This is a genomic window from Arthrobacter alpinus, from assembly GCF_001294625.1.
Taxonomy (GTDB): Bacteria; Actinomycetota; Actinomycetes; order Actinomycetales; family Micrococcaceae; genus Specibacter; species Specibacter alpinus_A.
Map to the genome: position 1 here is coordinate 3,854,375 of NZ_CP012677.1, position 55,306 is coordinate 3,909,680.

Below are 55,306 nucleotides of genomic sequence, written 5' to 3' on the forward strand. Positions count from 1 at the left end.
TCGCCATGTTGGCCATCATCGCCTTGGAACTCGGTGTTGCCATGCTGGCCGCGTCGGTGATGCGCCGGGCTCGGGCCTGCGCCACCGGCTGAGGGGGCGTCTCCACCGTCGGTGGTCTCCGCCGTCGGGCTTCCCCGACGGTTACCGTCGCTGCAGGAGGCAACGGCGGGGCCAAGGCTGCAGTGCTACGCCCCAAGTAGCAAGCGGACAAGCTGATGACATGGACGGGTTGAGGTTCACCGCGTCCTACTTGGTGTTGCACGGGGCCGTGAAAGTGGTGCTCGTGACGGCGCCGCTGATGGAGAAGCTGTGGGCCTATCCGTGGATGATCGCCGGGCTTGGTGGCACTGGCGGTGTTCGATATTCTGGTGCTGGTGGTGACCGGGCACGAATACTGGCTGCATCGCCAGCGCAGAATAAGGGATGGTATGAGAATTCTGATTGTGGGCGCCGGCGCAACGGGCGGCTACTTCGGGGCACGGCTGGCTCAGGCCGGGTGCGAGGTAACCTTCCTGGTCCGTCCCGGCCGGGCCCGGACGCTGCAAGAGCGCGGACTGCGCCTTGTGGGTCTGGGTCAAAATGAGCGGATCGATCCCGTGCATGTCACGGCAGGGCAGCTGCGTGAGCCGTTCGACGTCGTCCTTGTCACCGTGAAGGCTGCCGGGCTCACAGCCGCCATCGAGGATCTGGCCCCGGCCGTAGGCACGAACACCGTCATGATCCCGTTCCTGAACGGCATGGCCCACATGGACGCGCTGGGGGCAGCATTCGGGGAACGGAAGGTGCTGGGCAGTGCTGTCAAGGTGGTCACCACCGTCACCGACGACGGCGACATCCTTCAGCTCAACCCGATCGCCACCTGGGACCTGGGCGAGCAATACGGGGAACCCAGCGAACGTGTCAAGCAGATCGTGGCCCGGTTGCAGGTCCCCGGATTCACCCTGCAGGCCATTCCGGACGCGCTCGCAGCCATGTGGCACAAGTGGGTTTTTATCACCACAGCTGGCTCCATTACGTGCCTGTTGCACGGACCGGTGGGCGCCATTGCGGCCGTCCAGGGCGGCCCGACCTTTGTCCGCGACGTGCTCGATGAGGCCGCCGCTGTATCCGCTGCGGCAGGCTTTCGCGTCCCGGACGCCGAGTGTGCGGCCTCCCTGGCCTTTCTGACCGAGCCCGGATCCACGTTCACGTCCTCGCTCTACCGGGATGTCACGGCGGGCCTGCCTAACGAAGCCGAGCACCTGGTGGGCGACTTCTGCCGCCGCGCCCGGGAGCTGGGTGTCGCCACACCCCTGCTCGAGTTGGCCCTGATGCAGTTGCGCGTCCACGAGGCTAGTCGGCGGTAGGCTCCGGGCGGATCAGCCCCCGTGGAGCAACTCGTCCACGTTCAGGCCGGCGCCCGGGCCAGTAGAAACGATGTCGAAGTCTCCCCTGAGGATTTCGGCCAGGTCCAGCCGGAAGGCGGGCGGAACTTCTACGTGCTCGCCAACGGTGACGAGGCCTTCGGCGGCCCAGCTGGCCACGTTCTTGGCCAGGATGAACAGGTCCAGGCTTGCGGCGTCCGGCGATTCCAGGGCGGAGACAAGCACCTCCGGGGCGGGCGGGGTTTGGGAGGCGCACAAGACCATGAAGGAGGCCATCTCGAAGTGCCAGTCCTCATAGAGTCCGGGCTCGGAACCTGTCAGTGTGGAGATGAAAATGAACTGGCCTAGCATGTCCCGAAACACCTCGAACGGGGCTCCACCCTGCTCCAGGAAATCCCGGCCGCGGGGCGCAATAGACGCGCGGCCGGCCTTGAACTGGACCAGCCCGAGGCTACCCAGCAGGTGCCAATACAACTTCAGCCTGTCCATGGTTTCCGCCTCGAGATCGGAGTCGGTGGAGGATGAAAGGGAGGCCTCGCCGAGATTCCCTGCACCCGTGTGGCGCAGGGTGGCGGCGGCGTCCGCCCGGTCCTTCTTCCGCAGCTGACCCTTGAGGCTGGTGTCCTGGCCGTCGCCAACCCAGGCCAGCAGGGCCAGGGTGTTCTTCCAGAGCGGGGACGCCGCAGCGGTGGCCGTGAACAGTTCGGCGCTCAGCTCCGGAACGAAGATGCTGGCGAATTCAACGCCGGCCCCTTCGTTGGCGCCCTCGCCGTCAAAAGTTTCGCCAGCCGTCAGCGGCCCGTCTAGGCGCAGCTCCGCTTCCGGGGCCAGGCCCGGCCACGCGGGCTGCTTGAACAGGTCCGCCAGCTTCGCCAGGTCTCCGGGAGCCCCCGTCCAAAGCGCGGACTGGGCCAGGTAGTCAACATAGTCCTGTACCCCGGCGCGCAAGGCGAAACTCGCTTGCGGGTTGGCGTCGGCCGAGACCTCCATGACCTCTCGCACAGCGTCGGGCAACAGCGACATGGCATCCGTGACCGGTTCCAGGATCCGGTACATATCAAAGAAGTCGTCGAGGATCATCAAGCTGATGTCGACCGAGGCAACATCGCGGCCTTGGGATTCCAGCCACAGCGCAAACCCGGGAGCAATCGCCTCCATGGCCCGCTCGAGCCGGAGGTCGGCCAGGGGCACGGCGTTGGCCCGCGTAGCGGCGTCGGCGGCAGCCTTTGCCGGGTTGCCGAAACGGGACTTTTTAGTGCTGTGGGGCTTCTTGGCCACGGGGATCCTTTGCTGCGGCGGTAACGTATTCCTCAAGCCTAGCCGGACGACGCCGGATGGCCGCCTGCGCGCGAAGGGCCCCTCACGCCGTCGTAAAGAAAGTGGAGGTGACCACATGGCGGATGGGCGTTGACCCCAGGCAATACAATGGCTGGCGTGCCAGAACTCAAGCCCGTCACCGTGTCCATTGCCCGGACCGTACAGCCCGGATATCACCGCCAATTCGCCGCGTGGGCCCATGCCGGACAGGAACTGGCCCGCGAATGGCCAGGCTACCTGGGTCCGGCTGGGTGCGGACGGGCCCGGCCTCCGACGAGTGGCATGTCATGTACAGGTTCGCCGACGTTGACGCCCTGGAGGACTGGGACGATTCCGCGGAGCGGCGCTGGTGGATCGACAGCGCCGGAAGCCTGATCAAGGTCACCCGGGTGGAGCATCGGACCGGGATCGAGGGCTGGTTCGACCAGCCCGGCGACGTCTCCATCACCGTCCCGGAGACGATGGTCCCGCCGCGTTGGAAGCAGGCCGTGGGCATCTTCGTGCCATTCTTCCCGCTGAGCCTGCTGGCAAACTTTGCGCTGCACCCGTTCACCGGTTCGTGGCCGCTGGTGCTGTCGGTGCTGCTGAACGTGTGCCTGCTCACACCCGTCATGACATACCTGTTCCTGCCACTGAGCACACGCCTGCTTCGCCACTGGCTGCACGCACCCCGCAAGCCCCGGCAGGGGGCCGCGGGGCGCCGACCCAGCTAGTCGGTGAACGGGGTGAGCACGTTCTTGCCGCTGCCGTGTCCGGACATGCCCGCGGCAAAGGCCGTTGCCAGCTCCTGCATCGGGTAGCTGGCGTCCACATCAACCAGCAGTTTCCCGGCGTCGACCAGGGCACTGAGGCGCTCCAGTTCGCGGGCGTCGGGGCGCACCCAAATGTATTGACCACCGTGGTCCAGAACCGTCCAGTCGGCCACGGCGTCGACGCCGTCCGGGGCCAGCGCGTGCACGCATCCCACCAGGCCGTCGCCGTATTCAACAGGCTCGGTACCGAGTTCGCGCAGCCACGCGTGGTTCTTGGCCGACGCCGTGGCGATCACGCGCAGGCCTGCCAGGGCCGCCAGCTGGATGGCCGTGGCAGGCCTGCGCTGCCGGTGCCGTTGTGAATCAGCAGGGTCTCACCGGTGTGTAGGCCTAGTGCGTCAAGGGTGCGCTGCGCCCTTAGGAGTACACCTCATCGCCCACCGTGAACTCGGGGGTGTCGACGCCAACGGCGGCCACCACGCCGGCCACATCTCAACCCGGAACCACCGGAAAATTGACATCCATGAACGGGGCAAGGCCACCGGACATGACCTTCCAGTCCACGGGGTTCACACCCGCAGCCAAGACTTTGATGAGGACGGAGCCGGGGGCCACCTTGGACATGGGCCGCTCGCTCTTTTTCAACACTTCGGTGCCACCGAACTGTGCATACGTCATGGCCTGCATTGTTTCACCCATGGAAATCGTACTTTTCAAAACGTGTATCTTCACCGACCACCGGGACGGGCAGATGATTCCTTGTAGCTGTTCTGCGCCGGACCTCCAGCCAGTCCGGCGCATGGGCGCTTATGCGCCAGATTCACGCGGAATCTAGCGCATAGCGGAACAGTGCGCGGGGAAACGGTACGCTACGACCATGAGCGATATCACGGTTCCCCAACGGTACAGCTACGGCCCGGATGCCTCTCAGTGGGCTGAGCTTTACCTGCCGCGGGGGCCGTTGGTGGGGGTGGCGGTTGTCATCCACGGCGGGTACTGGCGCAGCGCCTATTCCGCGGACCTAGGCGCCCCCCTGGCACGTGACCTGACAGCCCACGGCGTTGCGGCCTGGAACCTGGAGTACCGCCGGATGGGTAACGGGGGAGGCTGGCCTGCCACGTTCTTGGACATTGCCGCGGGTATTGATGCCCTGGCATTGGCTGCCGCCGAGCACGGCCTGAACCTGGACACAGTGGCGGCCCTAGGTCATTCCGCCGGAGGGCAGCTGGCCGTGTGGGCGGCGGGGCGGCCCCTGCTGCCAGCCGGGGCGGTGGGTGCGGATCCCGCGGTGGAGGTGACCGGCGTCGTGAGCCAATCCGGGCTCCTAAACCTGGGCCAGGCCCAAGCGCAGGGCCTGAGCAACCACGCCGTGGAGATGTTCCTGGGCCCCAACGTGGTGCTGGGGGATCCCCTGGCCGCGGTGCCGTTGCCTGTTCCGGTGTTTGCCGTGCATGCCCTGAACGACGACGCCGTCCCCGCCTCCCAGAGCGAAAGTTACGTTGCCGCTGCGGTGGCGGCGGGTGGGACTGCGCGGCTGATTCGGGTGCCCGGCGACCATTTTGACCTGATCGATATCTCCAGCGACGCGTATGCCACGTGTCGGGAGCTGGTGTTGGGGGTTTTGCGGGCGGCGTAGGGTTGAGTGGGTGAGCGCATCGGGAAAAGGAAAAGGCATGCCCAAGAACACCCGCAAGATTGAATCCGGTATTGAGACCGACTTCAGCGACAAGATGAGTTACGGCAGCTACCTGGCCCTTGACACCCTGCTGGCCTCCCAGCAGCCGGTCAGCAAACCGGAGCACCACGACGAGATGCTTTTCATCATCCAGCACCAGACCTCTGAACTCTGGCTGAAACTGATGCTGCACGAACTGCGGGCGGTGCGCCGCCAACTGGCGCAGGACAATCTGCGGGCGGCCATGAAGGGTGTGGCCCGAATCAAGCACATCCAGCGCTCGCTGACCGAGCAGTGGAGTGTGCTGGCCACCTTGACCCCCTCCGAGTATGCCCAGTTCCGGGGTGACTTGGGATCGGCGTCCGGGTTTCAGTCCTATCAGTACCGGGCCGTGGAGTTCATGCTGGGGAACAAGAACGCAGGCATGTTGAAGGTGTTTGAGGCCAACCCCGCGGCGCAGTCCATGCTCGCCGAAACCCTCGCCCAGAGCAGCATTTACGACGAGTTCCTGGCGTTACTGGCCCGGCGCGGCTTCGCCGTACCTGCCGAACTCCTGGAGCGCGACGTGACGAAGGCGCACGTGTTCAACGCCGAGCTGGTCCAGCTGTTCCGGGTTGTGTACGAGGCCCCGGATGAGCATTGGGACCTGTACGAGGCCTGCGAGGAGCTCGTGGATCTGGAAGACAACTTCCAACTGTGGCGTTTCAGGCATGTCCACACCGTCAAGCGCATCATCGGGATGAAGACCGGCACCGGCGGCTCCTCCGGCGTCGGATTCCTGCAGCGGGCGCTGGAACTGACCTTCTTCCCCGAGCTGTTCGCCGTGCGGACCGAAATCGGGCAATAAGACTTTGCTTATGCGCCTGGTTGGCGGCTAACGGTGCGCCCCTTCCAAAGTGGCGTACCGTTGGGGGGTAAACCGTAAGCAGGTGCAAATCCCCACACCAGGTGCGGCACGGAGTAAGAGCGTTAGCTGCCGGTGCGCTCACCCCAGCGGTGCTCCGCTGCTGAATCTAAGGCCGCTTCCAACCAGCGGCCCATGCCAGCGTAGGCGCCGTCGCGGATGGCTCGCGGTGAGAGGAACACGTCATGAAACGCCCCGGCAATCCTGTGCATGGTGACATCCGGACCCAAATCCAAGGATCGGCGGGCCACCGAATCCACGTTCAGCACCACGTCGGAGGCCAGCACGTCCGCGGACCAGCGAGGCTGTAGGTAGCTCTTGTCCGAAAGCATCACTAGTACCGGGGAATCCAGGGCCAGGCCGCGTGCCACAAGGGCCTGCCCCTGGAATACTGCGTTGATGAAGGCCGGAGGTACGGGGAAGCCGCGGTCCGGACGCCACGCCGGATCGTACTCCCACTCGCCGTCGTACCGCTTGGACACGGCGCGGGTATAAAAACCGGGATCGATGGGCGGCAAGGGGGCCAATGGCCTTAACCGTGTGCGGGCCTGGATAAACGGGGCCATCATGGCCCGGCCCATTTCGTTGGCCTGAAATTCCAGCCAGGGGCTGTTGAGTACGACGGCGGTCGCCGCGCCCGGGTGCCGCGCGGCCCACAGGCTCAGCGTCAGCCCACCGGTGGAATGCCCCAACAGCACCAGGGGGCGTTCGCGGGAAGCCCCGTGTGTGAGCTCGCCCTCGCGGCCTGCCAAGGCATCAAAGGCTGCGCTGAGGCGACGGCGGGCTTCCTCCAAGAACGCCACCTCAAAGGATTCCTGGTCCGGGGCATCCCCCACCTCGGGAAGGGCCATCACCGCTTCGGGAACCCCACTGCGCCCCATGGCCAACAGCGCGGCCGCAATGTCGCCGTCGTACTCTGTGAGGGAGGAAACCTGGCCCGGGACCAGGCCCGGGCGCAGGCTGCGACCATAGTTGTGCAGGTCCAGCGCGTAAAACTGTGCCCCGGCCCGGTGGAAGAACTCGGCAAGTTCACGTTGGAAGAAGTAGTCGCTCCAGCCATGGACATACAAGATGTCGGCCCCGGCCATGGAGGATGGGTGCCATTCCTGGGCCTCACCTATGTAGCGGACCAGCGTTGCCGGGGAACTGGCGGGCAAGTCGAGGGTGAGCTGCTCAAAATCCGGGCCTAGGACATCGCGCTGCCAAAGGGTCATAGCTTGATGCTAGCCGCTATGACCAGTAACCAAGTGCAAACTCCGCAATGACCACCGAGAGCAGGAACGACGCGGTGATGGCGACCAGGCCCACGGGCACAATTTTCCAGCCAATGTTCTTCAGCAACGGCACATCTTTGCCCAGCGACAGGCCGGCCAAGGTCAGCATGACGGTGGCGATGGAGAGGAAGTCGACGGCGGAGACCAGCTTGGTAAGTGGCTCGGCGGCGAAGAACCAGGGGCTGGAGACGTAGGCGCCGATGGTGGTGATCCAGATGATTGCTGAGATCTTCCGGGACACCTTGCCCAGGAACAGGCCCAGCAGAACCAGGCCCATCAGGACGGCGTAACCGCCAATGACGTTCCAGTGCAGACCCTTCGCGGCCACGGATGCCGTGCCAACACCCAGAATCGTCAAGACGCTCAGGGAGACCCAGAGCGGCAGTTTGACCTCGGCCGAGGACTGGGCAACCTTTTCGCGGAAGTCGCGGTTGGCGTCGTCCTCCGCCACGGCTGCGGCGTTCTGCTCGGCCGTGGGTGCCTGTGTAGCTGTGGCAGCAGCAGCGGCCTCGGCGCCCGCACTCTTGCGGGTCAGGAACTTGTAGAACTTCTCTGCCAATGGCAGAGAAACGTAGATGCCGACGTATACGCCAAGGATGGTGGTGATCAGGTTGGAGACGGCGGCCATGCCAAGGATGGCCTGCGCGTCACCGGGGTAGGCCTCGATGATACTGGCCGCGGAGGCGGCCATCATGGAGCCCGAGCCGACGCCGGAACCCATGGCCAGTGCCAACGGGTTGAAGATGCCCCAGTTGGCCACCAGCGAGGTCAGCAGCGTGATGTAGACGGCACCAAAGAGTGTCCCGAAAACGTACATGGCCAGGACACCGCGGTACTGGTCGGAGTCTGCGCCGTACTTTTCCGAGACCATGGCAAAGGACGGCTCGCGGTCCAGTGAGAACGTGGCCCCCACCGTTGCCTTGCCCATGCGCAGCAGCACGGCCAGCGGCAGCGCCAGCATCACGGTGCCCAGGAGGTGGCCCACTTCCTGAAGCAGTAGGGCCGGGCCCGCCTTTATCAGCACGGGAAGGCTGGGGCCGATGTTGAACGCCAGCCTGGCCACCAGCAACATCACGGCCACGCCCACCAGCGCGGAGGCAACCTTTTGCAGGTCAAGGCCCAGCGGCTTGAACTTCTGGACCGAGATCAGCAGGCCCACGATCAGGCCCCACACCATGGGGAAGATGACGATTGAGCCAATGCCGACATTGATCTTGGCCGAGCCGATGTACTGCACGGCCAAGGCGATGATCAGCGCCAGGAGGGCAATGGGGAGTGTTTCCTTCAGTCCAGCCTTGGCCGGTGCGACGAGAGTGCTCATGCGAAGTGGTCCTTGGTTACGGCCGGGCGGTATGCGCCGGCAATGAAACGGGTGCGTTGGGCGGGGTCGGTGGCGGCGTCTGCCGCGGTCCAGGCCAGGGCGACGGCGGCCTCAAACATGACCTCGTATGCTGCGGGAGTGTCGGACAGGGCGGCAAAGGCGTGGGAATGGATGGGCACGTCGGCGCCCGGGATGCTCAGCCAGGGGTGGAGGCTGGGGATGACTTGGGAGATGTTGCCCATGTCGGTGGAGCCGCCGCTCAGCCCGGCGGACGGGGAAATGTCCTTGCCGAAAACGTCCATGGCCGTGGTCCAGTTGGCAGCGAGGTCGCTATTTTGCAGGAGTGGTTCGTACAGCGGCTCGGTGGATTCGATGCTCAGCTCCGTGCCGGTGGCCAGGGCGGCGCCTTCGAAGCAGCGGCGGACCCGGACCAGCAAGGATTCGTATTCCGGCAAGGTGAACGCGCGGCACTCAAATTCGACCACGGCCCGTTCGGGGATGATGTTGGTGACGTGGCCGGCCTCGGCAACATACATGGCGATCCTGTGATCGCCCGGGATCTGCTGGCGCAACAGGCCCACGGCCACTTGGCTGAGCACGGCGGCGTCGGCGGCGTTGACTCCCAGGTGTGGGGCGGCGGCGGCGTGCGCGGCCTTGCCCGTGAACGTGGCCCGGTAGCGGCCCACGGCCTGGGCGCTGGTGCCGGCCGGGTTGTAGGTGACCCCGTCCTGAACCGGGTGGACCATCAAGGACAGCCCGACGCCGTCGAACGCCCCGGCTTCCAGCATCAGGACTTTGCCTCCGCCGTGCTCCTCGGCAGGCGTGCCGATGGCCTTGAGCGTGATCCCCAGGCTGTCGGCGAGAGGTGCCAATGCTAGGGCGGCCGCCGCGGAGGCGCCGGCAATCAGGTTGTGCCCGCAGGCGTGGCCGATCTGGGGCAGGGCGTCGTATTCGATGCACAGGGCGACGGTGAGCTCGCCGCTGCCCACGGTGGCGGTGAACGCTGTCGAGAGTCCCGCGGTGCCCATCACAACGTCAAAGCCGCCCCCACGCAGCAGTGCCGCGATGGCTGAGGAGGCCTTGACTTCCTCAAAGGAAAGTTCGGGGTTGGCGTGGATGTCGCGGGCCAGGGTGTGGACCTGTTCCCGCCACTGCTCGACGCCGGCGGCCAGCTCGGCGTGGACGCCGGTTGCCGCTGCGGTGATCTCGTCTAAATTCATGATGCTGTGTCCTTAGATGGTTCGGGAGGGGCGGTTGGCGGCTAGTCCAGATGGACGCCGAGTTCTTTCCAGAGCTGTTGGGAGCGGCGGATCGTTTCCCTGCTGCGCTCGGGGTGGGCGGCCTGCATGCCAGCGAGTAATCCGTAGACCACCGAGGTTGTGGCGGTGACCGACTGGAAGAAGGCGATGCCTTCAGAGGGGACAACCAGCAGGTGTTTGGCGATGTCGGCCAACCGTCCGCGGCGCATGTCGCTGATGGCGACGATGGTGGCCCCCGCACGGTGGGCGGCCTCGGCGGCCACGATCATTTGCCCGATGGAACGCCAAATGTTGATGACCACCATGACGTCGCCCGGGCCCAGCGTGTTGGTGCTGGTCACTAGGTGCACCCCGGCGCGGGATTCCAGGGAAATCGGGTAGCCCATCGTGGAGCCCAGGTGGGCCATGACGCTGGCCGGGGCGGCATATGAACCGTGCCCCACCACCAGGATGGACTTGGCGACGGCCAGTGTGGCGATGGTGGCTTCCACGTCCTGTGCCGTGTTCGCGTCCAAGGTGAGCCGCAGGTTTTCAATGTCCCGGGTCAGGGCGGCTGTCAACGGGTTGCTGTGCTCGCCGTGTTGGACGAGGGTGTCCTCGGTGGAAATCTTTGTCAGGTAACGCGAGCGCAGTTCCCGCTGCAGATCCGGCCAACCGAGAAAACCGAGGGTCTGGGCCGTGCGGACAACCGTTGAGTTGTTAACCTGGGCATGCGCGGCGATCTCTGCGATCTCGGCGTAGGAGGACAGCTGGGGGTTGCGGATGATGACGTCTGCCACCCGGTTTTGGGCCTTGGGAAGGTCGGTATCCGCCAAAATGTCATCCAACCAGTTCACGCCCGGCCCTGTCGGGTCCAGGCGTGGGTGGGCGGCCGGAGCCTCCTCGGAGGTGCCGGGGGTCACATGGGAAGGTTCGGATGTTAGGTGGGTCACTCTGCAATTATGGTTGCAATTTTCAGATATTGCAATTTCGTTTGCAGTTTATTGGTGGTGCGCCCGGGCCGGGGCCGCTGTGCCTATGCTGGAAGTGCCGAGACCCGCCGACCGTTCTCAGGAGCGCTCGTTTCGACATTTTGCTCAGGCATGTTTGCACGATCGAAGGATGATGACTATGACGCATTGGCAGGAAGCCCTTGAGATATGGGCCCCGGCGTGGGCTGCGATCCGCGATCTGAAGGACGCCGCCTCGGAGCAGATCTTGGCGTGGCCGGTCGAGGGTGGCGCGTTTTCTGGTGCCGTGCTGCACCTGGTCACCGAAGACCCGGTGGCGGCGCGCGAATTTGCCGCCGGCCTGGCGCTGGCCGAAACGGGCACCGCCGTCTTGCTCTCAGCCCTCACCGACGACCTTGACCTGGTCCCGAAGCTGCCGCCGGACACGAACCTTGCCGAGGTGCCACTGGAAAATTACGACGCCGTCGAGGTTGCCTTGTTTGACCGGCCGGTCGCTGGCGGGCGGGTCAAGGTCGGCGATGAACTGGCTGTCCTGGGCGGGCTGCATGTGGATGTGCCGGATCCGGACATGGTGGTTGCGCTGGAAGCGGTCATGATTGCCTCGCTTGGCGAAGAGGCCTTCACCCACGGTGCGGACAGGCTCTTCCTGGTGGCCGACGCTGCCCAGGCCGCACGCCTAGCGCCCCTAGGCTGGAGCCAGGCTGCGCAGATCCTCAGTTTTACGAGGCAATGAGCCGGATCTGGACGCGCACGACGGCGGCACCCGGCCAGGTGCCGCCGTCGTACCTTCGTACCTTCGAGCTTTCAGGCCGGTGGTGCGGATAGGGCTGGGGCTCCAGCATGAGCCGCTTGTTCTCGGCAAATCCTCCGCGGTACATTCGTCAAAGGCGGTGCAATGGCGTCCCGCCAGGTGTTCCACGGCGTCCTCGATGCGCGGTGTTTCGGCCGGTTGGCCGGGCTGGATCTGGCCCGTTGGCCCCACCACGATGTAGCCGAACTCGTAGAGGGCTTCGCAGCCCAGGGCGCAGGTCAGCGTGGCGTTGGTCTGGCAGTCCATGCGCTCCTCCTCGTAGCTTTCGGGGAGGGGCTTGGTGTGGGTGGCGATGAGCAGGCGGGCAGGATAGTTCTCCCCGCAAATGGCGCAGGCGGCAGTCGTGCTGCCGGGCAGCCCGCGCAGACTGGTCGCCGAGGACTGCGGGGCCGGGACGGCGGCTTCCGCCAGCAACTCCTGACCCGCTTTGGCCGTAAGTGCTGAAATGTGGCGTTATTGCGGCTTGCCGGCAGCGTTGAAGGGACCTGGTTCGCGCGCGGTCCCGCCATTTTCCGTCACCACGCTGACGGCCCTCACATACGGGCCGAAGTAGTTGAACACGACGTCGCCCTTGTTCATGTCCTTGATGAGTTCCCTGTTCCCGTCGGGGTCCACCACCGGGTCCCGTCGTTGATGGCCTGCTCAAAGTTGCGGCCGTGGTTGACCCACCAGTATTTCCTCAAAGTAACTCCTTGGCTTCACTTGTGTTGGCATTCGGCGTCGCTTTCAGCCTAGATCTCTGAGTGCCCGTATGGGCACAAAGTTCAGGACATGGCAGAATAGGAGATGGCCCGGGTGCAGACGGGCCCAGTGATAATACAGCCGGCCAGCCCCCACGGGGTGTGGCATGAGCGAACCACTTAAACAAGAGAAATTTGAGACTTCACTATGTCCCCGCTGCAAAGTAATGCCTCGGCAACCCCTTTTAGAACCAGCACAACCCCCACCTTTGCCGCCGTCGGAAGCCCCTATTTTGGGATTCTGCTGGCGTGCATGGCTGTCATCGTGATCCTGTCCAACATCGGCGCGTCCAAGGGCGTGCAATTTGGCCCCATCGTGACGGACGGCGGATTTTTCCTGTTCCCCTTCGCCTACATCCTCGGCGATGTGATCAGCGAGATTTACGGCTTCAAGGTCAACCGCAAGGCAATTCTCACCACGTTTGCACTGTCAGTCTTCGCCTCACTTTGCTATTGGGTGATCATTGCGCTGCCCGGATTCACCGACGACTACGGTGTTGCCAAACAGCACGCCCTGACGGAGGCGTTGGGTCCGGTGCCGCAGATCGTGCTGGCCAGCCTCCTGGCGTTCCTGGCCGGACAGACCGTCAACTCCTGGATCATGGTCCGGCTGAAAGCACACCACGGCGAACGGAAACTCTGGGTGCGGCTCATGGGTTCCAGCGGTGCCGGCGAATTCCTGGACACCTTGATCTTCTGCGCCATTGCGGCCCCCGTGATTGGGATCGTGGGCTTTGGCATGTTCGCCAACTATGTCCTGGTGGGCTTTGTGTACAAGGTGGGCGTGCAGTACGCGCTCATCCCGGTGACCAGCGTGGCGATCCGCTGGTTTAAGCGCCGCGAACCGTCCTATGTGGAAGCTCAGGCAAGCATTTAGCGCTGCGGGGGCCGTTGTGGTGATTCGCCCATGGCCGGCCAGAGGCGAATCACCACAACGGCCCCCCACAGCATCAGGATTACCGGTTCGGGTAGTAGCGGCGCAGCGTCTCGGCCTTGAACGCGAAGAACGTGCCGTCCTCGATGGCCAGGCGAGCGTCGTCGACCATTTTCACCACGAAGCGTTCGTTGTGGATGGAGATCAGCGTGGCGGAAACCATTTCCTTGGCCTTGTACAGGTGGTGGATGTAGGCGCGAGTGTAGTTCTCGCAGGTGTAGCAGTCGCACTCTTGCGACAACGGCGTGAAATCGCGCTTGTATTTGGCGCCGGAGAGATTGAAGCGGCCGTCGGGGGTGTAGAACGCCGAGGTGCGGGCGACCCGGGTGGGCGAGACGCAGTCAAAGGTGTCGGCACCGTTCTCGATGGCCGTGAAAATGTCATCTGGCTCGGAGATGCCCAACAGGTGGCGGGGCTTGTCCTCGGGCAGTTCCTCGGAGCACCAGCGCACAATGGTGCCCAAGTTTTCCTTCTCCAGCGCACCTCCGATGCCGAAGCCGTCAAAGTTCATTTCACCCAGGTCATGCGAGGCCTTTCGGCGCAGGTCCTCGTACTGGGCACCCTGAATGACGCCGAACAGGGCCTGGTAGGGCTTACCCAGGCGCTCTTCGGTGAGCCGGAAGTGCTCTTCGATGCAGCGCAGCGCCCACAGCCGGGTGCGCTCGAGCGACATTTCCTGGTAGCCGCGCGAGTTCAGCAGCGTGGTCAGCTCGTCGAAGGCGAACATGATGTCGGCGCCGATCTGGTGCTGGACCTGCATCGAAACCTCGGGGGAGAAGCGGTGCATGTCACCGTTCAGGTGCGACTTGAACCAGACGCCGTCGTCATCGATGTGGGCCAGGCGTTCCTTGCCCACGGCCACGGAGTCGTCGGCGCCGGCGTGCGGGGACGCGGCTACGGCATCCATGTTGATGACCTTCTTGAAGCCCGAGCCCAGGGACATGACCTGGAAGCCGCCGCTGTCGGTGAAGGTGGGTCCGGACCAGTTCATGAACTTGCCGAGCCCGCCGGCGGCGTCGAGGATGTCGGCGCCGGGCTGCAGGTACAGGTGGTAGGCGTTGGCCAGCAGTGCCTGTGCGCCCAGCTCGGCCATGGATTCCGGCAGCACTGCTTTCACGGTGGCCTTGGTTCCAACGGCGATGAACGCGGGGGTCTTGATGGTGCCGTGCGGGGTGGTGATGACGCCGGTGCGGCCCTGGAATTTGCCGCCGTTTCTTTGGATCGCTTCAGCCGCGGGCGCACACGTTTCATTCAGCCTGGTGGTGACCTCAAAACTGAATTCGCTTTGCGACGCCGGAGCGCCGGGAACTGTGGGCGGGGCCGTGGCGGGCGCGGGGGCAAGAAGGCCAGTGCTGTTCTCAGGGGAGGGCATTAGTCCATTTTGCCAGTCTTTCCCGGCGTCCGGGTTTGAAGGTGTCCAACGCAACCCGACGCTCTCGCCCTTTTGGCTACTCTCCGGGGTAGTGGGTCTCCATGAAGGCATCCCACTGTGCCCCGACGGCTTCCAGTGCGGCAGCGCCAAGGCCGTAGGTGGAGACGACGATCTGGGCGCCGGGATGCTCGCGCAGGCCCTCGACGGGTGCCTGCTGGGCAAGGATCAGCAGGCCGTCACCGTGTTCTGCATAGTCCGCAACCGTCAGACCCAGCTGGGTATCGCTGCGGTACCAGACCTTCCCTTTCAGTGCGGCGCCGGTGTTGAGGGTTAGCTGGTACGGCTCGCCCGGACCGGGGAGCCACCCGGTGTCGATGCCCAAAGCGTCCCACAGGTTGGTGTGTGCGGCGCTGGTGCCATCGACGAAAATGGTCCGACGCGGCGTATGCGGGTGGCGTTCCAGCGCGAACTTCAACTGCTGGATGAACATGGCCCAGCCCTCGGTGATGTCCGAGTCATACTTGGCAAATTCGCCGGTTGCGACGCCGCGTGTCAGGGTCACCAAGGTGCCGTCCGGGCGTGGTTCCAAGGTGAAGACGTCGCCCATTTCCAGTTCCAGACGGAGGTGGTCCGGGCTCTCCAAAACGTCGCTGTAGTAGATTTGCTGGATCTCATCATCGAGCCCCTCCATCTCCCAGCCGTGCCATTGGGCTGTCTTGGCGGGTTCACGCAGCATGCGCCAGACCTGTTCGGCGTCGGCGTTGACGAGCACTGAGAGCGGGTTCGTGTCCATGAACCGTAATCTACGCCGGATAGCCGAATCGGGCTAGGGCGCCTGCCTGATTGCTGCGCTAGGGTCGGGCGGGGTTAGCGGCCCAAACCGGCAAAGGAGATGGCCTGGCGCACCAGGGCGCCGCGGCCGCCCACGAACTCGGCCTGCACGCCGGGGCTGAGCACCTCCTCGGGCGTCATCCAGGTCAGTTCAAGGGCGTCCTGGCGTGGCTCGCATTCACCCGTCACGGGGATCACGTAGACCAGGGCCACGGCGTGCTGGCGTTCGTCGGTGAACCCGGTTTCGGACGGCGAGGGCAGGTACTCGGCCACCGTGAAGGGCACGGGGCTAACGGGCAGTTGCGGGAAGGCCAGCGGGCCCAGGTCCTTCTCCACATGCCTGACAAGCGCGGCCCGGATGGTCTCCCGGTACAGCACCCGCCCGGAAACCAGCGTGCGGACCATGGAGCCCTCGTCGTCGGCCTGCAGCAGCAAACCCACCTCATTGACATAGCCCAGCGGGTCAAGACGGACCGGGACCACCTCCACATAGACCATGGGAAGACGGCTTCTGGCCTCGTACAAGTCCTCGTTGGACAGCCAGCCGGGGTAGGGATCAGGGGTGCGCACGCTCATACCTCAGTTCTACCCCATCCCCGCCCCAAGCACTGCCTTTTGGATCCTCAAAGCGGTCTGGATTCGCCCCCACCACCCAGAGGGAGGTGCTCGCCGTCGCGCATGATGCCAAGTTCGACGCCGGAGGACCAGCCCGCCGCCGTGGCCACAAAACCGCCGTTCTTGGCCCTGAAAAGCGCCCCGCCGTCTGCCCGATCCTGGACGAACTTGGCGCCAATATCCGCCAGTACCTTGTTGGCTGCGGTGGGGTTGGGTGTGCGCCAGGTGACCACCACGGCCAGCGGCGCCCCGGGGTCAGGGAGGCGCAGATCGTTAGAGGAGGCCAGCTCAAAGCTGAAACCATCGGGTGCGTTGACGCGGGCCCCGGGCCCGGCGGAGGTCTCTGCCAGCTCCGCATGAGTACCGTCGGCCAGGGTTCGCTGGACAAAAATGACCGGATCCCGCAGCTCAAAGGCGAGCAGGGTGCCACGATGGTCCGGGGCCTGGCGGCACACACCCACCTTGCCATTGCCGGTGTCAAGGACCGCCCGGTCGCCGTCGTTCTCCGCGCAGGCCAGTCCCAGCTGCCGCAACTGCTCCACGGTGTTCTCAAAGGACGCGGTGAAAAGGATCGGGCGTACGCGCAGCATGGTCTCTCCAGGGGTGGGGTGCTTCTACGGTAGCAACACTGGTAGCCTGACGGGCAGAAACTGGCGGACGAGGTGGGTGCACGGCTCCACATGCTGGGCTCCACATGCTGGCGAACTAATCCAGAAGTGCCTCCAGCCCGGCGGCGGCAGCCTCCGGTAACAGTGGGACGTAGCGGTCGTAGATTGCCTGACGGGCCCGCCGCCCCGCCTCCACACCCTGGCGGGAGGCGATGGCCTGGAAAATCTCGCGGTCTAGCGCGGCCGAGGCTGCCTCGGTGCGTTCGGTGGCCTCGGAATTCGTAAGCTGCTCGGTGATGAGCCCCACGATGGCCTCGGCGACTGCCCGGCCGCACATGGTCAGTAGCGCATTTCCACTAGCCTCCCAAACAGCAAGGTGGAAGTCGACGTCGGCCCGGGCGAAGGCTTCGGCGTCCTTGCCCACTGCCTGTTCCATACGTTCAATGGCCGACTCCATGCCAGCCAATTGCTCGTCGTTGTGCAGAGTCGCGGCCAATCGGCAGGCCGAAGATTCCAGAACGAGGCGGAACTGGACCAGCTCCGCCATGGACAATGAGTCCAAGCGAGCCATCGTGGTGAAGGATCGGGTCAGTGACTGGGGGGAAGGCTCAAGCACCTTTGGCCCGCCGCGCCCGCCCGGCTTGGATTCGATCAGCCCCATGGACTGGAGTACACGTAGCGCTTCGCGAACGGTGGGCCGGCTGACCGAGAATTGCACCATCAGTTCGCGCTCGGACGGCAGATGCTCTCCGGCGAGGATGGCCCCGGAGGTGATGGCCGTTTCAATCTGCTCCACGATCCGCTCGTAAGTGAGCGTTGCAACAGCGGGCGTAAAGCTGACGATATTCATCTGATGCCTGACGTCAAGGGATTACCTTCTTCTGCGAGCCACTGTACCTGGGGCCACTACCATTGCCAGCCTGTTGAGAACTGGTTCGACCAGCCAACCAATTAGTAATATACAACCAATGACCTCACACTGCCGATGCACCGGTGCCGCCCCCTTTTTGAGAGTCGGGCGGCCCCGCCACCGGTCAGGCATGCCATCAACCACTGTGTATCGAGAGCGGCGGAGCGCCTTTGGAGTGATGGCAGTTCCAGAATGAGCCTAGTCACACTGGGCCCCGGCCCGTCATCTTTGGCAATGCTGCGGATGGGAGACCATCAGGGGCGAGGCTCGGAAATCGTCGTTGTTCCGCGGGAATGAAGACCACAGCAGCGACGATGCACAGCCATGCACGCTGGCCGGCACTTCCTCGAGACGCGTCGTCAACATAATATAACTGGCCAGACCATTGTTATAGGTTGATATATGCATTCGAATGCTGTTGGATAAGTCACATTGCAGGATCGTCCGAACAACCGATTCCAACCGATGGAGTGCCCATGCTTCGCTCAAAGAGAACCAGCCTGTCAGTTGCCCTATTGCTGGCGTCTTCACTATCGCTTGGCGCATGTTCGGCCGGCTCCGCTCCTGGTGGCCAAGATGGCGGGGCCGAGAACTCTGCCATTACCGTCGCCCTCAGCGGGCCGCCGGTGAATCTTGACTTCACCACGACGGCGGGCTCGGCTATTCCGCAGGCGCTCATGGACAACGTCTACCAGGGCCTGCTTCGCATTGACCAAGAAGGAAAGATCCAGCCGCTGCTTGCCGATTCCTGGGAACTTAGCCCGGATCGAATGACCTACACCTTCAAGCTCCATCCAGGAGTCACCTTCTCCAACGGCGAGGCCTTCACAGCAGAGGACGTCAAGTTCAGTATCGACCGGGTGAAGTCCGACGCATGGAAATCCAGCGTGAAAGCGAAGATGAACGTCGTCCAGGAAGTCGTGGCCGTCAGTGACACCGAGGTCAAGGTGGTGCTCAAGCAGCCCAGCAATGCCTGGCTCTTTGACATGGGATCGCGCATCGGGGCCATGTTCGACCCGAAGGGAGTTGACGATCTGGCCAACACGCCCGTCGGCACCGGCCCATACACTGTCTCCTCATGGAAGCCGGGCGAATCCATGGAGATGAGTGCCCGCACCGACTACTGGGGCCAGGCCCCCAAGATCAAGAATGCGACCCTGCGATACTTTGCTGACGCCACGGCAACGACCAACGCCCTGCAGTCCGGCGATGTTGACGTTGTCTACAACATGCAGGCGCCCGAACTGCTCTCCAGCTTCGAGGGCAAGCCCGAATACCAGGTCATCAAGGGCACCTCGACCGGCGAAATTATACTGTCCATGAACAATAGAGCCGCCCCTTTCAACGACGTCAGGGTGCGCCAGGCCGTCATGTATGCCATAGACCGCAAGGCCGTCATGGACACTGCCTGGAATGGCTTGGGCACACTCATTGGGGGTCCGGTCCCTCCAACCGACGCCTATTACGAGGATCTAAATGGCGTCTTTCCATTCAACCCCGGCAAGGCCAAGGCGCTTTTGAAAGAGGCCGGGGTCGAGAACCTAGACATCACCTTCTCCGTGCCCACCAGGCCATATGCGACCGCCGTATCTGAAATTGTTGTTTCCCAGCTCAAAGACGTGGGTATCAACGCCAAGATCGCCTCCACCGAATTCCCGGCCGTCTGGTTGGACAAAGTCTTCACAAAACACGACTACCAGATGTCAGTCATCCTGGCGGTCGAGTCGAGGGACGTACTAACCATCTTCAACGATCCGAACTATTACATCGGCTTCGACAACTCCACGATCAAGGCAGAAGCCGCCGCGGCCGACATGGCTGATGAGTCCGGCTATGTTGCAGGGATGAAAAAAGTGGTTCGCAGCATCGTTGATGAGGCCGGCGCCAACACCCTCTTCTTGTTCCCCAACATCGTTGTGGCAAAAACTGGTGTCGCCGGCATCCCCGCCAACGCAGTGTCCGAGGGTCTTAATTTGAGCGCCATGAGCTGGAAGTAGGGGCCTGCGGATCATCCAGAGACGGGCTGCGGGCCAACTTGCCAGGCATGGGCGGGAAGGGCTGGGAGAATGAACCGACCGTTAGGAGGTCAAAGATGGTGATGCGAATATTGACCAACCTAGCCAGGTTCGCGGCCAGCTTCATGGCTGCCACCGTGCTGGTGTTCTTGTTCATGCGAGCGATCCCCGGGGACCCGGCACAGATTGCCCTTGGTGTGAACGCGACCCCCGAGCTCATCGCCAAGACCCGTGCCGAATTCGGTACGGATCAGCCCCTTCTCACCCAGTACTTGGACTGGGTGCGCGGGCTACCCTTCGGCGACTTCGGCACCTCCTACGTCACGCACCGCGACATCAGCCCCCTGGTGGCCGACCGGGTGCAGGTCTCGCTGATCCTGGTGGTACTGGCAATGCTGGCGGCCTTGATCATTGCCATCCCGCTCGGCACGCTGGCTGCGGTCCGCCACCGCAAGGCCTCCGGCGCCATCATTAGCGCCGTAAGCCAGCTGGGCATCGCCATCCCGGGGTTCCTGGCCGGAATCCTCCTCGTTCTGGTCTTCGCGCTCGGGCTGGGATGGTTCCCGGCCAACGGCTGGACCCCGCCGGGGCAGGACTTTGGCCAGTTCCTGTCAAGGGTGACTCTGCCGGTGCTTGCCCTTGCCGCCGTCCAAGGTGCCATCCTTACCCGGTACGTTCGGTCAGCCGTGCTGGAAGTGATGAGTGAGGACTATTTGCGCACCGCGCGTGCCAAGGGGTTGTCCCCGCTCGCGGCCCTACTTAAACATGGACTGCGCAACGCCGCGATCCCGGTCCTGACCGTCACCTCCGTTCAGCTGGCGGCATTGATCATCGGGGCGGTCGTGATCGAACGGGTCTTCGTCATTCCCGGGCTCGGATCGATGTTGCTGGATGCTGTCGGGAACCGCGACATGCTCACCGTCCAGTCAGTGGTGATGGTGCTGGTCGGCATCACCTTGGTCATCAACTTGTTCGTGGACGTGTTCTACTCCGTCCTGGATCCGCGCATTCGGAAATCGGCTTAGGGGAACGTCCATGGCAACCAAGATTTTGGCAGGCAAAGCAGCCAGGACCAGGCGCCCCTGGCGCGGGTCCATGCGCGTCGGGGCAGTGCTGGTGGGCGTTGTGGTCCTCGCCGCCCTAGTGTCCTACTTCTGGACCCCGTTCGATCCTACCCAGGCCTACCCAGTCGATCGCCTGCAGGGCCCGAGCCTCACCCACCTCATGGGCACCGACCGCTACGGCCGCGACGTGTTTTCCGGCATCCTCTACGGTGCCCGGATCACGCTTCTGGTCGGCGTGGTCGCCGTCGGCATTGCGCTGCTGGTGGGCACGCCGCTGGGCATTCTGGCCGGGATGAAACGCGGGGCAACCGAGGAAGTTAGCATGCGGTTCGCCGACATCCTGCTGGCCTTCCCTGCCCTGTTGCTGGCCATCATGTTCTCGGCGGTCTTCGGCGCCAGCACGGTGACCGCGATGATCGCCATCGGCATAGGATCAATCCCCGGGTTCGCCCGCGTCGCCCGTTCGGGCACGCTGCAAGTGATGAGCACCGAATACGTGCAGGCAGCCAAGGCGTCAAGCCAGCCGGCAATCCGGATCGCCCGGCGACACGTGCTCCCAAACATTGTGGGCATGGTGGTGGTCCAATGCTCGGTGACCTTTGCCCTGGCTGTGCTGGCCGAGGCCGCCCTGTCCTTCCTTGGTCTAGGTACCCCGCCGCCGATCCCAAGTTGGGGCCGGATGCTGCAGGAAGCCCAGCAGTATTTGGGTACATTCCCGCTGCTGGCCATCTGGCCGGGCATAGCGATTGCCATCGCCGTCATGGGCTTCAACATGCTCGGTGACGGCCTTCGTGACCGCTTTGACCCCAAACTAAACGGAGACCGCCCATGAGCGAGCTGACTGCCAACTTGCTCACCGTCCGGGATCTGAACGTAAAATTCGGCGCGTTCACGTTGGTGCATAATGTTTCGTTTGCAATGGCCCGCGGCGAGCGGATCGGACTGATCGGTGAATCAGGCTCCGGCAAATCACTGACAACCACCGCCCTGATGGGCCTGCTGCCGGAGGGGCTGTCTGCCTCCGGTTCCGTGCATCTTGACGGCCATCGCGAGAACTTCATTGGAGCCCCCGACGCCGCCATGCGCAAGATCCGCGGACGGGACATGACCATGGTGTTCCAAGAACCGCTCACGGCGCTTAACCCGCTCATGCGGGTGGGTGCCCAGGTGGCAGAAATCATGAGCGTGCACAAGACCGCGGCGTCCCGTCGTGAAGCGGGCGCCAAGGCGATCGCCATGCTCGCCTCGGTGAAGTTGCCGGATCCGGCCGAGGCCGCACGCGCCTATCCGCACCAGCTCTCCGGAGGCCAGCGACAACGCGTCATGCTGGCTATGGCACTGGCCAACGACCCAGCGCTGCTGCTGTGTGATGAGCCGACAACGGCCCTGGATGTGACGGTGCAGCGACAGGTGTTGGACCTTGTGCTCGAATCCGTGACGGAACGCGGCACCGGTCTGCTGTTCATCACCCACGATCTGGCGGTTGTCGCCAACATGTGCACCCGGGTCCTGGTCATGAACAATGGCACAGTTGTGGAAGAAGGACGCACCGAGGACATCTTCTCCCGTCCCCAGCACGCCTACACCCGCGGGCTGCTGGCCGCCAGCGACATGGAGGCCACGGACAATGACGGCCGCCTGTTCACGGTGACCTCCGCGGTGGGCTATGAGCCGTTGACGCCGGCGGCACTTGCCGCCCGCGCCGTCGCCAAGGAGAGTGCGGCTGCCCGGGCAGGCGCGCGGCTGCCCGTCGCGGACGCAGGGACGGAGCTCCAAGCCCCGGTCATTGCCGTGACGGGTCTGACCCGCACCTACCTTCGAGACCGGGCCACACTCTTCGCCAAGGCGCCCGAGGTCCATGCGCTCAAGGATGTCACCTTTGTGGTGCGCCCGGGAGAACGCCTTGGGGTGGTTGGCGAATCGGGTTCCGGTAAATCCACGTTGCTGCGCATACTGGCCGGTCTGGACCGGCCGTCGTCAGGTTCGGCCGTTGTCGCCGGCAACGAGGTCGCCGGCGCCACCGAACGCAGCCTGGTACAGCTGCGCCAGCAACTGCAGATTGTCTTTCAGGACCCGATGGGGTCCCTCAACCCGCGCATGCGGGTGCTGGAGATCATCACCGAACCCTTGCTGGTGCCCGGGCGCACCGAGACCGCCACGCAGCGCCGTGCCATGGCCGTGGCGATGCTGGACGCCGTGGGGTTGGGCCCGGAAACCCTGGACCGCTACCCGCACCAGTTCTCCGGGGGCCAGCGACAACGCATCTCGATCGCCCGGGCTCTTATCTGCCGGCCCCGTGTTCTGGTTGCCGACGAGCCGGTCTCCGCCCTGGATGTTTCGGTCCGGGCCCAGGTCCTGAACCTACTGGCGGACCTGGTGGATGAGTACCAGCTGACACTGGTGTTCGTCTCCCACGACTTGGCTGTGGTGCGTCACCTTTGCGACAAGGTGGTGGTCATGCGTGACGGGGAAATCGTCGAGGCAGGCGACACCGAGAGTATCTACCAGAATCCGCAACACCCTTATACCCAGAAGCTCGTGGCCAGTTCCATGAACTTGCGCGCCGAAGTGCTGGGCAAGGAACTTCTCGCTTCCCAGAGTGAATAAGATGCGCCCCGCGGCGCAAGATGAGGACCGTCCATGAGCCAGGACCTGTACGAACTTTCCGCCACAGAATTGTCTGCCTCGTACGCCGCCGGGCTGGACCCGCGCGAGGTTGCCGAGTCTGTGCTGGCCCGTATCGCGGACCGCGAGCCGGTACTGAACGCCTTTTATGTCCATGAGCCGGAGCAGGTTCGCCGTGATGCCGAGGCCTCGGCAAAGCGTTGGGCATCTGGAACGCAGCTTTCGGCGTTCGACGGAGTCCCTGCCACTGTGAAGGAAAACATCCCCCGCTCCGGAATTCCTGTCCCCTCCGGCACCGCGCTGGCGAACCCGCCGGTGTCAGCCGAGAACGCGCCGGTCACTGACCGGCTGCTGGAGGCTGGGCTCGTCCTGCTTGGATCCACCACCATGCCCGACTGGGGCATGCTTTCCTCGGGGGTGTCTTCCCGGCACGGGATCACCCGCAACGCCTTGGACCCGTCTCTGACCACGGGAGGCTCCAGCGCTGGTGCAGGCGCAGCGGCTGCCGCCGGATATGGCCCCCTCCATGTTGGCACCGACATTGGCGGCTCTATACGGCTCCCTGGCACGTGGGCCGGGCTGGTCACGTTGAAGCCTAGCGCCGGGCTGGTGCCCTTGCATGCACCCTATATGGGCCGGGCCGCCGGGCCGCTGACTCGCACGGCCGCTGACGCTGCCGCCCTCATGAGCGTGATTGCCCGCCCTGATATCCGCGACTATTCCACCCGCCCTTACCCGAGCATGGACTGGTTCAAGGGTCCAGCCAACCCGGCGGGGCTGCGCGTTGGATTGCAACTCGACGCCGGATCGGGCGCCGAGGTCGACCCCCAGATTGCGGCTGCGGTGCAGCGGGCAGCGGATCTCTTCGCGGCGGCTGGCGCTCACATCGTCGAACTGCGGCCGTTCATGAGCCAAGCTCAACTGGCCGGGATTGACGCTTTTTGGCGTACCCGATCCTGGGCGGATTACAGTGCGTTGGAGCCGGAACAGCGCGAGAACGTGCTGCCCTATATTGCCCGCTGGTGCGCCGGCGGCAAGGACTACGACGGCGTCGCCACCATGGTGCACTATAACCGGTTCGCGCAGGTGCAGCAGGAGACCATAGCGGCCACCCGGGACTATGACCTGGTGCTTTCACCGGTGGCGCCCATGGCGGCGTTTCCGGCCGAACAGCCCATGCCCGTGGACGATCCGGACTTGCCCATGGCACACATATCCTTCACCATGCCGTACAACATGTCGGGCCAGCCCGCGGCGACAGTCAACTGCGGCTTCATGCTGGACGGGCGGACCATCGGGCTGCAACTGGCCGGCCCCGTTGGCGCCGATGACAAGGTCCTGGCTGCGGCGGTTTGGTTTGAATCGGTGCGCGGGGACGCGGCCCTTGATTGGGCCCGCGTCCTCTAAACAGGGGCCGGAGGGTCAGGCCGGCGGCGTGAATCTACCGTCGATGGCGGTCCAACCGCCGTCGACGGTCAGCACCGATCCGGTCACGAAACTGGCGGCATCCGATGCCAGGAAGACGACGGCGCCTGCCAGTTCTTGAGGTCGCGACCAACGGCCGAGCGCGCTCTTGTTCGCATAGGCGTCGTACCATTGCGGATTTGCCTTAATTTGGGATGTCAGAGGTGTCTCCACCACGCCTGGGGCGATGGCATTCACCCGCACCCCTTGCGGGCCGAACTCGGCGGCCGCGGTGCGGATCAGCTGCACCAGCCCGGCCTTTGTGGCCGCGTATGCGCCTTGGCCGGGCTCCACCACGGTGGCCCGGATCGATGCGAAGCCGGTTATCGTTCCACCGCCGCGGGCCGCCATCTGGGGTCCGAAGGCGCGGATCAACCCAAATGATGCCCTCAGGTTCAGGTTCACGACCCGGTCGAATTCCTCCATGGTGTAATCGGCGATCCGCTTGCGAACATTGGTGGCGGCAGTGAAAACCAGTGAATCCAGATCGGGATGGGTGCCTGCCACGGCGTCCACGGCGTCGATGTCGGTGACGTCAAGTTCAAGGGCGGTGGCGGTGCCCCCGGCCAGAGCCGCAGTTTCTTGCGCGGCCTGGAGGTTGCGGTCGGCGCAGATGACATCGGCGCCTTGGGCTGCCAGGGCCAGGACGGATTCGCGGCCAATTCCGCTGCCGGCCCCGATCACCATGGCACGGCGTCCGTCCAGTCGGAAAAGCTGGGTGTAGTCGATGGGTGAATTCATGGTTGTTTCCTTGCGTCGATGCGGAGGGGTCGGGGCCTTAGGCCGGGCGGATCATGGCCATGCGGGTGGTGGTGAATTCTTCGATGGCCCAGCGCGGTCCCTCGCGGCCTATGCCTGAGTCCTTGACTCCGCCGTATGGCATGATGTCCGAGCGGAACCCGGGGATTTCGTTGACCACCACGCCTCCGACGTCGAGCCCGTTGATTGCTGCAAAGGCTGACGCGAGGGACCGCGTGTACACCGATGCCTGGAGGCCGTACCGGGAATCGTTGACCACCTCGATCGCCGCCCCTAGGGTCTCCACAGTCTCCAAGCAGACCACCGGACCGAAGATCTCCTGGCACCAGAGAGGCGAGGTGTGAGGAACGTTGGCGAGCACGGTCGGGTACACGAGGGTTGCAGGGTCCCCTGCGGGTGACCCCTGTGCAGTGCCAGCGGGGGCATTGGAGGCGACGATGCGGGCGCCCTGGGTGACGGCGTCGTCAATCCAGGAGGCGATTCGGGCGGCCGAGGCGGCGTTAATGACCGGGGCCACCCGGGTAGAGAGTTCACGGGGGTCGCCCACGATGACCTCCGGCAGCCGTGCCGCCAGTTTTCGGGTGAAGTCTGCGGCGACGGTCGGGAGCAGGAGCACACGTTGGACCGAGATACAGGCCTGCCCATTGGCATAGAAGCCTCCGCGGATGACAGCGTCCACGGCGGCGTCGACGTCCGCGTCATCATCGACGATAAGCCCCGTGTTGGAGCCCAGCTCCAGCACCACCTTCCGGGGTGCCGCGTCGCGGGCGATACGGTGGCCGACGGCGGCCGAGCCGGTGAAGGAGACGACTGCGGCACGGTGGTCCCTGACCAGGGTCTCGCCCACGTCGACGCCGCCGTTGACCAGCTGCACGGCGGCGCGGGGCAGGCCGTGAGCTGCTAGTACATCCCGGATCAGCTCGACCATCAGCAAGGTGGCCAGCGGAGTGTCCGGCGACGGCTTGATGATGATGGGGCAGCCAGCCGCCAGAGCCGGGGCGACCTTGTGGCTGGCCAGCAGCAACGGATAGTTGAAGCCGGCGATCCCGACCACCACACCGGCGGGGCGGCGGGTGTAGTAGCCGAGCATGCCCGCCCCGAGCGGCTGCAGGTCCAACGGCACGGTCTCCCCGGTCATCCGGGAGACCTCCTCGGCCGCGGCCGTCCAGGTGGCCAGTGTACGAGCTATTTCCACGGCACAGTCGATCACGGGTTTGCCTGTTTCCAACACCAGCAGACGCTGCAGTTCCGTGCAATTCGCGGCCAAGGCGTCGTGGATGTCTCCCAGCAGTGCCCGACGGGCGCCCGTGGTGGCCGCGGCCATTGCCGGCAGGACTGCGGCGGCCTCGTCCATGGCTCGTGCGGCACTGGAGGCGTCCCCGACAGGAGCCGTGCCTATGACCGATCCGTCGTAGGGGAAGAACACGTCGGCCTGGGCGACGGCTGGCACGCCATCGGTGCCGATGGGCTGATCGTGGCTCAGGAGTGCGGGGGAGACGGTGGAGGTGCTCATGGCAGTTCCTTTCCGGCGCCGCGGTGGTGCCGTGTGGGATGGGGCGGGTTGAGACACACCCTAGCCATGGAGTGGCCTTACCAGTAATATAAGCAGACTACTAGCGAAACATACGTGGAGGCAATGGATATGACGTCCGGAATGAATTTGACGACGCAACCGCGGCACTATCGGCTGGCCGTCGTGCCCGGGGACGGGATCGGCCCGGAGGTCACTGATTGCGCGCTGGCTGTGCTGGACGCCGCTGAGGGGTTGTTTGGATTCACGACCGGACGCGAACACGTGGCTGCGGGGGCAAAACACTATCTGGCCACCGGCGAATTGTTCAGCCCGGGGATTGCTACAAGGCTGCGGGGCAACGACGCAATTTTGTTTGGTTCCATGGGGGACCCCTCGGTGGCTCCTGGCATTCTGGAACGTGGCTTCATCCTGGCCATGCGTCAGGCGTTCCAGCAGGCCGTGAACCTGCGTCCGGTACGTTTGTATCCGGGTGTGAAGACGCCCATAGCCGGGCTAACCCCGGACCGCTGCGACCTGGTAATAGTGCGGGAGAACACCGAGGGCGCCTATGTGGGCCGCGGCTCGACCGTGCATGCCGGCACGCCCCATGCCGTGGCGATCCAGGAGTCGGTGAACACCCGTGTGGGCGTGGAACGCGTAGTGGACTATGCCTTCCGGCTGGCTGCCTCGCGCCGGGGGAAACTGACGCTTTGTCACAAGACCAACATCCTTGTGGAGGCCGGCAAAATGTGGCAGGACACGGTCAACGAATTGTCAGCGCGTTATCCCGACGTCGAGACTGACTACGTCCACGTGGACGCCATGTGTTTCCACCTGCCGACCGCCCCTGAACGCTTCGACGTCGTTGTTACCGACAACCTGTTCGGCGACATCATCACGGACCTTGGTGCGGTGATCCAGGGTGGCCTCGGAGTTGCTGCCAGCGCCAACATCAACCTCGACGGCAGCGCCCCCAGCATGTTTGAGGCGATCCACGGTTCGGCCCCGGACATCGCAGGCAAGGGCTACGCCAATCCGGCCGGCGCCATCTTGTCCCTGGCCATGTGCCTTGCCCACTTGGGCGAGGCCGAGGCCGCCCGGTCGATCGAATCCGCCGTGGTTGTGGTGCTGGGCACCATGGGCGGCCTCAGCGGACCTGCCATGGGTGGGAGCACGGCGCAGATTGGTGCACATGTGGCTGCCGCCCTGGCCGATGTGGCCGCCGGGCGATCCGCCCAGCTGGAGGGCATGTCGGTGATGGCGGGTATGCAGGCCGCCTCGGTGGCCTAGAACCCGCCGGCCCATCAGTACGGGAGGGGACTGGCGGGCCTGGCTGGAAGTGAACCATGCTACGAGCCCCGGTGTGCGGCTGGTGTTGCATAAAAAAGGCGGCGCCGTGACGGCCCTGAGCTACGCCGCGGCCCTGTGTTTCGGCTGGATTGACGGTGTGGCGGCCACGCGCGACGCCGGTCCTTCATACGCAGGTTCACGGCGCGCACCAAGGCCGACGGCCGGTGGGAAACCGCCTATCCTGGCCAGGGCGCCGCGGAAACCCCGCAAGACCTGGCGGACGCGATCGCCGGCAACGCGCAGGCGCAGGCCATGTCTGAGGTGCTCACCGCTGTCAACCGATACGCCCTGATTTAACGCACCACCACCGTCAGGACCCCGTCGGTGCGGGCCGCGAAAATCGAGGCGTTTGTCGCGATGCTGGCCGCTGGCCGGACCCCGTACCCGCAAAAGCGCCGCCCCTAAACCCGGCGTGTGAAATACCGCGCTACCAGCAAGCGGCGGGTGAACACTCGGGAAACGCTCGGGTAGCTCCGGGACAATGATCCGGTGCACGAATCCCTGAGCAACTTCATGAGCGTTCCCCCGCAACGCAGGTCCTACCTGCGCGCCGCCCTTCTGGTGCTCGGCGGTGGCGCGCTTTTTGCGTTGATCCTGCTGGCCGTCACCACGAAGACCGGCATTGCCGGCTGGGACCAGCCCGTCCACGATTGGTTCCTGGCCCAACGGTCGGGGTCCGTGACATGGCTGTGGGCGTCGGTCACCACGCTGTCCTCGCCCACCTACCTGAGTATCATCGGTGTGGTTTTTGCCGCGCTGTGGGCAGTGGTGCGTCGTGAAATCTGGCGCCCGGGCCTACTCATGGCGGCCATGGGGTTCACCGTTGCGTTCTCCTCCGTGATCAAGCACGCCGTGGCCCGTCCACGCCCGTCCACCGCTAACTTCATGCTGGGTCCCGACGACGCCTTTTCCTTCCCTTCAGGGCACACCCTGGGCACTGCCGTCTTCATCTTGTCTCTGGGCTACCTGCTGCTCTCGCGCCACAGCACCAAGGTCCGCCGGTCAGCTGTGGCGGCCGCCGCCGTCGTACTGATCCCGGCTGTGGCGATCAGCCGGCTTTACCTGGGCTATCACTGGCTCAGCGACGTCTGCGCCTCGGTAGCCTTGGCCATTGTTGTGCTGGGACTTCTTATGGCCGCTGACACGTGGCAGCCGCTGCAAAAATGGTCCAACGCTGCACAGCGGCGGAAAGTTGCGCAGGCGCCGGCCCCGTAAGGGCGGACGCGGTCTCCAGGACCAGAAGCGACGCCGTGGCCCGCGAATCCGCTGGAAGCCTGCCATCGTTCGCCACCAGCGCCAGGTACCGGCACAAGATCCCCGTGAACAGACTCCCGTCTGCGCCCTGCTCCAAGCGAATTCCTTGGCCGGGGACCGTGAGGTGGAGGACGACGGCGTCAATCAAGTCGGCCGCCTGTCTTACGTACCGTGGGTGGTCTAGTTGTAGCAGGGCCGCCAGAATGGGGCCCTGGTTGTAGGTGTAGATGGTGGTTTCCACCTCCCGGCCAGTGGCTGAGGGGTGGCTGCCATCCAGGTAGATGCCCTGTTCCGGGTCGAACAGTTCGGCGCGCAGCCAATCGATGAGGCCCTGCGCCCGGCCCATCTCGCCAATCCGGGCAAAGTGCAGTGCTGCGGACCCGTTGGCCGGGGTGTTCTTGAAGTCCCGTTTCCGCGACCAGTAGATACCCCCGCCCAGGACATCGTTCTGGGCGGCACGGAGTTGGCGCGTCAGCGATCCGACGGCGAAATCTGCCCAACGGCTAGGCTTGCCGGTGACGTCCCGGCAGAAGGCGCTGAGTCTGTCGCAGGCCAGGGCAAGCCACGCCATATCGTCGTAAAAGTAGTTGGGGAAACGGCCAAAGTTGCGCAGCAGGAGCCCACGCAGCAGTGCAGTAGCGCGGCGCAGCTCCGTCAGGGCGCCCCGGCCGTCGCCGTCGCGGAACGCGGCGATTCCGGCATCCACCACGGCGTCCAGGTAGTGCGCCTGCCACCAGTAGTGCCAGGGTGAGAACGGGGTGGTGATTCCCGTAGTGGGCGCCGCAACGGCGGCGATCCAGGTCCCCGGCAGGCCTAAGAGGCGGTGGCCAAAACGGACGTTCACCTCAGCTGCGGCACCTTGTGCAAGCGTGGCCCAGCGGTCCGTCGCCGGATAAGGCGTCGGGGCGTCCGCGCTTTCACTGTCCATGGCAACAAGCCTACTGTTCCCCCTGTACTTTGAGCGCCACATCACATTTTCAGTTAGTATTCGTTAACGCAAGTTTTCTGCTGGCCGGACCATTGTCCCGGCGGCCCTCAACGAGGAGGCACCATGGAAATTTCACACAACGGCACCGTCGCGCTCATCACCGGAGGCGCCTCCGGCCTGGGTGCCGCCACGGCGAGGAGGCTGCATGCGGCAGGGGCCGCCGTCGTGCTGGTGGACCTGCCCCAATCCAGCGGCGCGGAACTGGCCGCCGAGCTGGGGGAGCGGGCGGTCTTTGCTCCCGCGGACGTCACGAACGAGGAGCAGGTGCGGGCTGCAGTCGCCGCCGCGGCGGGGCTGGGCACCTTGCGCATCGTGGTCAACTGTGCGGGCATCGCCACACCGGGCAAGGTGCTGGGCCGCGAGGGCGTACTGCCCCTTGAACAGTTCAACCGGGTCATCCAAATCAACCTGATCGGCACCTTCAACGTTTTGCGCCTGTGCGCCGAGGCCATGGCGGCAGCGGAGCCGCTGGCTGGCGAGTACGGGGCAGAGCGCGGTGTCATTGTCAACACCGCATCCGTGGCGGCCTTCGACGGGCAGATCGGCCAACCAGCGTACGCCGCCTCCAAGGGTGCCGTGGCTGCCATGACCCTGCCGGTGGCACGGGAGTTGGCGCGCTCGCTGATCCGGGTCATGACCATTGCGCCGGGCATTTTTGAGACACCCATGCTGGCGGGGCTGCCGCAGGCCGCGCAGGATTCGCTGGGCCAACAGGTGCCGCACCCGTCCCGGCTGGGCAAGGCCACCGAGTACGCCGCCCTTGTGGAGCACATCGTGGCCAACGCCATGCTCAACGGCGAGACTATCCGCCTGGACGGCGCCATCCGGATGGCGCCAAAATGAGTGGCATGCCAGACCTGCCGGAAGCGGACTTTTATGACTACGAATCCCTGCTGACGCCCGTTGAGGCGGCCAAACTGGCCCAGCTGCGCGAATTTCTGGCCACCGAGGTTGCCCCGTACGCCACGGGCTGGTGGAACGAGGCGGAATTTCCCGCGCACATCCTGCCCAAGATCGCCGCCCTGAAACTGGCGGCCCCGGACCGCCGACAGTACAGCCACCTGTTCACCGGCTTGGTGGTTGCGGAGATGACCCGAACGGACACCTCGCTGGCCACGTTTTTCTTGGTGCACCACGACCTCTTTGTCCAGGCACTCACCGACTTCGGCTCCGAGGAACAACAAGCGCGTCTGCTCCCTGACGCGCTGGCCCTGCGCACCACCGGCGCCTTCGCCCTGACCGAACCGGAGCACGGCAGCGACGTGGCAGGCGGAATGCTCACCACCGCCTTGAAGGTCCAGGACGACGCCGGCACCCACTGGGTGCTCAACGGCGCCAAACGCTGGATTGGCAATGGGACGTTTTGCGAGAATATGTTGCTCTGGGCCAAGGACGTGAACAGCGGTGAGGTGCGCGGGTTCATTCTTGACGCCTCCTTGCCCGGGGTGACCCGCAGCAAGATCGAGCACAAGATCGCACTTCGGACGGTGCAAAACGCACACATCGTCCTGGCGAACGTGAAGGTTGCAGAAGCGGACCGGTTTGCCGGGATCGGCTCCTTCAGCGACACTAACAAGCTTCTGCGCAGCTCACGGATCTCAGTGGCTTGGCAGGCGGTGGGGCAGCAGCTGGCGGCCTTCGACGTGGCCCGGGCCTACGCCGTCGAACGCCTGCAATTCGGAAAACCTCTGGCGTCCTTCCAGCTCATCCAGGCCCAGTTGGTGAAAATTCTCGGCAACGCCACCGCCTCCATGGCCATGATGGTGCGCATTGCCGCCCTCCAGGACCGGGGGCGCGACGGCGATGCCACCATGGCGCAGGTGGCCCTGGCCAAGGCGCACACCACCGCGGCCATGCGAGAGAGCGTGTCGCTGGGCCGATCCATCCTGGGCGGCAACGGGATCGTGACCGATTACCGGATGGCGAAGATCTTTGCCGACGCTGAGGCGATCTACACCTACGAGGGCTCGCATGAGATCAACACGCTCATCACCGGGCGTGCCATCACAGGCATCTCCGCGATCGTGTAGGCGCAGGCTGCGCTACGACCTGCGCGGGTCGCGCTCGCCCGCCTCCATGGGCAGGTCCAGCCGGTTGGCCGGGACCGGGGCGGGGCAGGTGCCGAAGTCGGTGAAGGCGCTGGGGTAGTTGATGGCCCGGTTGAAGTCCACCACCACCGAGTTGTCCGGGCGGGGCTTGGTCAACTCCAGCTTGCGCCAGTGCGAGCTGGTGACGTTGTTGGTCTCGTCGAAGAACGTGAGGATGAGCGAGTCAAGGGGGCCTTCTTCTGCGGACAGGCGGTAGGTGGTGCCGAGGTGCTCAAACACCACGTCACCCACAAGCCGGGCGACGCCGGGAACCTCCGGGTTGGCCGTGGCGATGTCCACGCTGCGCGGCTCCGGGTAGCGTTCAAACACGCCGTCGAACACCACCTCGGGATTGTAGTCAAAGAACGGGACCCCCTGGAAATTGGTCAGCGTGGGTGAGGCCGAATCCCGGGTGCGGATCATGTAGCGGTTGGCACGCATCCCGAGCTCGACCACCACGGTGCCGCTGCGCACCCACATCAGCGAGTCCTCATTGGTCAGTGTGGCGGTGAGGGTGCCCAACACCGGCTCTCCACTGGAGACCAGCGCCAGGTTCTCCTCAGGTGCTGCGGTCAGTGACGCCGTCGTACTGGTGGCGCTCCAGAGTCCCGGAACTCCCTCCACGGGCGACGGCGTGGCGGGCAGCCAGTGGAACGAGGTCAAGGTGAGCCAGCCGTGATCGGCGGCGAGGGCGGCGGTGCGGCCGCTTCGGAAGCGGTCCCAGCGTTCGGTGAGGCGGGTGATTTCGGGGGTTTGCGTCGTCATGGTGCTCCTTGCGGCCGGGGTGTCCTTTTCCACTCTAGGCACAACGGGCGGGGACGGGCCCCTATTCCGCAGGCACGGCCGGATGGGAGGATAAGAGTATGGCAACAAACAACCACCTGAAAAAGGACATGGCACGTTTTGCGTTGGGGACCGTGACCCAGCTCGATCCTGAGCACACACAGCTGACCCTGACACGGGATTACGCGGCTCCCCCGGAACAAGTCTGGGCCATGCTGACCGAACCGGCGCAGACACAAAAGTGGTGGTGCAAGGTCCGCGGAACGGCCAGGACCGGATCCTCGTTTGACCTGAAATGGCTCAACGTCAAGGACGAAGGCCACGGCATTGAAACCGACTGGTGGAATGGGCGGGTCGTGGAAGCGCGCGAGCCGCATATCCTGGAGCTCAGCAACTCCATGCACGGCACCATCAAAGCGGAGTTATCCGCGCTGGGCACGGGCACGCGATTGGCTTTCACCAACACCATCAACGTGCCCGAAGAAGTCATCTTGATGTCGCTGGCCGGCTGGCACGTCCATTTGGACCACCTGCAGGAGGCGTTGGAAGGCAAAAGCGTTGACTGGCAGCACTGGTGGGACGACTTTTTCCCCTGCTGGGAGCAAGTCCACGGCGCCTATGTTGCGGCCCGGAGCTGACATTATTTGAGACCGATTCGCCCGCGTGTGCGCCTGCGACGTAGTATCCCTTTTGGCCCTAGTAGTGGCCCCACCGTATTCAGCGCCGCATACGAGCACCCCAGATTCACAGACCGTAAGGACGCTGACTCATGAGCTCAGAACTGCCCGCTACACCACAGCACACCGCTGTCTCAGACCCCGCCGAGGACAGTGACCTGCGCCGCGACGTCCGCCGCGTCAGCACGCTGCTAGGGGAATCCTTGGTCCGCCAGCACGGCCCCGAGCTGCTGGCCATGGTGGAGCAGGTCCGGTTGCTGACCAAGGAGTCCAAGGAGGCGGCGCGGGGGGAGAGCGGTACCGGCCCGTGGAGTGCCAACGACGTCGCCGAGCAGGTCCGCGAGGTCCTCGCCTCCCTGCCGCTGGAGCAGGCAACGGACCTGGTTCGCGCCTTTGCGTTTTACTTCCACCTGGCCAACGCCGCCGAGCAGGTGCACCGCGTGCGCAGCCTGCGCTCCCGCCCCGAGAAGGATGGCTGGCTGGCCAAGGCTGTCACCGAGATTGCCGAGAAAGCCGGCCCCGAGGCTCTGCAGCACGTCGTCAACGACCTGGACGTGCGCCCCATCTTCACCGCCCACCCCACGGAAGCCTCGCGGCGGTCGGTGCTGGATAAGATCCGCAAGCTCTCCGACATCCTGGCCACCCCGTCCGCTGAAGGCTCTAGCGCCCGCAGCCGCCAGGACCGCAAACTGGCCGAGATCATCGACCAGATGTGGCAGACGGATGAGCTGCGCAAGGTTCGCCCCACCCCCATGGATGAGGCCCGCAACGCCATTTACTATCTGCGAAACATCCTCACCGACGCCATGCCGGAGGTGCTCACCGAGCTCAGCGAGCTGCTGGGTGAGCATGGGGTCAGGCTGCCCGACGACGCCGCACCGCTACGCTTCGGCTCCTGGATTGGCGGGGACCGTGACGGCAACCCCAATGTCACCCCGGAAGTCACCCGCGAGGTTTTGGTGTTGCAAAATGCCAACGCCGTGAAGATCAGCATTGTGCTGCTCGACGAGCTCCTGACCATCCTCTCCAACTCCAGTTCCTTGTACGGGGCGGACCAAGAGCTGATGGATTCCATTGCCACCGACCTGGCCAACCTCCCCGGGATCGATCCGCGCATCCTGGAACTGAACGCCGATGAACCCTACCGCCTGAAGCTGACCTGCATCAAAGCCAAGCTGCTGAACACCCGCAAGCGCGTTGCCGCCGACGGCTACCATGAGCCCGGCCGCGACTACGCTTCCACGGCCGAGCTGGTGGCCGAACTTCAGCTGCTGGAAACCTCGCTGCGCAACAATTCGGCAGCCCTGGTGGCCGACGGCGCCCTGGCCTCCGTGCGCCGGGCCATCTCCTCCTTCGGCCTGCACCTGGCCACCCTGGACATCCGTGAGCATGCCGATTACCATCATGACGCCGTCGGGCAGCTCATGGACCGGGTGGGCGAATCAGCCATCCCGTACGGGGAGCTGGACCGTGCCGAGCGCCTGCTAGTGCTGAGCACCGAGCTGGCCAGCCACCGTCCGCTGTCCGGGCACCCCATCAAACTCGACGGCGCGGCGAACGGCACCTATGACGTCTTCCGTGTAGTGCGCCGCGCCTTGCGCACCTATGGCCCGGACGTCATCGAAACGTACATCATCTCCATGACCCGCGGGGCCGACGACGTCCTGGCGGCTGCCGTGCTGGCCCGCGAGGCCGGCCTGGTGCAGCTCACGGGTGAAAGCCGGTACGCGAAGATCGGGTTTGCCCCGCTGCTGGAAACCGTTGACGAGCTGCGCGCCTCCGCCCAGATCGTGGACCAGCTGCTCTCGGACCCGTCCTACCGCGAGCTGGTGCGCCTGCGCGGGAACGTGCAGGAGATCATGCTCGGCTACTCCGATTCCAACAAGGAATCCGGTGTCATGACCAGCCAGTGGGAGATCCACAAGACCCAGCGCAAGCTGCGTGACGTAGCCCTCAAACACGGTGTGAACGTGCGTATGTTCCACGGCCGCGGCGGCTCCGTGGGCCGTGGCGGCGGACCCACATATGACGCCATCATGGCCCAGCCCAACGGCGTCCTAGAAGGTGCCATCAAGTTCACCGAGCAGGGCGAGGTCATCTCCGACAAGTACTCCCTGCCGGAGCTGGCCCGGGAGAACCTGGAGTTGTCGCTGGCCGCCGTCATGCAGGGTTCGGCCCTGCATCAGGCCCCCCGCCACTCCGACGAGGACCTGAAACGCTATGGTGCGGTCATGGAGATTGTCTCCGACGCCGCTTTTGGCACGTACCGGACGCTGATCGACGACCAGGACCTGCCCGCCTACTTCTTGGCTTCCACCCCGGTGGAACAACTGGGCAGCCTGAACATCGGTTCACGCCCGTCCAAGCGCCCCGACTCCGGCTCAGGCCTGGGCGGGCTGCGCGCCATCCCGTGGGTGTTTGGCTGGACCCAGTCACGGCAGATCGTGCCCGGCTGGTTCGGTGTGGGCTCGGGGCTGAAGGCGGCCCGCGAGGCCGGCCGTGGTGAGGAACTCAAGGAGATGCTGGCCAACTGGCACTTCTTCTCCTCCACCATCTCGAACGTGGAGATGACGCTGGCCAAGACCGACATGGACATCGCGGCCCACTATGTGCGCACCCTGGTCCCGGCGGAGTTGACGCACCTGTTCGCCACGATCCGCGCCGAGTACATGCTCACCGTGGCAGAGATCCAAAACCTCACGGGGGAAGCTGGATTGTTGGATAACCAGCCGCTGCTCAAGCGTTCACTGAACGTGCGCGACCAGTACCTGGACCCGATCTCCTATCTGCAGGTGGAGCTGCTGCGCCGCGTCCGCGAGGCCGACATCACCAAGGCGGATGTGGATGAGCGCCTGCAACGCGCCATGCTCATCACCATCAACGGTGTGGCCGCCGGCCTGCGCAACACCGGGTAGTAACTCTCCTGACGGAAGGACTGGTTTGCTCGTAGGCTGCGTCAGGGAGACCGGAGGCCGCACGCGGCCGAGGATCAGAAAAGCAGCCGAGAGCATGCCGGTCCCTCCGTCAGCGCGTCGATAGTATGCCTGTCGATTCGTTTAGGCTGGAAGCATGCCTTCCTTCCGTGCCACCATCCAGATCACCGGCCTGCGCCCCGGCCACGCCCCTGCAGAAGTCATGGACATGGCGGTGGCGGCGGTGGCTGCCGCGCACGTGGTGGAGGCCAACCAGCTGGACATTGTTGCCGGGGTTCCGCGCATCACGGTGCGGTTCATGGTGGAGGCTTCCGAGTTCGACGCCGAGAACCTCCTTGCGCGCAAGGCGGCCGCTGCCATGGAGCACGGGGTCAACACCGTGGCTACCACCGGCGCAGTGCGCACCGCCCGCCGTTCGGCGGGAAAGTGGCTCCCGCTCTAAACCCTTTTTTGATTTGACGCAATTCACATTAATTTCACCGTGACGATAGTGGTCCTCGACACGCCTTACTTATGTAGGCGCCAAACGGCACCGAGCTTGAAGAAATATCCATACCAAGAATTTCGGGAGTGATTATTTTGACTACTCAGCCTCAGGGAAAGACCCCGGCATCGATTCAGCAGGGCGGGGCAACTCGCCAGAATGATACAAACACCATCACTACCAGCCGGGGCGCCACCACGGTGGCCGACGGCGTGGTTGCCAAAGTCGCCGGCATCGCCGCGCAGGACATTGCCGGTGTATACGCCTTGGGCGGCGGGGCTGCACGGGCGCTGGGCAGCCTCCGCGAGGCAGTGGGACAGAAGGACCTCACCCAGGGCGTCAGCGTTGAGGTCGGCCAGACACAGGTGGCCGTGGACGTGACGATCGTGGTGGAATACCCGCACCCCCTGCAAAAGGTTGCCAACGATGTTCGTGACGCAATCTACGCGGCGGTTGAAGACGTGGTCGGCATGGAAGTCACCGAGGTCAACGTCGCCATCACCGACATTCACATTTCCGGTGACGATTCAGATGACAAGCACTCCGATGCCAGGCAAGCTGACAACGGTCGCGTCGACAACAAGAACTACGACGACTCCGGGGAGCCCCGCACACGGGAAGTCCGAGTTTCATGAGCTCGACAACCACCGGAGTCGCCGTAGGGGCGATCCTGGCGATTTCAGCCCTCGCGTTCGGCTTCTGGGCGATGCTTCTGGTGGCGCTGTTCATGGCCGTCGGAGCGGTCGTGGGGCGAAGCCTGGCGGGTCGGCTGGACGTGCGCGGAGCCTTTGACGCGTTGCGCGGTAAACGGACTTCATCATGAGTGCCGGCACGCTGGAAAACAGGCGTGCCGGGCACACCACAATCTCCACCGGGACCATGCAGCGGCTGGTCGCAGCCATTGCGGCCGACGCGTTCAAGGTGCCGTTGCAGGAGGTACACGCCCGGGTTCGGGACGGGCACGGACAACTCAGCGTCTCACTGGCCCTTGCCCTTGCCATCGTACCGTTGGCGGAAATTGTCCAAAATGCGCAGGCAGCTGAAGGCGACACCGTCTTTTACCGGGCAGCCGCGGCTAGGGAGACCATCGCCAAGCGCATCCAAGCACTCGCCGGAACATCGGTGGGACGGGTGGACATCCGCTTCACGGGTGCACATCTGGATAGCAGGGAGAGGGTCAAATGAGCCAGGCAACAATTATTCGACGCATGGGCCGTCGGGAAACACATTCCTCCCGTGCCGTGCTGTCCATTGTGACGGCAGCCGTGCTCCTTGCGGCCGTCCTGTGGCTGGCCTTGGAGCTGATGCTTTCTGTGACGGGCCATAGAGCATTGTTGATCTCCCCGGTGGAGCTCATGGAACGCACTGCGTCTCTGGGTACAGCAACGCTGCCATCGGTTCTTGTGGCAGTGGGAGTGGTGCTCGCCGTGGTGGGGGTGGCGTACGTTCTTGCCGCAATCCTGCCCGGCACTAAACCGCGCCATCTGATCGAGAACAGCCGCTCCGCCGTCGTGGTTGACCGCGAGGTCCTTGCCTCGGCAATCGCCAGGACGGCACGCACCACATCCCGCCTGGCACCGGAACAAGTCACTGCCAGTGTTGGACACAGAAGCGTTGAGGTGAGAGTTCACCCGAGCTCGGGCGTGGCTGTGGGAGAATCCGCCGTCCGCGAAGCCGTGGACCGGGAAATCGCCAGCTACTGCCTGGCAAGGAAGTTGAAGGTCAACGTTGCTGTTGCCTCCCGGGGGGCGGTGGGCATATGAACGGCACCCGCCGCGGACTGAACCGTGCACTGTTGGCGTTGGTGGGGCTGCTCCTGATCGCAGCAGGACCCCTCGCCGTGCTTGCCGGCAGCAGCCAGGAATTTGCGCAGGCTTGGACCCGCACGGGCACCGACTTTTGGGCCCGCGTCCAGGAACAGCTGGCCGCAGCCAAAATTCCGGGGCAAGAGACCAGCTGGTGGACCGTCGCCGTCATGGGTGTACTCGTGGTGTCCGCGATCCTGCTGGTCTGCTGGATCGTCTCCCAGGGCGGCGGGCGCACCAACCAGCTGGCCAGGGACGACGGCGACGCCGGCACCACAACGGTGGAAACCGCCGTCGCGAGCCAAGCCATCAAAGCGGCGCTGGCTGGAAACAAGCAGGTGCTCTCCGCCTCTGTCCAGTCATGGCAGGTCAAAGGAGGCAGCGGGCTAAAGATCAGCCTGCAAGCCCGCAAGGGTGCCTCGCCCCGGGAGTTGGCTGAGGTCCTTGATGAGCTTGTCAATGGCCTCGATGCCCTCTTGGGCAAAGAAATTCCGGTACTCATCCGCATCAAGGCCGGCACCCGGTCGCGGTTTGCCCGCACCGAACGTGTGGCATAGATACGCAACGTCAATGAAAACACAACACCTATAGCAACGAGAACATTTTGGGTGTCGTCGGAGCAACGGTTGGTGGCGTGGTTGTTGCCGCAGTTTACGGCGCAATCAAGGGCCGCAAGTAACGCCACACCACCGCGGGTCGGCAGACACCTTCGCCGCTGCCGACCCGCGGTGCGCATAAGCTCAGAATTACTTCACCTGGCCAACTGCACGGGACGCAGAAATCCAAACCTTGGAAGGGACACAAGACGATGAAGCGCATCAACCCGCCAGCCAGCAGGCTCGCCGATGCCCCTGACGCTGTGCTTGTCGAGCGTGCCAGCGACGGTGATGTAGCCGCTTTTGAAACGCTGGCCCGCCGCCATGGCCCCTTGATGCGCGCCTACTCACGGCGCCTCATGAGTTCCCCGGCAGAAGCCGACGACGTCGTGCAGGAATCGCTGATCACGGCGTGGAAAGAGATCGGCAACCTTCGGGATGGCACCGCCGTCAAAGCCTGGCTCATGCGGATCGTGGGGCATCGGGCGGTAGATGCCGGCCGGCGTCGGAAGTTACACAGCAACATCGCAGACCAGCTCGAGCTCATCGACAAGGCGCCCAGCCCCGAACAATCCGCGGTCGCCGGGTCTGCCCGGCAGGCGCTCAGCCGGGCCTTGGACAAGCTGCCAGAGAAACAAAGACGATGTTGGATTTTGAGGGAGTATGGCGGTCAGTCATATGAGGAGATCGCCCAGACCTTGGGCATCAGCTCCACCAGCGTGCGCGGCCGGTTGGCACGGGCACGGACCACGCTTATTTCGGAAATGGAGGATTGGCGATGAACCCCACCCGTGATTGCGGCCGGCGCATCGAGGACCTCAGTGACTACCTAGACACCGGAAGATCAGCCGATGCCGAGCACATTGAGCACTGCCCGCAGTGCCAGGCACGCCTTGCCGGGCTGCGCAGTTTACAGGCCGCGGCGCGTGACTTACTGGATGACGACGTGGCCTCGGCAGCTGCCGAACCATCCGGCTGGCTTGAGGGCATGTTGGCAAACCTGCGCCTGGAAACCCGGGCCGGGCGTTCGATTCCGCTTGCCGGGGCCCCCTCCGAGCAGCTGAGCGAGAGCGAGGGTGCCGTGATTGCCCTGGTGCGCACCGTCGGTGACTCCTTGGGCGGGGTGCTGATTGGTAGGTGCCGCATGGACGGTGATGTCACGGTTTCCGGCGCCCCTGTGGAGGTGAACGTCAATGTTTCCGCCCGGTACGGCTTCCCCCTGCCATCCTTGGCTGCGGAACTGCGCGCGGCCGTTATGGCTGAGCTTTTGGTTCAGACTGAACTAAATGTTGCCGCGATAAACGTGGCATTTACTGACATGCGGGCACCGATTGCCGAACCCGGGCACGGAGATGGAGGAGAGCTGTGAGTATGGAAGAGGAGATCCGCGAGCTGGTGCTGGGCGTGGACGGCGTGGCAATCGTCTATTCCGCCGATCCGCTGTGGCTGACGGTTCTCAAACAGGTGGGGGCGGCCCTGTCGCCGGTGGATGACCCGGCACAGCTGCCCTTTGTGGTGTGCCTCCGCGATGACGACGGCGGGCGGCAGATCATGCGCGTGCAGGTCCGGATCGGCACCAATGGGGCGGTGCCCGCCCCGGCGCTGGCTCGCAATGTTGCCGCCGCGATTCGCGTGTTCGTTTCTGCGCGGCAGCCGGAGGTGGGCGTCGTGGCAGCAGTGGAGGTTGCCGCGATCGGGGTCTGACCACCGGTGGTCGAGCGTGTCCGGGCCCACGCGGGTCTTAGTTGGGGAAGGCGGAGAGCGTCAGCTGGGAAAAGTAGCTGACCTCTTTACGCGTTAACGGGTCGGTGAAGGCAATGCTGTGTGCAAGCAACTGCAACGGCTTGGTGTAGTCGTCGGGGGCCTGGTCGAAGAGCACAGGGTAGAAGGAGTCGTTGAGGATGCCGATGCCCGCAGAGGCCAGGTGCACGCGCAGCTGGTGCGTCTTGCCGGTGTGCGGTTCCAGGTTGTACAGGCCCAGCGTTTCCCCGGTGGAGGGGTCAACACGGGTGTCCATCAACTCAATCCTGGTCTCCGCATTCGGCTCGCCGTCGACCTCTTGCGCCAGCAGGTACGTCCGCGACTTGATCATGCGGCTGCGCACCACCAGGGGGAGTTCCAGGTCCGTGCGCACGGGGGCCACCGCCCGGTAGGTTTTTTGGATGTGGCGCTTTTCAAAGAGCAGCTGGTATTTGCCGCGCGTTTGAGGGTTGGCCGAGAACAGCAGCACCCCGGCCGTCATGCGGTCCAGGCGGTGGATCGGCACCAGATCGGGCAGGTCCAAAAGCACGCGCAACCGAACCAACGCCGACTCCTGCACGTACATGCCGCCCGGTGTGGTAGGTAGGAAATGCGGCTTGTCCACCACCACCAGGTCCTGATCCTGATGCAGTATGCCCAGCTCCACCGGCAGCCGGGTTTCCTCCGGCAGTTCCCGGTAATACCAAATGAACTCGTGCTCGTTCAAGGCAGTTGTGGGCGTGAGGATTTCCCCGCCCAGAGCCTTGACGTCGCCGCGCTCAAAGCGGTCCACAATTCCCGCCGGGTCAACGTGGCCAAACTTGGCCAGGACGTACTCCATGGCCGTGGCCCAGGGACCCTCTTCGGGGATTCGCACACGGGTCGCGTTGACGCCGTCGCGCACGGGAAGAGGAGATTTCATCATCTTTCAAGGGTACCGAGGGTTCCTGCAGGTGCCGACCACCGGCCTTGTGCGGGTGGGAGTCGATCATTGGGGGACAGGCTGCAGCCAAGCAATCACAAGTACGGCGGCGGCCGTGAACCTTTTTCGGCCCACTGTGCAATACAGGGTGTGAGGACAGACAGCGGGAGGATGCGCGGGCGAGGATTTTTGGCATTGCCACGAACCTGCTGCCGTGGCAGCGTCGGCCCTGGCCGGTGCGCTGCGGAAGCTGTCGGCCGCCGACAGGGAATGCATCCTGCTCTGCGCCTGGGCCGAGCTGAGCTACGAAGGCATAGCAGCGGCCACAAAAGTCCCCATTGGCACTGTGAGGTCACGACTCAACCGGGCCCGGCGCATCCTCAAAGAGGCTGCCCGAGCGCACCTGAACAACATTGAGGAGACAGATCATGGACGAGCTCAAGCTATTGCGTGAGACGGGCAAGGACGTTCCGGTTGCCAGTGATTCAATGCTCGACGGCGGCCCTCACCAACTGCTGCGACGCATCAGTGTGGGGGAGACCATGCAGCCGAAAAAGCGCGGAAAGAAGACGTTGCGGATTGCCATCATGCCCGTGGCCACGCTGGGACTTGCAACGGTGCTGCTGGCCGGGAACGTCGTCGGACTTGCCGGGTGGAGAGCAGGGGCCACTGCCGAGGCCGCGGAGGTCCTCAGCACCAATCTCTGGCTGAGTATGACAAGTGCGCACAATCCTCCCGATGAGGAATGGGTGTGGGAACGATCAGGACGCATCCCCACCATCTTCTTTAGCGAAGGGGGGGAAGAAAGTAGCCCTGGCACGGGTGCAGGATGCGGGCCACACATCCGAGGTGGTACGGGGCAACGGTGGTTCGTTCTACAACTCACCCAGCTCGTTCCCGAGTGAGAAGGAACTGGCCAGTTATCCCAAAGAGCCACGCAAACTGCTCAACTGCATTTACGTGAAGACCAGTGGTCAGGATCAATCTATGGACGGGCAGACCGGGATTGCCATCGGCAGAGTGGAAGACCTCTCGCATATGCGCCAGGACAGCAGCTGGCTGGACCACCATTCGCACCTCGGTGGTTGCTTCGGCGCCCTAGCCAGCATCGACGCTGTGTGAATGGCAGCGCGTGCGAAGAACAAGTATCTTTCTGGCGCGGTTGGCTCAACGAACGGGGGCAACCGCGCCAGCTGCTTGCGCTAAAGCGTTCTCCCATAGGATTGGAGCATCGCAGACGGCATGGAGGCAACAATCACATGACAAAGAATGGCGAAACGGACTTGTGGGCACTGGCTCATGCCGAGCGCGCCGCGCTCGCGCAGGACCTGTCCGGACTCACAACCGAGCAATGGCAGCATGCCACCCTCTGCAGGGAGTGGAACGTTGAGCAGGTGGTAGCGCACCTGACCGCGGCGGCCAGCATCGGCCAGTTACGTTGGATCCGCAGCATGCTTGGCGCCCGGTTTCGCCCCGATGTGCACAATCTCCGGCGCCTGGGCGAGCATCTCGGGGTCAACCCGGCGGAGACCCTGAACAACTTTCGAGCCATCATTGCCAGCACCACCGCACCGACAGCCGATACTGCGGCCTACCTAGGGGAAGTTGTGGTGCATGCCCAGGACATCCGACGTCCGCTGGGCCTAGTTGGCACGCCCAGCATTGATGCGCTTACACAGGTCGCGAAATTCTTCGCAAGCCGCAACTTCGCCGTTCCCAGCAAGTCGAACGCCACACGACTCCGGCTCCAGGCAGACGACGGGCCGTTCGCATCCGGCGAGGGTGCGCTTGTCACTGGGCCGACACTGGCATTGGTCATGGCACTGGCCGGACGCGCCGCCTACCTCGACGACCTACACGGGCCAGGTGGGCAGGTCCTCCGCTCTCGGCTCGATAAAACCGGAAACTAGCAGCGTTCACGGCCCAACTTGGCACCGCGGACACCAGTAAATGTCCCGTGCCGCCCAGGAGGGGAATGCAGGGTCCGCCATTGTTGCGTGCCGGATCAGCGCCCCGCACCTCTTGCACGGTTTCCCGGCAAGCCCATAAACCCACGATGCCGCCTCGCCCCGCGCCGGCCCTCCCGTCGTTGAGCGCTGGGAGCGGTTCTTGTTAACCTCGAGCAGCCGTTTCGCTAGTTCCACCATCCGAGGCAGATCTTGCACCTCCGCTACCGTCGCAGCAGGATGAACACGGCTCAGGAAACACAGCTCGTTCCGGTAAATGTTACCGATCCCTGCAAGATTGCGCTGATCCAAAAGAGCTAACCCAATCGCCCGCTCGGGTTCCGCGAGCAGTCGCCGCAGCGCCTGGTCCGCGTCCCAGCCCGGCCCCAGCAGATCGGGTCCCAGATGCCCGACGGCGTTGCTCAGCCCGGTTTCGGGCAGGACTTCCAGGAGGCCAAGGGAAAACCCCACCGCCTCAACATCCCCTGTTCGTAGCACGGCCCGAGCAGTGTGAGCCGGGCGGCGCCAGTGCGGCGGTGACCCGGAGGCGGGCGCCGGGTAGAGGTCCCAGCGGCCCTCCATGGACAGGTGTGAATGGATCACATGGCCGTCCACAAACATCAACAGGTGTTTGCCGCAAGATTGTACCGACTGCACCACACTGCCGGTGAAGTCCACCGTGGCAAATGCGGGCACACGGAGATCGCAGGCAAGCAGGCGCTGCCCGGCCAGGGCGGTGCGCAGGTCCTTGGCTGCCCGCCATACGGTGTCGCCCTCAGGCACGGACTCGCACTCCGCTGGGTGAGCCGTAGGCGCCGGCGGCAAGTAAGGCCGTGGCCAGCGGGGTGTCCAGGATGCTGGCGCCATTGACCTTTTCCATGGCCAGCTTGCCCACGGCGCCGTGCCTGACCACCTGGACCAGGGCCGCCGCGGCGAGGGCCACAGCGGGTGCGTCGTCGCTGAAGCACAGCAGCGTCCGTCCGCCGCGCTCCACATAGAGCACCAAGGCGCCGTCGACCATCACCACCAGGGCACCTGCCTTGCGACCGGGCCGGTGCCCGGAATCCAGTGGCGGCCAGGGAAGTGCAGCGCCGTAGGGGTTAGCAGGATCAGTGGCGGCCAGGGCCAGTGCCTTGGGCGGGCGCGGATTCGTGGCCGCATCCTCGGCAAAGGTGCGCAGCCGGTCTACTGTGGCGGGCACGGCGAACTGCGCCGCACCCAGGTGCTCGATGAAGTATCCGCGCCGGCATTTGCCCGTCTCCTCAAGTCGTGCCAGCACCTTATACATGAGCCCGAAGCCCCCCGGAACCCCCAGATTCATGACCGATCCGCGCGTCACCACACCGTACCTATCAAGCAGCAGCTCAGCGAATGCGTGGCTGCGCAGTGTGTTTTGCGCGGTTGAAACCGTGTCCGTTTCGGGCAGTGGCAGGGCGCTCCACCGCCCGGCACCCAGCGGCGGGGCCCCTCGCTGCCCGGCGACGGCCCGCCCCGGCAGCCTGGCGTACCGCCCGGACCGGGCCGGGCGCAGGCGTGAAGGGGCAGGCTTTTGCTTGTGTGCCGTGTGACCGCCGGAAAGCAGCGCGCGCACGGGTGCGAACGTGTCGTTGCTGATCCGGCCCGCCCAAAAAAGCTCCCACAGGGCCGCGCTGAGATCCTCATCCCCGGGGACAATATCCGGGCCGTCGGCGGTCAACTCGCGCAGTTGGTGGAAGAAGTATGCGCCGCCGCCGGACAGTGCATCCAACAGTCGCTGCTGGAATGCAGTGGGCGCAAAGTCGGGTGCCGGGGCCAGCGTGAGATCGGCCGACTCCGCCACATGCAAACTCAGCCAGCCGTCCGAACCTCCCAGGGCGCCCGCACCGGACACAATGACTTCACCGGTGGCCATGAGCTCCTCGAGCATGGCCGGGGAGTAGTCAACTATGCGCTGCGCTAGCACCAGCGGTTCCCACGCAGATGCCGGAATGGGCGCGCCCGCCAGCTGGTCAATAACCGTCAGCAGGCCATCCAGTCCGCGCAAGGCAGGCGCCCCGGAGGCCGCCCCCACATGCTGCCAGGCGGGCAGGAACCGACCAAAGGCGGCCGCGTCGACGGGCTCCACCTCCGCCCGCAGGGCCGCCAACGACCTCCTGCGCAGCCGCCGCAGCACCTCAACATCGCACCACTCGGAGCCGCCGTTCTCCGCACGCTGCGGTAAGAACTCGCCCTCCGTAACCCGCCTGTCCGCTGCCAGCCGCGCCAGGCCCGGGAGTACGACGGCGACCCCCAGTCCCAGCCGTACCGCAGCGTCCGACGCGGTGAAGGGTCCGTGGGTGCGGGCGTAGCGGCCCAAAAGGTCACCGAGGGGATCGGCCACCGGTTCGATGAAAGCCAGCGGCACGCCCATGGGCGTGGGGATCCCGAGGGCGTCACGCAGCCGGGCGGCGTCCTCGATGGCGGCGAACCGTTCCTCACCGCCCATCTGCACGCGGAGGGCACGGTTTGCCGAGACCAGCCCGGCAAGGTCGGCGGCAGTCTGGGTCTGGTGCCCGGCGTCGTCCGTTTCTAAAGTGGGGACCAGCCGAGCGGAAACCTCGGCAACGGTCAAGGGACCCAGCAGGCGCAACAGGTCCGCAACCCCTTCAATCCCGCGGGCACGCCGGTCCGGGGCCAGGCGTTGGAGCTCTGCCTCGGTGTCGGCAATGACTTGCGGGTCGAGAAGTTCGCGCAGCTCGGCACGGCCCAGCAACTCATCCAACAGGGCCGGGTCCAGGGAGAGTGCGGCGGCACGGCGCTCAGCCAGCGGGGAGTCGCCCTCGTAGAGGAAGCTGGCCACGTAGCCAAACAGCAGCGACCTGGCGAACGGCGACGGCTCGTTCGTGGTGGTTTCCACAATTCGCAGCTCGCGGCGTTCGATGGCGGCGGCAATGCCCTTCAGCGCGGGAAGGTCATAGACGTCCTGCAGGCATTCGCGCACCGTCTCCAAAACGATGGGGAACTGCGGGTACTTCCTGGCCACGTCCAGCAGCTGGGCCGAGCGCTGGCGCTGCTGCCACAGCGGCGATCGCTTGCCGGGATTCTGGCGGGGGAGCAGCAGCGCCCGGGCCGCACATTCGCGGAAGCGGCTTGCAAACAGGGCCGAACCGCCCACCTCGGCCGTGACTATGGAATCGAGCTCGTCCGGGTCAAAGAGGAACAACTCGGCGCCGGGCGGTTCGTCATCCATCATCGGAACACGCAGCACGATGCCGTCGTCGGAGGCCATGGCGGAGCCGTCCAGACCGTACCGCTCGTGCAGCCGCGCGGCCACGGCCAGCGCCCAAGGTGCATGGACCGGCATGCCGAAGGGGCTGTGCAGCACCACCCGCCAGTCGCCGAGCTCGTCGTGGAAGCGCTCCACCATGAGCGTTTTGTCGTCGGGGACCTGGGACGTTGCGGCCTTTTGATCGGCCAGATAGCCGAGGAGGTTGTTGGCTGCCCAGCTATCTAGTCCCGTGGCCGTGCAGCGGGCCAGGGCCTGATTGTGCGGGGCAGCGCTGAGCTCGCGGATGAAGGCGCCCAGTGCCCGGCCCAGTTCCACCGGCCGTCCGAGGGAATCGCCCTTCCAGAACGGCAGCTTCCCGGGCTGCCCAAACGCGGGGGTGACAAGGACCCGGTCAAAGGTGATGTCCTCGATCTTCCAGCTGGTGGCGCCCAGGGCAAAGACGTCACCTACGCGGGATTCGTAGACCATCTCCTCGTCGAGCTCGCCCACCCGCCGTCCGCCCTTGTTCGAGCGTGCCGGGCCGGCGGCTGCGTCACCTGGGCCACTGGCGCCCGGCGCGCCGGAATCGCCCACGATGAAAACGCCGAACAGCCCGCGGTCCGGAATGGTGCCGCCGGAGGTGACGGCCAGGCGTTGGGCGCCGGGACGCCCGGTGATGGTGCCGCCCACCCGGTCCCAGATGATGCGCGGGCGCAGCTCGGCAAACTCGTCGCTGGGGTAGCGCCCCGCCAGAAGGTCAAGGGTGGCGTCGAACGCTGAGCGGGGAAGTGCGGTGAAGGGGGCGCTGCGCCTGACCGTGGCGAACCAGTCCTCCACATCGATGGCTCCGAGGGCGGACGCCGCCACGGTTTGCTGGGCCAAGATGTCCAACGGGTTGGCGGGGATGGACAGCGGCTCGATGGCCCCGGCCAGCATCCGCTCGACGGTCACCGCCGAGTGCAGCAAGTCCGCCCGGTGCTTGGGGAACAACATCCCCTGAGAGATCTCGCCCACCTGGTGCCCTGCCCGGCCCACCCGCTGGAGCCCACTGGCCACCGACGGCGGGGACTCCACCTGGATAACCAGGTCCACGGCGCCCATGTCGATACCCAGCTCCAGACTGGAGGTGGCCACCACGCAGCGCAGCCGCCCCGACTTCAAATCGTCTTCGATCAAGGCCCGCTGCTCCTTGGACACCGAGCCGTGGTGGGCTTTCGCCAGAACATTCGGTGCTCCGGCCACGGATCCTGCCTGGGCCATCATTTCCGCGGGAAGCCGGGTCGGGGCCTTGGCCGGCGCAGGATTCCCGACGGCGGAGGCCGCCCCCGCCGGCGACAGGGCCCGTGCCTGGGCAGGCTCAGATGCCGGGGACGCCGCGGTCAGCCAGGGGTCCGCGGGGGAGGGGGCGGTGTCGTCCGCTTCATTGGCGGCAAGGGCGAGCCGCTCGAGGTAGATCTCGTTGAGCCGGCCGGTCAATCGCTCGGCCAGGCGGCGGGAGTTGGCGAAGACGATGGTGGACTTGTTCGCCAGCACCGCGTCGACGATTTTCTCCTCCACATGCGGCCAGATGGAGGCATTGGGTGCGAGCCCGGTGGCGGGACCGGCATCCCGGGCCGAGGCCAGCGCGGGTAGCTCGGTCATGTCCGCCACGGGGACTGTGACAGTCAGGTTCCAGTTCTTGGTGCTGGCGGGCGCAACGATTTTCACGGGCATGGCACCGCCTAGGAACCGGGCCACGGTGGAACGCGGCTCCACGGTCGCGGACAGCCCAATGCGCTGTGCAGGGGCGTCTAGGAGCGCGTCCAGCCGTTCCAGGGACAGCGCCAGGTGGGCGCCGCGCTTGGTGCCGGCCACGGCATGAACCTCGTCGATGATGACGGTATGCACGTCTGTGAGGGTTTCGCGGGCCTTGGAGGTGAGCATCAGGAACAAGGATTCCGGTGTGGTGATCAGGATGTCCGGTGGGTGGCTGAGAAGGCGGCGGCGTTCGTTGGCGGGGGTGTCACCGGAGCGGACGCCCACGCTGATGGCGGGCACGTCCAGACCCAGACGCTTGGCAGTTTGGGTAATTCCGATCAGCGGGGCGCGGAGGTTCCGTTCCACATCCACGCCCAGGGCCTTCAACGGCGAGATGTACAGCACCCGGGTGCCGGGCCTAGACGGTTTTGCCGGGGTGCCGGGGGCCGGTTCACTGGCCAGTCCGTTCAGTGCCCACAAGAAGGCGGCAAGGGTTTTGCCGGAGCCGGTGGGTGCTACCACAAGGGCGTGTGCACCGTCGGCGATGGCTTCCCACGCACCCGATTGGGCGGGGGTGGGGGAGTTGAACGCGCCCAGGAACCATTCGCGGGTGGGGGCCGTGAATTGGTCCATGGCGGTGGCGGTCGGTTTCAAGTGCACGGCTCCATCATGCCGCACCTGAGGCGACATTGGTGCGCCACAAGGACAATTGCCCGCCATGGCAGCTTTGAGCGCCGAAGGGGCACACGGTAGCGGTAATCTAAGAGGAGGGGTGGCAATGGTTGCCGTTGCTGTTCCGCGCTTTTTCTTCGCGTCCGGGTAGCAGATCCTGAGATTTTGAATTTGCTAGGAAGGGCGGACGCGGTGCAAACACGGCATGTGGGTAACAACTGGGTCCCACTTTTGTGTTTGTCGGTGCTGTTCTTGTTCAGCGGTGCCATCAGCATGGTGACCGATCGCGGCAACGGATCCGTGCCGGGCGTCTTCGTGTTTGGCACCTTGGTCACCGGCGGTGTCAGCGCCCTATGGTGGCGTAGGAACCCGTCCTGGTGGGTGTCTGCGCGTAACCACTACTACTATTTGGCTGGTGGGGCGCTCGCGGGCGTGATCCTCAGTGCCATGGTGCCTTTCCTGAACGGCGCCGGCCCCTGGTTCGTGCTGGGCGCGGCGATAGCCACCTACGGCTATTTTGAACGCCTACGGTTGCTGGTGACAGTGGGAGGGGCGGTTGCCTTCACGGGGTTCCTGGCCATGGTCATCCGCGCCGACGTGTGGGGTGGGGCATTGCACCTGATCTCGGCTGGCATCTTGGCCTTTGCCGCCAATAAGCTCTATGTCCTCCGCAATGGCCGACGCCGTGAAGTCCAAGACAGCGACCCGTCGTTCATTGGCTCCTTTCAGGAGTACGACGAGGACGAACGCGTCGGCTTCTAACCGGTCCCCACGCCACGCTTCAGCACCTACGGGGCGAAGGCGCCGATGTGCAACAGCGCAATATCGGCATTGCTGCAGGCCGTCAGGGGTTGCACGATCGTGAGGGAGTCGGTGGCGCTGGGCGGGTAGACCAATACCGCATCGGCTGGGACCTGCGTGCAGTCCTGGTAGTTCCCGGCCTGCGTGTATTGCAGGACCGCCGCGGCGCTTTGGCCCGGGGCCAGCGAGATGGGGCCAGCGGAGGGTGCCTGCGGATTGCGCACAGCGGGCGCGCCAATCGGGGTGGTGGTGCCGGATTTAACCAGCGACACGCCAGGGTAGCCGTCCAGGATGCACAGGGTCCCGGACGTGTTCTTCACGATCAGCTTCATGTAGACGCTCCCGGCCGCACCGCCGCCGGAAGCGTCCAGTGAACCCTCAAGTGAGGCGGCCATGCACAGTGCCGGCTCGGCAGGGGTGATCGGTGGCGTACTGCTGGGTGCGGTGCTTTGAGGGGACGACGGCGTAGTCTCCGCAGTGCGGGAAGCGGCGGCACTGCTGGTGGTTGGTGCGGAAGAGGCCGGGGTTGAGGAAGCCTGGCCGCAGCCCGTCAGTGCAACACCAAGGCCCACCACGGCTGACATGGCTAAGAGAGCAGGAGCGCTGCGCTTCTTGAGGAAGTGGCGCGCTGGCGTGGCGTTCTGCAAAGAGGTCATGGGTCCACTTTTGCGTTTCAACCAGCTTGAGTCAACTGGCCCCGCCGTCGAGGTAGCAGGTCCTCGCCCAGACTCGCCCGTAGGTGGGCGAGTCTGGGCGAGGACCTGCTACCTCAGCGGTAGTGGCAACGCTAGTGGCTGGTGTCCGGGCTGGCGACTACGCCTTGCGACTGCGGCCGGCACGCATGAACGCCAAACCGCCCAGGATCAGCCCTGCCAAGCCCGCACCCAGGCCAAGCCAGGCAGCCCAGGAGGTGCCGCCGTCGGACGCCGCCGCGCCATCATGGTCCGCCGCAGCCTGTTCGGTGGCCGTCGGCGCGCCGTGGGAGTCGGCGACGGCTGCTGTGACGCTTACCGACGGTGCCGGCGCCTTGACCGAGTCATGGTCGGCACCGGCGGCCGGGATTTCCTTCCAGTCCGTCTGGCCAATTTCACACTGCTGCAATGTGGGGAAATACAGGGTCTTCCCGGCGGTGTCCGGGAGCTGGAGGGACAGCGTGAACGTGTCGCGCTGGTGGTCGGCCAACGGCGTCTTGGCGGTGTACGTGATGGAGGCGGTGCGCTCACTGATCTGGCTGCCATTGGCCAGGGTGCGCGGGGTGTCAAGTTTTTGCGCGGTCTTGCTGATGGTCCAGTTTGGGTTCACCGTGGGCGTGGCGTCATTGAGCTCCTGCGGCAAGGTGATGGTGATGCCGGTGGTGGGTGAGCCGCTGCAGCCGTGGGCTACCGAAAACGTCATCAACGAGTAGGCGCCGGCCGCGGTTTCGGTGGGCGTGGCTTCCACGTGGGCTGATGCTGCGCCGAGGCCCAGGGCCATCAGGGCGGCTGTGGTTCCGAGGGCCAGCGTGGATGTGACTTTGCGTGAGAATCGCATGGGAAAACCTTTCGAGTGCGCAATGGTGCGCATAACAACAATGGGCGGGCGCGCCCCACGAAAGGATCGAAGGGCGTTTAGGCGAAGACAGCAGTCACCGGCGGCGGTCCGCGGCGGGTATCCGGGCGTATATTGCGCCATGGCAGGCGCGGCAGGGGAAGTGGTGGCACGGCGGCCCGGGCCTGCCGCGCCGGCAAAAGAAGAACCGCGGCTGAGGTCCTGCAGAGCGGCCGTAGCCAGTCGGCCAGGGCCCACAACGCATTTTCGCCTTGTGCCAGCAGCACAGCGGTGACGACCGTGGCTACAACGTGGGCGGACATCATCCACCCGGACATCAACGACCCTGCCAGTACGGAACCGGAGAAGTCCATGCTGTGGTTCATCAGGTCCATGCCGCCCGCGGAACCGGCGGGTGCCAGCGCAACTGACTGCAACACCGCCACTGCCTGCGCCGACTGCGAGTGGTCGTGCATGCCAGAGGGCATGGCAACCATGGGGACGGCCACCGAAAGTGTGGCAAACCCCTGGTGCAGTACCAACTGGCTTGTAGCCAGCAGGGCAAACATGGCGGGGAACCCCAGCCGGACTTTGGTGGCCACAGTGGAACACAGTACGTGCAGGGCCATGAGGGCGGCCATGATGAAAGGTGCCGGCAACACGCCTCCGGCACTGACGTGGGCTCCTGCTGCCAGACCAAGAATTGTGGCAGCTACAAGGGTGGTTCGCAGCAGCCGGAAGGGCGCAGGCGCGTAGCGCATGGTGCTCCCTCCGGTTAGGCCAACCCCGCTAGCTTATCGAGGAAATCGCCTGCCCTGGAACCCGGCCTGGCGTGGTGGTGGAGTGGTGCGGTGCACGGGAAGATGCAGCCAGGGTGCTTTTCGGTGGTAACCGCAGCGTAAACGTGGTCTCCCCGGGCTTGCTGGTGACGCTGACACTGCCCTGGTGCGCTGCCATGATGGACTGGACGATGCTCAGGCCCAACCCCGTGCTGCCCTGGGTACCGGTGCGGGCTTTATCTGCCCGGGAGAACCTGTCGAAGATGACGTCCCTGAACGCCGGGTCAATCCCTGGCCCGTCGTCGCTGACCTGCACGACGGCGGTCCCATCGGTCTCCTGGGCCACTTTTGTGTGCACTGTGGTCCCGGCAGGGGTGTGCTTGGCCGCATTGGAGAGCAGGTTCAGCAGCGCCTGCTTGAGCTGGCCGTCGTTGCACTGGACACTGACCGGGGCGTCCGGGACCTCGATGCTCCAATGGTGGTGGGGTGCGCTGACGCGAACATCGCCCACGGCGTCCATGGTCAGCGGGGTCAGGTCCACTGTGTGCAGGTTCAACGGCTGGCCCTCATCGAGCCTGGCCAGCATGAGCAGGTCCTCCACCAGCCGGCTCATGCGCAGGGACTGCTCGGTGACCCGGCCCAGGGAGATTTTGCCGTCGGGGCTCAGCGGCTCGGTCATTTGCAGCAGTTCCGTGTAGCCGCGGATGGCTGTGAGCGGCGTGCGCAGTTCGTGGCTGGCGTCGGCCACAAATCGGCGCACCTTCATCTCGCTGCGCTGGCGTGCCTGCAAAGCGTGGGCAACATTGTCCAGCATGGCGTTAAACGCGTTCCCCACATTGCCGACCTCCGTGCCTGGGTGGACTGCGCTGTCCGGCACCCGCACGCTCAGAGCCACCTCTCCGGCGTCGAGCGGCAGATGGGCAACCTTGGTGGCGACGGCGGAGAGCTGTTCCAGGGGGCGCATGCTTCGGCGGATGATGACGGTGCCGGCGAGGCCAAGGATGGCCAGGCCGGCGAGGGAGACCAGCACCATCGACAGGACCAGTCGGGCGAGGGTTTGCTCGGTGGCGGCGAGGGGCAGGCCGGTGATCAGGATGTCGCCGTTGGGCAGCGCCATGGCCTGCAGGCGGTAGCTGCCAATTGAGAGTTTCTTGTCGGTCAAGGCGCTGGTGGTTGGCAGCTCGGCCAGGATCTGCGCGTCGGCGCTTGTCAGTTCCTGGCGAGTGCCTGTGGGGGCCAGGATCCCTGCGTAATGAACGACGCCGTTGCTCAGGACCGCGCTGAGCTGGCCGGCGCTGGTGGCTTTGGCGTTGAGTGGGTCCCGCGGGCTGGCGTTGCCGCCGGGACCGGCATAAAACTGGTTGGTGCGCACCGTGGCGGCGTTGACGGCCGTGTCGATCTGGCCGTTCAAGGTAACGCTGGTGGTGGTGTAGCTGACAAGGCCCACCAGGGCACAGATGACGGTGAGCAGTGCCATCATCAGGGCGACCAGGCGGGTGCGCAGGTGCCATGACCCGGGGTGTGTGAGGCGGGATCCGGTGTGCGCCAGGCTGTCCTTTATCTGCATGGCTTGATGACGTAGCCGGCGCCGCGGACGGTGTGGATCATGGGTTCGCGGTCGGCGTCGATCTTCTTGCGCAAATAGGAAATGTATAGTTCGACGATGTTGCTTTGGCCGCCGAAGTCGTAGTCCCAGACCCGGTCAAGGATGCGGGTCTTGCTGAGGACGTGGCGGGGGTTTTCCATCAGGAATTGCAGGAGCTCAAATTCGGTGCTGGTCAGCGTCATCTCTGTGCCGGCCCGGGATACTTGGCGGGTGTCCCGTTCAAGGGTCAGATCGCCCACCGTGAGTTGGGCCCAGTTGGGGGCCGTCACGCCAGCGCGTTGGACGATCCTGTGGAGGCGCAGAAGTACTTCTTCCA

General features: G+C 64.8%; 56 protein-coding genes and 1 pseudogene (2 of these 57 cut by a window edge). 32 read left to right on the plus strand and 25 right to left on the minus strand.

Going from position 1 to position 55,306, the window contains the following annotated elements:
- Together AOC05_RS17625 and AOC05_RS17630 are read left to right on the plus strand one after the other, a co-directional pair.
- On the plus strand, positions 1-92 hold the final stretch of the coding sequence (locus tag AOC05_RS17625) for a hypothetical protein (protein WP_154604839.1). Its footprint begins 391 nt before the window's first position; only the last 92 of its 483 coding nucleotides appear in the window; its start codon lies beyond the left edge, outside the window; the stop codon is at positions 90-92.
- A 336-nt stretch (positions 93-428) separates the two neighbouring features.
- Entirely contained in the window at positions 429-1,346 is a 918-nt protein-coding gene (locus AOC05_RS17630; protein ID WP_062010001.1) for a ketopantoate reductase family protein, read from the plus strand.
- Positions 1,347-1,358: 12 nt separating this feature from the next.
- Here the strand turns inward: AOC05_RS17630 and AOC05_RS17635 are convergent, their stop codons facing one another.
- Positions 1,359-2,642, minus strand: a complete 1,284-nt coding sequence (locus tag AOC05_RS17635) for a hypothetical protein (protein ID WP_062008822.1) — start codon at positions 2,640-2,642, stop codon at positions 1,359-1,361.
- Between the two features lie 263 nt (positions 2,643-2,905).
- Between AOC05_RS17635 and AOC05_RS17640 the strand changes: the two genes are divergently transcribed.
- A complete protein-coding gene (locus tag AOC05_RS17640) occupies positions 2,906-3,394 on the plus strand; it encodes an antibiotic biosynthesis monooxygenase (RefSeq protein ID WP_335337600.1) in 489 nt (162 codons plus the stop codon).
- Here AOC05_RS17640 and AOC05_RS20885 read toward each other — a convergent pair.
- Positions 3,391-4,120: pseudogene (locus tag AOC05_RS20885) on the minus strand (NADP-dependent oxidoreductase). The gene AOC05_RS17640 and the pseudogene AOC05_RS20885 overlap by 4 nt on opposite strands.
- Positions 4,121-4,310: 190 nt before the next feature.
- Here AOC05_RS20885 and AOC05_RS17655 point away from each other — a divergent pair.
- Both AOC05_RS17655 and kynA read left to right on the plus strand, forming a co-directional pair.
- Positions 4,311-5,069: an alpha/beta hydrolase gene (locus AOC05_RS17655; RefSeq protein ID WP_062008828.1), complete on the plus strand. Its 759-nt coding sequence runs from the start codon at positions 4,311-4,313 to the stop codon at positions 5,067-5,069.
- 37 nt (positions 5,070-5,106) lie between these two features.
- Entirely contained in the window at positions 5,107-5,955 is an 849-nt protein-coding gene (gene kynA / locus AOC05_RS17660) for a tryptophan 2,3-dioxygenase (RefSeq protein ID WP_062008830.1), read from the plus strand.
- Between the two features lie 122 nt (positions 5,956-6,077).
- Here kynA and AOC05_RS17665 read toward each other — a convergent pair whose 3' ends face one another.
- Genes AOC05_RS17665 through AOC05_RS17680 form a run of 4 tightly spaced genes read right to left on the minus strand, consistent with a single transcriptional unit; the run spans position 6,078 to position 10,723 of the window.
- Positions 6,078-7,226, minus strand: a complete 1,149-nt coding sequence (locus AOC05_RS17665; protein ID WP_062008832.1) for an alpha/beta hydrolase — start codon at positions 7,224-7,226, stop codon at positions 6,078-6,080.
- 16 nt (positions 7,227-7,242) lie between these two features.
- Positions 7,243-8,607 (minus strand): DUF3100 domain-containing protein, encoded by a 1,365-nt coding sequence (locus AOC05_RS17670; protein ID WP_062008834.1) that lies wholly within the window; start codon positions 8,605-8,607, stop codon positions 7,243-7,245.
- The gene (locus AOC05_RS17675) at positions 8,604-9,827 is read right to left on the minus strand and encodes an amidohydrolase (RefSeq protein ID WP_062008836.1); all 1,224 of its coding nucleotides are present in this window, start codon (positions 9,825-9,827) and stop codon (positions 8,604-8,606) included. Before AOC05_RS17675 ends, AOC05_RS17670 begins: the two co-directional genes overlap by 4 nt.
- Before the next feature lie 41 nt (positions 9,828-9,868).
- Positions 9,869-10,723, minus strand: a complete 855-nt coding sequence (locus AOC05_RS17680) for a MurR/RpiR family transcriptional regulator (protein WP_062010003.1) — start codon at positions 10,721-10,723, stop codon at positions 9,869-9,871.
- 253 nt (positions 10,724-10,976) lie between these two features.
- Here AOC05_RS17680 and AOC05_RS17685 point away from each other — a divergent pair, with 253 nt between their 5' ends.
- On the plus strand, positions 10,977-11,549 hold the full coding sequence (locus tag AOC05_RS17685; RefSeq protein WP_062008838.1) for a hypothetical protein: 573 nt from the start codon (positions 10,977-10,979) through the stop codon (positions 11,547-11,549).
- Here AOC05_RS17685 and AOC05_RS19605 read toward each other — a convergent pair.
- Both AOC05_RS19605 and AOC05_RS19610 read right to left on the minus strand, forming a co-directional pair.
- Positions 11,502-12,041, minus strand: a complete 540-nt coding sequence (locus AOC05_RS19605; RefSeq protein WP_157375020.1) for a hypothetical protein — start codon at positions 12,039-12,041, stop codon at positions 11,502-11,504. The genes AOC05_RS17685 and AOC05_RS19605 overlap by 48 nt on opposite strands.
- A gap of 39 nt (positions 12,042-12,080) precedes the next feature.
- Positions 12,081-12,242 (minus strand): hypothetical protein, encoded by a 162-nt coding sequence (locus AOC05_RS19610; RefSeq protein ID WP_157375021.1) that lies wholly within the window; start codon positions 12,240-12,242, stop codon positions 12,081-12,083.
- Between the two features lie 273 nt (positions 12,243-12,515).
- Between AOC05_RS19610 and AOC05_RS17695 the strand changes: the two genes are divergently transcribed.
- On the plus strand, positions 12,516-13,244 hold the full coding sequence (locus tag AOC05_RS17695; protein ID WP_062008842.1) for a queuosine precursor transporter: 729 nt from the start codon (positions 12,516-12,518) through the stop codon (positions 13,242-13,244).
- Positions 13,245-13,323: 79 nt separating this feature from the next.
- Here AOC05_RS17695 and tgt read toward each other — a convergent pair whose 3' ends face one another.
- The 5 genes from tgt to AOC05_RS17720 form a co-directional block, all read right to left on the minus strand.
- On the minus strand, positions 13,324-14,673 hold the full coding sequence (gene tgt / locus AOC05_RS17700; protein WP_062008843.1) for a tRNA guanosine(34) transglycosylase Tgt: 1,350 nt from the start codon (positions 14,671-14,673) through the stop codon (positions 13,324-13,326).
- 76 nt (positions 14,674-14,749) lie between these two features.
- Complete coding sequence (locus tag AOC05_RS17705) at positions 14,750-15,466, minus strand: SRPBCC family protein (protein ID WP_062008849.1); 717 nt, start codon at positions 15,464-15,466, stop codon at positions 14,750-14,752.
- 74 nt (positions 15,467-15,540) lie between these two features.
- On the minus strand, positions 15,541-16,080 hold the full coding sequence (locus tag AOC05_RS17710) for an NUDIX hydrolase family protein (protein WP_062008852.1): 540 nt from the start codon (positions 16,078-16,080) through the stop codon (positions 15,541-15,543).
- Positions 16,081-16,127: 47 nt separating this feature from the next.
- On the minus strand, positions 16,128-16,709 hold the full coding sequence (locus tag AOC05_RS17715; RefSeq protein ID WP_062008854.1) for a hypothetical protein: 582 nt from the start codon (positions 16,707-16,709) through the stop codon (positions 16,128-16,130).
- A 115-nt stretch (positions 16,710-16,824) separates the two neighbouring features.
- Positions 16,825-17,577 (minus strand): FadR/GntR family transcriptional regulator, encoded by a 753-nt coding sequence (locus tag AOC05_RS17720; RefSeq protein ID WP_062008856.1) that lies wholly within the window; start codon positions 17,575-17,577, stop codon positions 16,825-16,827.
- A 536-nt stretch (positions 17,578-18,113) separates the two neighbouring features.
- Between AOC05_RS17720 and AOC05_RS17725 the strand changes: the two genes are divergently transcribed.
- The 5 genes from AOC05_RS17725 (at position 18,114) to AOC05_RS17745 (ending at position 24,748) form a co-directional block, all read left to right on the plus strand.
- Positions 18,114-19,634: an ABC transporter substrate-binding protein gene (locus AOC05_RS17725; protein WP_062008858.1), complete on the plus strand. Its 1,521-nt coding sequence runs from the start codon at positions 18,114-18,116 to the stop codon at positions 19,632-19,634.
- A gap of 95 nt (positions 19,635-19,729) precedes the next feature.
- The gene (locus AOC05_RS17730) at positions 19,730-20,677 is read left to right on the plus strand and encodes an ABC transporter permease (RefSeq protein WP_062008860.1); all 948 of its coding nucleotides are present in this window, start codon (positions 19,730-19,732) and stop codon (positions 20,675-20,677) included.
- 70 nt (positions 20,678-20,747) lie between these two features.
- Entirely contained in the window at positions 20,748-21,548 is an 801-nt protein-coding gene (locus AOC05_RS17735; RefSeq protein ID WP_186760130.1) for an ABC transporter permease, read from the plus strand.
- Positions 21,545-23,323: an ABC transporter ATP-binding protein gene (locus tag AOC05_RS17740; protein WP_062008864.1), complete on the plus strand. Its 1,779-nt coding sequence runs from the start codon at positions 21,545-21,547 to the stop codon at positions 23,321-23,323. The genes AOC05_RS17735 and AOC05_RS17740 overlap by 4 nt, the downstream gene beginning before the upstream one ends.
- A gap of 33 nt (positions 23,324-23,356) precedes the next feature.
- Positions 23,357-24,748 (plus strand): amidase, encoded by a 1,392-nt coding sequence (locus AOC05_RS17745; RefSeq protein WP_062008866.1) that lies wholly within the window; start codon positions 23,357-23,359, stop codon positions 24,746-24,748.
- A gap of 15 nt (positions 24,749-24,763) precedes the next feature.
- On the opposite strand, the gene AOC05_RS17750 is transcribed toward AOC05_RS17745, so the two are convergent.
- Both AOC05_RS17750 and AOC05_RS17755 read right to left on the minus strand, forming a co-directional pair.
- A complete protein-coding gene (locus AOC05_RS17750; RefSeq protein WP_062008868.1) occupies positions 24,764-25,546 on the minus strand; it encodes an SDR family NAD(P)-dependent oxidoreductase in 783 nt (260 codons plus the stop codon).
- A 37-nt stretch (positions 25,547-25,583) separates the two neighbouring features.
- The gene (locus AOC05_RS17755) at positions 25,584-27,077 is read right to left on the minus strand and encodes an aldehyde dehydrogenase family protein (protein WP_082358066.1); all 1,494 of its coding nucleotides are present in this window, start codon (positions 27,075-27,077) and stop codon (positions 25,584-25,586) included.
- A 141-nt stretch (positions 27,078-27,218) separates the two neighbouring features.
- On the opposite strand from AOC05_RS17755, the gene AOC05_RS17760 reads away from it, so the two are divergent.
- Together AOC05_RS17760 and AOC05_RS17765 are read left to right on the plus strand one after the other, a co-directional pair.
- The gene (locus AOC05_RS17760; protein ID WP_230085425.1) at positions 27,219-28,367 is read left to right on the plus strand and encodes a 3-isopropylmalate dehydrogenase; all 1,149 of its coding nucleotides are present in this window, start codon (positions 27,219-27,221) and stop codon (positions 28,365-28,367) included.
- Positions 28,368-28,940: 573 nt separating this feature from the next.
- Positions 28,941-29,642: a phosphatase PAP2 family protein gene (locus AOC05_RS17765; RefSeq protein ID WP_186760091.1), complete on the plus strand. Its 702-nt coding sequence runs from the start codon at positions 28,941-28,943 to the stop codon at positions 29,640-29,642.
- Here AOC05_RS17765 and AOC05_RS17770 read toward each other — a convergent pair.
- Complete coding sequence (locus AOC05_RS17770) at positions 29,557-30,609, minus strand: glycoside hydrolase family 76 protein (RefSeq protein WP_082358248.1); 1,053 nt, start codon at positions 30,607-30,609, stop codon at positions 29,557-29,559. The genes AOC05_RS17765 and AOC05_RS17770 overlap by 86 nt on opposite strands.
- Positions 30,610-30,732: 123 nt before the next feature.
- On the opposite strand from AOC05_RS17770, the gene AOC05_RS17775 reads away from it, so the two are divergent.
- Entirely contained in the window at positions 30,733-31,512 is a 780-nt protein-coding gene (locus tag AOC05_RS17775; protein ID WP_062008875.1) for an SDR family NAD(P)-dependent oxidoreductase, read from the plus strand.
- A gap of 5 nt (positions 31,513-31,517) precedes the next feature.
- Complete coding sequence (locus AOC05_RS17780; RefSeq protein WP_395939481.1) at positions 31,518-32,699, plus strand: acyl-CoA dehydrogenase family protein; 1,182 nt, start codon at positions 31,518-31,520, stop codon at positions 32,697-32,699.
- Between the two features lie 12 nt (positions 32,700-32,711).
- On the opposite strand, the gene AOC05_RS17785 is transcribed toward AOC05_RS17780, so the two are convergent.
- The gene (locus tag AOC05_RS17785) at positions 32,712-33,521 is read right to left on the minus strand and encodes a DUF1684 domain-containing protein (protein WP_062008879.1); all 810 of its coding nucleotides are present in this window, start codon (positions 33,519-33,521) and stop codon (positions 32,712-32,714) included.
- A gap of 98 nt (positions 33,522-33,619) precedes the next feature.
- On the opposite strand from AOC05_RS17785, the gene AOC05_RS17790 reads away from it, so the two are divergent.
- The 11 genes from AOC05_RS17790 (at position 33,620) to AOC05_RS17840 (ending at position 41,738) form a co-directional block, all read left to right on the plus strand.
- Positions 33,620-34,177: an SRPBCC domain-containing protein gene (locus AOC05_RS17790; protein ID WP_062008881.1), complete on the plus strand. Its 558-nt coding sequence runs from the start codon at positions 33,620-33,622 to the stop codon at positions 34,175-34,177.
- A 131-nt stretch (positions 34,178-34,308) separates the two neighbouring features.
- Positions 34,309-37,131, plus strand: coding sequence for a phosphoenolpyruvate carboxylase (ppc, locus tag AOC05_RS17795; RefSeq protein ID WP_062008884.1), 2,823 nt, complete (start codon positions 34,309-34,311; stop codon positions 37,129-37,131).
- 154 nt (positions 37,132-37,285) lie between these two features.
- Entirely contained in the window at positions 37,286-37,591 is a 306-nt protein-coding gene (locus AOC05_RS17800; RefSeq protein WP_062008887.1) for a hypothetical protein, read from the plus strand.
- A 173-nt stretch (positions 37,592-37,764) separates the two neighbouring features.
- Positions 37,765-38,268: an Asp23/Gls24 family envelope stress response protein gene (locus AOC05_RS17805; protein WP_062010008.1), complete on the plus strand. Its 504-nt coding sequence runs from the start codon at positions 37,765-37,767 to the stop codon at positions 38,266-38,268.
- A complete protein-coding gene (locus AOC05_RS17810; protein WP_062008889.1) occupies positions 38,265-38,456 on the plus strand; it encodes a DUF2273 domain-containing protein in 192 nt (63 codons plus the stop codon). The genes AOC05_RS17805 and AOC05_RS17810 overlap by 4 nt, the downstream gene beginning before the upstream one ends.
- Positions 38,453-38,818: a hypothetical protein gene (locus tag AOC05_RS17815; protein ID WP_062008891.1), complete on the plus strand. Its 366-nt coding sequence runs from the start codon at positions 38,453-38,455 to the stop codon at positions 38,816-38,818. Before AOC05_RS17810 ends, AOC05_RS17815 begins: the two co-directional genes overlap by 4 nt.
- Positions 38,815-39,396, plus strand: coding sequence for a hypothetical protein (locus tag AOC05_RS17820; protein ID WP_157375022.1), 582 nt, complete (start codon positions 38,815-38,817; stop codon positions 39,394-39,396). Before AOC05_RS17815 ends, AOC05_RS17820 begins: the two co-directional genes overlap by 4 nt.
- Positions 39,393-39,995, plus strand: coding sequence for a hypothetical protein (locus AOC05_RS17825; protein ID WP_062008894.1), 603 nt, complete (start codon positions 39,393-39,395; stop codon positions 39,993-39,995). The genes AOC05_RS17820 and AOC05_RS17825 overlap by 4 nt, the downstream gene beginning before the upstream one ends.
- 251 nt (positions 39,996-40,246) lie before the next feature.
- Positions 40,247-40,816 carry an RNA polymerase sigma factor gene (locus AOC05_RS17830; RefSeq protein ID WP_062008896.1) on the plus strand — a complete coding sequence of 190 codons (570 nt, stop codon included), beginning with the start codon at positions 40,247-40,249 and terminating at the stop codon, positions 40,814-40,816.
- On the plus strand, positions 40,813-41,403 hold the full coding sequence (locus tag AOC05_RS17835) for an Asp23/Gls24 family envelope stress response protein (RefSeq protein WP_062008898.1): 591 nt from the start codon (positions 40,813-40,815) through the stop codon (positions 41,401-41,403). The genes AOC05_RS17830 and AOC05_RS17835 overlap by 4 nt, the downstream gene beginning before the upstream one ends.
- Positions 41,400-41,738 carry a hypothetical protein gene (locus tag AOC05_RS17840; RefSeq protein WP_154604858.1) on the plus strand — a complete coding sequence of 113 codons (339 nt, stop codon included), beginning with the start codon at positions 41,400-41,402 and terminating at the stop codon, positions 41,736-41,738. The genes AOC05_RS17835 and AOC05_RS17840 overlap by 4 nt, the downstream gene beginning before the upstream one ends.
- Before the next feature lie 37 nt (positions 41,739-41,775).
- Here AOC05_RS17840 and AOC05_RS17845 read toward each other — a convergent pair whose 3' ends face one another.
- Positions 41,776-42,696: a pseudouridine synthase gene (locus AOC05_RS17845; RefSeq protein ID WP_062010010.1), complete on the minus strand. Its 921-nt coding sequence runs from the start codon at positions 42,694-42,696 to the stop codon at positions 41,776-41,778.
- A gap of 214 nt (positions 42,697-42,910) precedes the next feature.
- On the opposite strand from AOC05_RS17845, the gene AOC05_RS17850 reads away from it, so the two are divergent.
- The 4 genes from AOC05_RS17850 to AOC05_RS17860 all read left to right on the plus strand — a co-directional run bounded on the left by AOC05_RS17850 (position 42,911) and on the right by AOC05_RS17860 (position 44,606).
- On the plus strand, positions 42,911-43,150 hold the full coding sequence (locus AOC05_RS17850; protein ID WP_062008902.1) for a sigma factor-like helix-turn-helix DNA-binding protein: 240 nt from the start codon (positions 42,911-42,913) through the stop codon (positions 43,148-43,150).
- A complete protein-coding gene (locus AOC05_RS17855) occupies positions 43,125-43,601 on the plus strand; it encodes a hypothetical protein (protein WP_062008905.1) in 477 nt (158 codons plus the stop codon). The genes AOC05_RS17850 and AOC05_RS17855 overlap by 26 nt, the downstream gene beginning before the upstream one ends.
- A gap of 82 nt (positions 43,602-43,683) precedes the next feature.
- Positions 43,684-43,818, plus strand: a complete 135-nt coding sequence (locus tag AOC05_RS20445) for a hypothetical protein (protein ID WP_257720349.1) — start codon at positions 43,684-43,686, stop codon at positions 43,816-43,818.
- 137 nt (positions 43,819-43,955) lie between these two features.
- Positions 43,956-44,606, plus strand: coding sequence for a maleylpyruvate isomerase family mycothiol-dependent enzyme (locus AOC05_RS17860; protein ID WP_062008906.1), 651 nt, complete (start codon positions 43,956-43,958; stop codon positions 44,604-44,606).
- Positions 44,607-44,612: 6 nt separating this feature from the next.
- Here AOC05_RS17860 and AOC05_RS17865 read toward each other — a convergent pair whose 3' ends face one another.
- Both AOC05_RS17865 and AOC05_RS17870 read right to left on the minus strand, forming a co-directional pair.
- Positions 44,613-45,425: a DNA-formamidopyrimidine glycosylase family protein gene (locus AOC05_RS17865; protein WP_062008908.1), complete on the minus strand. Its 813-nt coding sequence runs from the start codon at positions 45,423-45,425 to the stop codon at positions 44,613-44,615.
- Positions 45,418-50,295 carry an ATP-dependent helicase gene (locus tag AOC05_RS17870; protein ID WP_062008910.1) on the minus strand — a complete coding sequence of 1,626 codons (4,878 nt, stop codon included), beginning with the start codon at positions 50,293-50,295 and terminating at the stop codon, positions 45,418-45,420. The genes AOC05_RS17865 and AOC05_RS17870 overlap by 8 nt, the downstream gene beginning before the upstream one ends.
- A 174-nt stretch (positions 50,296-50,469) precedes the next feature.
- On the opposite strand from AOC05_RS17870, the gene AOC05_RS17875 reads away from it, so the two are divergent.
- Positions 50,470-51,039 carry a hypothetical protein gene (locus AOC05_RS17875; protein ID WP_062008912.1) on the plus strand — a complete coding sequence of 190 codons (570 nt, stop codon included), beginning with the start codon at positions 50,470-50,472 and terminating at the stop codon, positions 51,037-51,039.
- 26 nt (positions 51,040-51,065) lie between these two features.
- On the opposite strand, the gene AOC05_RS17880 is transcribed toward AOC05_RS17875, so the two are convergent.
- The 5 genes from AOC05_RS17880 to AOC05_RS17900 all read right to left on the minus strand — a co-directional run.
- Complete coding sequence (locus tag AOC05_RS17880; protein ID WP_062008919.1) at positions 51,066-51,734, minus strand: DUF4232 domain-containing protein; 669 nt, start codon at positions 51,732-51,734, stop codon at positions 51,066-51,068.
- 157 nt (positions 51,735-51,891) lie between these two features.
- Positions 51,892-52,608 carry a YcnI family protein gene (locus tag AOC05_RS17885; RefSeq protein ID WP_062010012.1) on the minus strand — a complete coding sequence of 239 codons (717 nt, stop codon included), beginning with the start codon at positions 52,606-52,608 and terminating at the stop codon, positions 51,892-51,894.
- 77 nt (positions 52,609-52,685) lie between these two features.
- Complete coding sequence (locus AOC05_RS17890) at positions 52,686-53,366, minus strand: hypothetical protein (protein ID WP_062008920.1); 681 nt, start codon at positions 53,364-53,366, stop codon at positions 52,686-52,688.
- Between the two features lie 28 nt (positions 53,367-53,394).
- Complete coding sequence (locus tag AOC05_RS17895) at positions 53,395-54,951, minus strand: sensor histidine kinase (protein ID WP_082358067.1); 1,557 nt, start codon at positions 54,949-54,951, stop codon at positions 53,395-53,397.
- Positions 54,942-55,306, minus strand: the 3' end of a protein-coding gene (locus tag AOC05_RS17900) for a response regulator transcription factor (protein WP_154604865.1). The gene runs 373 nt beyond the window's last position; the window shows 365 of its 738 coding nt (coding positions 374-738); the start codon falls outside the window, past its right edge — the gene reads right to left on this strand; it ends in the stop codon at positions 54,942-54,944. The genes AOC05_RS17895 and AOC05_RS17900 overlap by 10 nt, the downstream gene beginning before the upstream one ends.

Coding starts and splice junctions, on each gene's coding strand:
- AOC05_RS17800 (WP_062008887.1), top strand. CDS start 37,286: ATGCCTTCCTTCCGTGCCACCATCCAGATCACCGGCCTGCGCCCCGGC.
- ppc (WP_062008884.1), top strand. CDS start 34,309: ATGAGCTCAGAACTGCCCGCTACACCACAGCACACCGCTGTCTCAGAC.
- AOC05_RS17745 (WP_062008866.1), top strand. CDS start 23,357: ATGAGCCAGGACCTGTACGAACTTTCCGCCACAGAATTGTCTGCCTCG.
- AOC05_RS20445 (WP_257720349.1), top strand. CDS start 43,684: ATGGACGGGCAGACCGGGATTGCCATCGGCAGAGTGGAAGACCTCTCG.
- AOC05_RS17790 (WP_062008881.1), top strand. CDS start 33,620: ATGGCAACAAACAACCACCTGAAAAAGGACATGGCACGTTTTGCGTTG.
- AOC05_RS17785 (WP_062008879.1), bottom strand. CDS start 33,521: ATGACGACGCAAACCCCCGAAATCACCCGCCTCACCGAACGCTGGGAC.
- AOC05_RS17770 (WP_082358248.1), bottom strand. CDS start 30,609: ATGGACAGTGAAAGCGCGGACGCCCCGACGCCTTATCCGGCGACGGAC.
- AOC05_RS17720 (WP_062008856.1), bottom strand. CDS start 17,577: ATGAATATCGTCAGCTTTACGCCCGCTGTTGCAACGCTCACTTACGAG.
- AOC05_RS17760 (WP_230085425.1), top strand. CDS start 27,219: ATGAATTTGACGACGCAACCGCGGCACTATCGGCTGGCCGTCGTGCCC.
- AOC05_RS17675 (WP_062008836.1), bottom strand. CDS start 9,827: ATGAATTTAGACGAGATCACCGCAGCGGCAACCGGCGTCCACGCCGAG.
- AOC05_RS17710 (WP_062008852.1), bottom strand. CDS start 16,080: ATGAGCGTGCGCACCCCTGATCCCTACCCCGGCTGGCTGTCCAACGAG.
- AOC05_RS17765 (WP_186760091.1), top strand. CDS start 28,941: ATGAGCGTTCCCCCGCAACGCAGGTCCTACCTGCGCGCCGCCCTTCTG.
- AOC05_RS17820 (WP_157375022.1), top strand. CDS start 38,815: ATGAGCCAGGCAACAATTATTCGACGCATGGGCCGTCGGGAAACACAT.
- AOC05_RS17845 (WP_062010010.1), bottom strand. CDS start 42,696: ATGAAATCTCCTCTTCCCGTGCGCGACGGCGTCAACGCGACCCGTGTG.
- AOC05_RS17815 (WP_062008891.1), top strand. CDS start 38,453: ATGAGTGCCGGCACGCTGGAAAACAGGCGTGCCGGGCACACCACAATC.
- AOC05_RS17655 (WP_062008828.1), top strand. CDS start 4,311: ATGAGCGATATCACGGTTCCCCAACGGTACAGCTACGGCCCGGATGCC.
- AOC05_RS17705 (WP_062008849.1), bottom strand. CDS start 15,466: ATGGACACGAACCCGCTCTCAGTGCTCGTCAACGCCGACGCCGAACAG.
- AOC05_RS17665 (WP_062008832.1), bottom strand. CDS start 7,226: ATGACCCTTTGGCAGCGCGATGTCCTAGGCCCGGATTTTGAGCAGCTC.
- AOC05_RS17775 (WP_062008875.1), top strand. CDS start 30,733: ATGGAAATTTCACACAACGGCACCGTCGCGCTCATCACCGGAGGCGCC.
- AOC05_RS17825 (WP_062008894.1), top strand. CDS start 39,393: ATGAACGGCACCCGCCGCGGACTGAACCGTGCACTGTTGGCGTTGGTG.
- kynA (WP_062008830.1), top strand. CDS start 5,107: ATGCCCAAGAACACCCGCAAGATTGAATCCGGTATTGAGACCGACTTC.
- tgt (WP_062008843.1), bottom strand. CDS start 14,673: ATGCCCTCCCCTGAGAACAGCACTGGCCTTCTTGCCCCCGCGCCCGCC.
- AOC05_RS17870 (WP_062008910.1), bottom strand. CDS start 50,295: ATGTCGCCTCAGGTGCGGCATGATGGAGCCGTGCACTTGAAACCGACC.
- AOC05_RS17715 (WP_062008854.1), bottom strand. CDS start 16,709: ATGCTGCGCGTACGCCCGATCCTTTTCACCGCGTCCTTTGAGAACACC.
- AOC05_RS17730 (WP_062008860.1), top strand. CDS start 19,730: ATGGTGATGCGAATATTGACCAACCTAGCCAGGTTCGCGGCCAGCTTC.
- AOC05_RS17755 (WP_082358066.1), bottom strand. CDS start 27,077: ATGAGCACCTCCACCGTCTCCCCCGCACTCCTGAGCCACGATCAGCCC.
- AOC05_RS17640 (WP_335337600.1), top strand. CDS start 2,906: ATGGCCAGGCTACCTGGGTCCGGCTGGGTGCGGACGGGCCCGGCCTCC.
- AOC05_RS17890 (WP_062008920.1), bottom strand. CDS start 53,366: ATGCGCTACGCGCCTGCGCCCTTCCGGCTGCTGCGAACCACCCTTGTA.
- AOC05_RS17695 (WP_062008842.1), top strand. CDS start 12,516: ATGTCCCCGCTGCAAAGTAATGCCTCGGCAACCCCTTTTAGAACCAGC.
- AOC05_RS17735 (WP_186760130.1), top strand. CDS start 20,748: ATGCGCGTCGGGGCAGTGCTGGTGGGCGTTGTGGTCCTCGCCGCCCTA.
- AOC05_RS17780 (WP_395939481.1), top strand. CDS start 31,518: ATGCCAGACCTGCCGGAAGCGGACTTTTATGACTACGAATCCCTGCTG.
- AOC05_RS17830 (WP_062008896.1), top strand. CDS start 40,247: ATGAAGCGCATCAACCCGCCAGCCAGCAGGCTCGCCGATGCCCCTGAC.
- AOC05_RS17810 (WP_062008889.1), top strand. CDS start 38,265: ATGAGCTCGACAACCACCGGAGTCGCCGTAGGGGCGATCCTGGCGATT.
- AOC05_RS17860 (WP_062008906.1), top strand. CDS start 43,956: ATGACAAAGAATGGCGAAACGGACTTGTGGGCACTGGCTCATGCCGAG.
- AOC05_RS17685 (WP_062008838.1), top strand. CDS start 10,977: ATGACGCATTGGCAGGAAGCCCTTGAGATATGGGCCCCGGCGTGGGCT.
- AOC05_RS17895 (WP_082358067.1), bottom strand. CDS start 54,951: ATGCAGATAAAGGACAGCCTGGCGCACACCGGATCCCGCCTCACACAC.
- AOC05_RS17855 (WP_062008905.1), top strand. CDS start 43,125: ATGGACGAGCTCAAGCTATTGCGTGAGACGGGCAAGGACGTTCCGGTT.
- AOC05_RS17885 (WP_062010012.1), bottom strand. CDS start 52,608: ATGCGATTCTCACGCAAAGTCACATCCACGCTGGCCCTCGGAACCACA.
- AOC05_RS17725 (WP_062008858.1), top strand. CDS start 18,114: ATGCTTCGCTCAAAGAGAACCAGCCTGTCAGTTGCCCTATTGCTGGCG.
- AOC05_RS17740 (WP_062008864.1), top strand. CDS start 21,545: ATGAGCGAGCTGACTGCCAACTTGCTCACCGTCCGGGATCTGAACGTA.
- AOC05_RS17670 (WP_062008834.1), bottom strand. CDS start 8,607: ATGAGCACTCTCGTCGCACCGGCCAAGGCTGGACTGAAGGAAACACTC.
- AOC05_RS17630 (WP_062010001.1), top strand. CDS start 429: ATGAGAATTCTGATTGTGGGCGCCGGCGCAACGGGCGGCTACTTCGGG.
- AOC05_RS17880 (WP_062008919.1), bottom strand. CDS start 51,734: ATGACCTCTTTGCAGAACGCCACGCCAGCGCGCCACTTCCTCAAGAAG.
- AOC05_RS17835 (WP_062008898.1), top strand. CDS start 40,813: ATGAACCCCACCCGTGATTGCGGCCGGCGCATCGAGGACCTCAGTGAC.
- AOC05_RS17750 (WP_062008868.1), bottom strand. CDS start 25,546: ATGAATTCACCCATCGACTACACCCAGCTTTTCCGACTGGACGGACGC.